Origin of the sequence: Corallococcus terminator (assembly GCF_049194865.1) — a bacterium.
Taxonomy (GTDB): domain Bacteria; phylum Myxococcota; class Myxococcia; order Myxococcales; family Myxococcaceae; genus Myxococcus; species Myxococcus terminator_A.
Window position 1 is genome coordinate 229,231 of record NZ_JBLZWL010000109.1, and the last position, 56,688, is coordinate 285,918.

37 protein-coding genes and 4 pseudogenes (1 of these 41 only partly in view) are annotated in these 56,688 nt (G+C 67.8%); 10 read left to right on the forward strand and 31 right to left on the reverse strand.

The genetic code is table 11. The annotated features are described in order from the left end of the window. Together ACN469_RS33625 and ACN469_RS33630 are read left to right on the forward strand one after the other, a co-directional pair. Nucleotides 1–481 carry the final stretch of a hypothetical protein gene (locus ACN469_RS33625; RefSeq protein ID WP_498774704.1) on the forward strand. It extends 875 nt beyond the left edge of the window, so 481 of the gene's 1,356 nt are visible here — the last part of the coding sequence; its start codon lies beyond the left edge, outside the window; its stop codon occupies nucleotides 479–481. Nucleotides 482–524: 43 nt separating this feature from the next. Further along, on the forward strand, nucleotides 525–1,361 hold the full coding sequence (locus ACN469_RS33630; RefSeq protein ID WP_498774706.1) for a ceramidase: 837 nt from the start codon (nucleotides 525–527) through the stop codon (nucleotides 1,359–1,361). Nucleotides 1,362–1,374: 13 nt separating this feature from the next. Here the strand turns inward: ACN469_RS33630 and ACN469_RS33635 are convergent, their stop codons facing one another. Beyond that, nucleotides 1,375–1,893: a nuclear transport factor 2 family protein gene (locus ACN469_RS33635; RefSeq protein ID WP_498774708.1), complete on the reverse strand. Its 519-nt coding sequence runs from the start codon at nucleotides 1,891–1,893 to the stop codon at nucleotides 1,375–1,377. Nucleotides 1,894–1,987: 94 nt separating this feature from the next. Between ACN469_RS33635 and ACN469_RS33640 the strand changes: the two genes are divergently transcribed. Beyond that, nucleotides 1,988–2,767 carry an alpha/beta fold hydrolase gene (locus ACN469_RS33640; protein ID WP_498774784.1) on the forward strand — a complete coding sequence of 260 codons (780 nt, stop codon included), beginning with the start codon at nucleotides 1,988–1,990 and terminating at the stop codon, nucleotides 2,765–2,767. 10 nt (nucleotides 2,768–2,777) lie between these two features. Here the strand turns inward: ACN469_RS33640 and ACN469_RS33645 are convergent, their stop codons facing one another. The 6 genes from ACN469_RS33645 to ACN469_RS33670 form a co-directional block, all read right to left on the reverse strand. Further along, nucleotides 2,778–4,955, reverse strand: coding sequence for a caspase family protein (locus tag ACN469_RS33645; protein ID WP_498774710.1), 2,178 nt, complete (start codon nucleotides 4,953–4,955; stop codon nucleotides 2,778–2,780). Nucleotides 4,956–5,050: 95 nt separating this feature from the next. Next, nucleotides 5,051–5,974 carry a hypothetical protein gene (locus ACN469_RS33650; RefSeq protein WP_498774712.1) on the reverse strand — a complete coding sequence of 308 codons (924 nt, stop codon included), beginning with the start codon at nucleotides 5,972–5,974 and terminating at the stop codon, nucleotides 5,051–5,053. Further along, nucleotides 5,974–8,700, reverse strand: coding sequence for a TonB-dependent receptor (locus tag ACN469_RS33655; protein ID WP_498774714.1), 2,727 nt, complete (start codon nucleotides 8,698–8,700; stop codon nucleotides 5,974–5,976). The genes ACN469_RS33650 and ACN469_RS33655 overlap by 1 nt, the downstream gene beginning before the upstream one ends. Before the next feature lie 164 nt (nucleotides 8,701–8,864). Next, nucleotides 8,865–9,656, reverse strand: coding sequence for an energy transducer TonB (locus ACN469_RS33660; protein ID WP_498774716.1), 792 nt, complete (start codon nucleotides 9,654–9,656; stop codon nucleotides 8,865–8,867). Between the two features lie 12 nt (nucleotides 9,657–9,668). After that, nucleotides 9,669–10,094, reverse strand: coding sequence for an ExbD/TolR family protein (locus ACN469_RS33665; protein ID WP_498774718.1), 426 nt, complete (start codon nucleotides 10,092–10,094; stop codon nucleotides 9,669–9,671). A 2-nt stretch (nucleotides 10,095–10,096) separates the two neighbouring features. Continuing rightward, a complete protein-coding gene (locus tag ACN469_RS33670; RefSeq protein WP_498774720.1) occupies nucleotides 10,097–10,771 on the reverse strand; it encodes a MotA/TolQ/ExbB proton channel family protein in 675 nt (224 codons plus the stop codon). Between the two features lie 150 nt (nucleotides 10,772–10,921). On the opposite strand from ACN469_RS33670, the gene ACN469_RS33675 reads away from it, so the two are divergent. Beyond that, a complete protein-coding gene (locus ACN469_RS33675) occupies nucleotides 10,922–11,731 on the forward strand; it encodes an SDR family oxidoreductase (protein ID WP_498774723.1) in 810 nt (269 codons plus the stop codon). A gap of 21 nt (nucleotides 11,732–11,752) precedes the next feature. Here the strand turns inward: ACN469_RS33675 and sitI6 are convergent. The 3 genes and pseudogenes from sitI6 to ACN469_RS33690 all read right to left on the reverse strand — a co-directional run bounded on the left by sitI6 (nucleotide 11,753) and on the right by ACN469_RS33690 (nucleotide 14,417). After that, a pseudogene (gene sitI6, locus ACN469_RS33680) lies at nucleotides 11,753–12,472 on the reverse strand (SitI6 family double-CXXCG motif immunity protein). Nucleotides 12,473–12,478: 6 nt separating this feature from the next. Then, nucleotides 12,479–12,559: pseudogene (locus tag ACN469_RS33685) on the reverse strand (SitA6 family polymorphic toxin lipoprotein); the annotation flags it as partial. 520 nt (nucleotides 12,560–13,079) lie between these two features. Then, complete coding sequence (locus ACN469_RS33690) at nucleotides 13,080–14,417, reverse strand: IS701 family transposase (protein WP_498765154.1); 1,338 nt, start codon at nucleotides 14,415–14,417, stop codon at nucleotides 13,080–13,082. A gap of 748 nt (nucleotides 14,418–15,165) precedes the next feature. On the opposite strand from ACN469_RS33690, the gene ACN469_RS33695 reads away from it, so the two are divergent. Next, entirely contained in the window at nucleotides 15,166–16,215 is a 1,050-nt protein-coding gene (locus ACN469_RS33695; protein ID WP_498774725.1) for an esterase/lipase family protein, read from the forward strand. After that, on the forward strand, nucleotides 16,212–16,496 hold the full coding sequence (locus ACN469_RS33700; protein WP_498774727.1) for a hypothetical protein: 285 nt from the start codon (nucleotides 16,212–16,214) through the stop codon (nucleotides 16,494–16,496). Before ACN469_RS33695 ends, ACN469_RS33700 begins: the two co-directional genes overlap by 4 nt. On the opposite strand, the gene ACN469_RS33705 is transcribed toward ACN469_RS33700, so the two are convergent. The 5 genes from ACN469_RS33705 to drmD are packed head-to-tail and all read right to left on the reverse strand — an operon-like array spanning nucleotide 16,482 to nucleotide 29,463. Beyond that, nucleotides 16,482–17,168 (reverse strand): phospholipase D-like domain-containing protein, encoded by a 687-nt coding sequence (locus ACN469_RS33705; RefSeq protein WP_498774729.1) that lies wholly within the window; start codon nucleotides 17,166–17,168, stop codon nucleotides 16,482–16,484. The two genes, ACN469_RS33700 and ACN469_RS33705, sit on opposite strands and share 15 nt — an antisense overlap. Further along, nucleotides 17,159–19,006, reverse strand: a complete 1,848-nt coding sequence (drmB, locus tag ACN469_RS33710; protein WP_498774731.1) for a DrmB family protein — start codon at nucleotides 19,004–19,006, stop codon at nucleotides 17,159–17,161. The genes ACN469_RS33705 and drmB overlap by 10 nt, the downstream gene beginning before the upstream one ends. Further along, nucleotides 18,993–22,331, reverse strand: coding sequence for a DISARM system helicase DrmA (gene drmA / locus ACN469_RS33715; protein ID WP_498774733.1), 3,339 nt, complete (start codon nucleotides 22,329–22,331; stop codon nucleotides 18,993–18,995). The genes drmB and drmA overlap by 14 nt, the downstream gene beginning before the upstream one ends. An 8-nt stretch (nucleotides 22,332–22,339) precedes the next feature. Beyond that, entirely contained in the window at nucleotides 22,340–26,269 is a 3,930-nt protein-coding gene (locus tag ACN469_RS33720; protein WP_498774735.1) for a DNA methyltransferase, read from the reverse strand. Next, entirely contained in the window at nucleotides 26,269–29,463 is a 3,195-nt protein-coding gene (drmD, locus tag ACN469_RS33725; RefSeq protein WP_498774737.1) for a DISARM system SNF2-like helicase DrmD, read from the reverse strand. Before drmD ends, ACN469_RS33720 begins: the two co-directional genes overlap by 1 nt. A 599-nt stretch (nucleotides 29,464–30,062) precedes the next feature. Between drmD and ACN469_RS33730 the strand changes: the two genes are divergently transcribed. After that, complete coding sequence (locus ACN469_RS33730) at nucleotides 30,063–36,572, forward strand: NACHT domain-containing protein (protein WP_498774739.1); 6,510 nt, start codon at nucleotides 30,063–30,065, stop codon at nucleotides 36,570–36,572. Nucleotides 36,573–36,863: 291 nt separating this feature from the next. Here the strand turns inward: ACN469_RS33730 and tnpC are convergent, their stop codons facing one another. The 3 genes and pseudogenes from tnpC to tnpA form a co-directional block, all read right to left on the reverse strand. Continuing rightward, nucleotides 36,864–38,342 carry an IS66 family transposase gene (gene tnpC, locus ACN469_RS33735; RefSeq protein ID WP_498774741.1) on the reverse strand — a complete coding sequence of 493 codons (1,479 nt, stop codon included), beginning with the start codon at nucleotides 38,340–38,342 and terminating at the stop codon, nucleotides 36,864–36,866. A gap of 86 nt (nucleotides 38,343–38,428) precedes the next feature. Beyond that, nucleotides 38,429–38,740 (reverse strand): annotated as a pseudogene (gene tnpB / locus ACN469_RS33740) (IS66 family insertion sequence element accessory protein TnpB); the annotation flags it as partial. Next, nucleotides 38,740–39,075, reverse strand: a complete 336-nt coding sequence (gene tnpA, locus ACN469_RS33745) for an IS66 family insertion sequence element accessory protein TnpA (RefSeq protein WP_498774743.1) — start codon at nucleotides 39,073–39,075, stop codon at nucleotides 38,740–38,742. The pseudogene tnpB and the gene tnpA, both read right to left, overlap by 1 nt. A 655-nt stretch (nucleotides 39,076–39,730) precedes the next feature. Here tnpA and ACN469_RS33750 point away from each other — a divergent pair. Beyond that, nucleotides 39,731–39,897 (forward strand): annotated as a pseudogene (locus ACN469_RS33750) (integrase core domain-containing protein); the annotation flags it as partial. 17 nt (nucleotides 39,898–39,914) lie between these two features. Here ACN469_RS33750 and ACN469_RS33755 read toward each other — a convergent pair. From ACN469_RS33755 to ACN469_RS33770, 4 genes are all read right to left on the reverse strand, one after another. Beyond that, a complete protein-coding gene (locus tag ACN469_RS33755; protein ID WP_498774745.1) occupies nucleotides 39,915–42,527 on the reverse strand; it encodes a coiled-coil domain-containing protein in 2,613 nt (870 codons plus the stop codon). Between the two features lie 45 nt (nucleotides 42,528–42,572). Beyond that, nucleotides 42,573–43,607: a trypsin-like peptidase domain-containing protein gene (locus tag ACN469_RS33760; protein ID WP_498774747.1), complete on the reverse strand. Its 1,035-nt coding sequence runs from the start codon at nucleotides 43,605–43,607 to the stop codon at nucleotides 42,573–42,575. A 200-nt stretch (nucleotides 43,608–43,807) separates the two neighbouring features. Continuing rightward, on the reverse strand, nucleotides 43,808–46,219 hold the full coding sequence (locus tag ACN469_RS33765) for an alpha-2-macroglobulin family protein (protein WP_498774749.1): 2,412 nt from the start codon (nucleotides 46,217–46,219) through the stop codon (nucleotides 43,808–43,810). Then, entirely contained in the window at nucleotides 46,216–49,293 is a 3,078-nt protein-coding gene (locus ACN469_RS33770) for an MG2 domain-containing protein (RefSeq protein ID WP_498774751.1), read from the reverse strand. Before ACN469_RS33770 ends, ACN469_RS33765 begins: the two co-directional genes overlap by 4 nt. Before the next feature lie 99 nt (nucleotides 49,294–49,392). On the opposite strand from ACN469_RS33770, the gene ACN469_RS33775 reads away from it, so the two are divergent. Continuing rightward, the gene (locus tag ACN469_RS33775) at nucleotides 49,393–50,592 is read left to right on the forward strand and encodes a hypothetical protein (protein WP_498774753.1); all 1,200 of its coding nucleotides are present in this window, start codon (nucleotides 49,393–49,395) and stop codon (nucleotides 50,590–50,592) included. 11 nt (nucleotides 50,593–50,603) lie between these two features. Here ACN469_RS33775 and ACN469_RS33780 read toward each other — a convergent pair whose 3' ends face one another. Further along, nucleotides 50,604–50,882: a hypothetical protein gene (locus ACN469_RS33780; protein WP_498774755.1), complete on the reverse strand. Its 279-nt coding sequence runs from the start codon at nucleotides 50,880–50,882 to the stop codon at nucleotides 50,604–50,606. Between the two features lie 100 nt (nucleotides 50,883–50,982). Continuing rightward, the gene (locus ACN469_RS33785) at nucleotides 50,983–51,180 is read right to left on the reverse strand and encodes a hypothetical protein (protein WP_498774757.1); all 198 of its coding nucleotides are present in this window, start codon (nucleotides 51,178–51,180) and stop codon (nucleotides 50,983–50,985) included. A gap of 239 nt (nucleotides 51,181–51,419) precedes the next feature. On the opposite strand from ACN469_RS33785, the gene ACN469_RS33790 reads away from it, so the two are divergent. Then, nucleotides 51,420–51,629 (forward strand): hypothetical protein, encoded by a 210-nt coding sequence (locus ACN469_RS33790; RefSeq protein ID WP_498774759.1) that lies wholly within the window; start codon nucleotides 51,420–51,422, stop codon nucleotides 51,627–51,629. 61 nt (nucleotides 51,630–51,690) lie between these two features. Here ACN469_RS33790 and ACN469_RS33795 read toward each other — a convergent pair whose 3' ends face one another. From ACN469_RS33795 to ACN469_RS33825, 7 genes are all read right to left on the reverse strand, one after another. After that, nucleotides 51,691–52,083 carry a hypothetical protein gene (locus ACN469_RS33795; protein WP_498774760.1) on the reverse strand — a complete coding sequence of 131 codons (393 nt, stop codon included), beginning with the start codon at nucleotides 52,081–52,083 and terminating at the stop codon, nucleotides 51,691–51,693. A 103-nt stretch (nucleotides 52,084–52,186) separates the two neighbouring features. Next, nucleotides 52,187–52,864: a hypothetical protein gene (locus ACN469_RS33800; RefSeq protein WP_498774762.1), complete on the reverse strand. Its 678-nt coding sequence runs from the start codon at nucleotides 52,862–52,864 to the stop codon at nucleotides 52,187–52,189. Between the two features lie 111 nt (nucleotides 52,865–52,975). Next, nucleotides 52,976–53,776 (reverse strand): nucleotidyltransferase family protein, encoded by an 801-nt coding sequence (locus ACN469_RS33805; RefSeq protein WP_498774764.1) that lies wholly within the window; start codon nucleotides 53,774–53,776, stop codon nucleotides 52,976–52,978. 140 nt (nucleotides 53,777–53,916) lie between these two features. Then, nucleotides 53,917–54,495: a head protein gene (locus tag ACN469_RS33810; protein ID WP_498774766.1), complete on the reverse strand. Its 579-nt coding sequence runs from the start codon at nucleotides 54,493–54,495 to the stop codon at nucleotides 53,917–53,919. 8 nt (nucleotides 54,496–54,503) lie between these two features. After that, nucleotides 54,504–55,028: a hypothetical protein gene (locus ACN469_RS33815; protein ID WP_498774768.1), complete on the reverse strand. Its 525-nt coding sequence runs from the start codon at nucleotides 55,026–55,028 to the stop codon at nucleotides 54,504–54,506. A 109-nt stretch (nucleotides 55,029–55,137) separates the two neighbouring features. Next, nucleotides 55,138–55,728 (reverse strand): head protein, encoded by a 591-nt coding sequence (locus tag ACN469_RS33820; protein ID WP_498774770.1) that lies wholly within the window; start codon nucleotides 55,726–55,728, stop codon nucleotides 55,138–55,140. 42 nt (nucleotides 55,729–55,770) lie between these two features. Beyond that, entirely contained in the window at nucleotides 55,771–56,676 is a 906-nt protein-coding gene (locus ACN469_RS33825; RefSeq protein ID WP_498774786.1) for an AEC family transporter, read from the reverse strand. Nucleotides 56,677–56,688 lie beyond the last annotated feature (12 nt).

The following is a 56,688-nucleotide window of genomic DNA, read 5'->3' on the forward strand; positions in this document are numbered from 1 at the left end:
CCGCATCCTGGACGGGCTCGCGGGTGAGGACACCTTCACGGGGCTGACGCTGGCGGGAGAGCTGCGGCCGAACCAATGCGGCGACGCGGCGCGCTTCACCCCGGCCGGAGGCACCGTCATCCAGTACGGAGGGCGAGTGCGCTGGGAGCTTCCGGCGGGGGCCGTGGCCTCGGAGCTCCAGGTCGAGCCTGGAAGCTGGCGCTCCAGCATGGTGGTGCCGACCGGGTGGGCGTCGTTTGCCGGGGTGCACAACTACGCCTTCACGTCCGGGGAGCAACCCCTCCTGAAGCAGGCCCGGCTGACCGTGAGCTACGACCCGAGCCTCATGCCCACGGGCGCGTCCGAGTCTTCCCTCACGCTCTACTGGAAGCCCGCGGCGAGCTTCGCGCAGGAAGTTCCGGGAGCGCAGGTGGACACGGTGGCGAATACCGTGAGCGGCAACGTGTCACGGCTGGGCCGCTACATCGTCGCGCCGCGCTGAGAGAAGGTCGGCGTGAAGTCCGGGTGCTACGCTCCCTGGCATCATGTCCTCGACCACGACGGGCTTCTGGGGCCCGAGCACTTCGACGGTGGACTGGTGCGAGACGAACTACCAGCACCTGTTCCACGTCGGAGAGCTGTTCAACTCGGCGTCCAGTCTCATCCTGGTCCTCACGGGCGTACTGGGCGTCGTGCTGCATCGCCGGGTGCTGGAGCGGCGGTTCCTCCTCGCCTTCGCGTTGCTCGCGTTGGTGGGCGTGGGCAGCACGGCGTTCCACATGACGCTGCGCCGCGAGCATCAGATGTTGGACGAACTGCCGATGCTCTATCTGGCCATCGTCATCGTCTACATCCTGCTGGAGGACCGGCCGCGGCGACGGTTCGGGAGCTGGTTCCCGTGGGCGCTTTTCGGGCACGCGGTGCTCGTGACGTACCTGACGGCGTTCACCCGGGGCGCGGTGCAGTTCTTCCTCTTCCAGGTGAGCTTCGCGTCGCTGGAGTTCTTCGCGCTGGGTCGGACGTACTTCCTCCAGCGGCGCAGCCCGGACGTGGCGACGAAGCGCCTGTTCCAGCTCGGCATCGGGGCCTATGCGCTCGCGATTGTGTTGTGGGTGAGCGACATCCAGTTCTGCCCCACGCTCAACGAGACGCTGCCGGCACGGGGCATCCCCAATCCCCAGTTCCACGCGTGGTGGCACGTGCTCGTGGCCTTCGGGTTCAACGCGCTCCTGCTCGTGATTGCACGAGAGCGGTTGAGGACGCTGGGAAAGGAGTCCCAGCTTCGGACCATGCTCGGCGTGATTCCGCGAGTCCTGTTGCCCTCGCGGGCCGGGGAGCAGGTGGCACCGACCTCATCGCGGGACGGAGCGAATCTCACCTGAAGCAGAGGAACGCTTACTTCTTCTTCGGAGCCGGAGGCGCGGGAGCCGGCGCGGGCTTCGCTGTCGCCTGCGTCTGGATGCGCTTCACCACCTCATCCATGATGTCGTTCGGGATGGGGATGGACAGGTTGTACTGGGCAATCTTCCAGCCGGCGCTGTCCTTCACCAGCACACCACTGCCCCGGCTGGGCCCCAGGTTGGGCGTGTCCAGCGTCTCGTCGAACCACGCTACCGCGCCGTCCTTCGACACGAAGATGTGGCGGGAGGTCGCCTTGAAGCTCCACGCCTTGCCCTTGGAGAAGTACGGCTTTGACCAGGCGCGGAACTCGTCGCGCGACCACCGCTCCGTGGCATCCGTGCCCATGTAGACGGCGTCCGGCGTGAAGTACCCGAAGTAGCGCGCCTCGTCCGCGTCGGCGGCGGCCTTGTGCCAGTCGTCCAACACGGTGGCGATGGCGGCCTTCGGGTCCGAGGAGGCCCCCGTCACGGGAGCGGCGGCGAGCACGAACAACAACAGGGAGACAGTGGACACGCGGAGCAACCTCGTCGAAGAGAAGTTCGCGATATGAAGCGGCACGGCCCACCCCAGGTCAAGACTCCGGGCCGGACAGAAAGGCGTGAGTCGCGTGGTCCTCGAGAGCTTTCAGATCGGTGAGGGGGATGTGCCCACGGTGCTGCTGCACGGCTTCCTCGGCACGGGGCGCAACCTGCGCTCCCTGGCCATGGCGTGGAGCGCCGCGGACCCTCGGCGCCGCTTCCTCCTGCCCGACCTCACCGGCCACGGCACCTCGCCCGTTCCTCCCCCGAGCGCCGACCTCTACACCGTCGCGCGCGACGTGCTGGACACCGCGCGCGCCCAGGGCTTCAACGGCGCGCTCGACTGGGTCGGCCACTCGCTCGGCGGACGCGTCTCGCTCGCCGCCAGCCTCCACGTCCCCGAGGCCGTCTCCCGCGTGTCGCTGCTCGACATCGCGCCCGGCCCCGTGCCCTACGACTTGTCCGACAGCGGCATGGTGCTGGGCATCCTCCTCCAGGCCCCAGCCCGCGCGAAGGACCGCAGGGAGATGCGCGCGGCGCTCACCAGCAAGAGCCTGTCCGACGGGCTCGCGGACTGGCTGGTGATGAACCTGGTGACGGACGGCGATGGCGTGCGCTGGCGCTTCGACCGACAGGCCCTGGCGGACCTGCACTCGCGCGTGAATGGCACGGACCTGTGGGCCGCCGTGGAGCGCAAGGACCGTCCGCCCATGCGCTGCATCCGGGGAGGCCGCTCGCGCTACGTCACCGACGAGGAGGCCGCTCGCCTGGAGGCCGCGGGCTGCCCGGTGACGACGCTCCCCGGCGCGGGCCACTTCGTCCACGTGGACGGCGCGAAGGAGCTGCTGGAGTGGCTGCTGCGCGCCTGACGCCCGCGCGTCAGATGCGCACGCCCAGGAACAGGCCGGGCCACATGCGCGTACCGGTGGGCCCGCGCCCCGTCTGCCACTGCGGCATCCACGTCAACCCCTTGTCCGGGTTGTCGTCCGGCGGCTTGTAGGCATTGAGCGACACGCCGCCGAAGAGCGCGAAGCGACGCTTCAGCTCCCAGCCCACGCTGCCACGCAGGCGATAGAGATGGTTCGCCGTGCCATCGCCGAAGAGCCTGGGCTGCCAGCCGCCGAGGGAGAGGTCCACGTCCGCGTAGTAGCGGTCCGCGTCGCCGAAGGGCAGGTGCACGCCCACACCCAGCGACGTGACGGTGCGCCAGGAGTCGTCCCCCTCCAGCCCCTTCATGCCGATGCTCGCGAGCACGTGCACCGTGCGGCTGCCGTACTTCACGCCGACGGACAGCGGTGTCACTTCATCCGTCCAGATTTCGAAGGCGATGCGACCCTTGCGCACCAGGCTGAGCAGGCCGATGGGCACCGACACGTCATCGGCGATGTTGATGAAGCCGAGCTGCACTCCGCTCACGTTGCCCGCGACGTTGATGAGGCCCACCTGCGCGCCCGTCACGCTGCCGGCCAGATTGAAGACCCCAATCTGCGCGCCCGTGAGGTTCTCCACCATGTTGACGCCGCCGACGAGCTGGAGCCCATGCATGTCCGCGTCCGAGCGGTTGCCCACCGCGGCGAGCTGGAACCCGGAGAAGGAGCGCTCCGAGTAGTTGATGATTCCCGCCAGCTGCACGGCCGTCGCCCCACCGAAGGCGAGGTTGCCACCCGCCGCGAGCTGGAGTCCCATCGCCTCGCCGCCGGTGACATTGGCGATGCCCGCGAGCTGCACACCCTCCATCGTCCCGTCCACCCAGCCCAGCCCCGCCGCCGCGCCCAACCCTCGGAGCTGGAATGAGCGCACCGCCAGCCCACCCAACGCCACGTTGTTGAGGCCACCACCGCCCCAGAACGCACTCGTGGACAGCGGCGGCACCAGCGACAGGTTGATGGGCACGGAGGGCATGTCCTCCAGCGCCCCCTCGCGCGCGAGCGGCGCATCCGACGGCACAGTGCCACCCCGCGCCGCCGTGCGAGTCAGCGTCACCGGCACGAAGTCACCGACGCGCAGCTCCGCGTCGCCCTTCGTCCCCACCAGCAGCTCCGCCTCGAAGCGCTGCGTGGGCCACTCCAGCGTGATGTGGTAGCGCCCCGCCTCCAGGCCCAGCGAGAGCCTTCGCCCCGCCTGCTTCTGCAGCTCCGCCACCAACTGGTTGCCCCAGTCGCGCACGAAGAGGCGGCCCTGCACCTCCTCCGCCACGCGCAGGCGCGCGTTGGAGCCGCGCAGGTCCGTCATCACCAGGTCGCCGCTGCCCGCGAGCTGGATGTCATAGGCCGCGTGCTGCGGGCCGCCCTGCGAGCGCTCCGTGCGCGCCAGCGTCTCGTGGAAGGCGAACTGATACGCCTCGTGCAGCGTGACGCGTCCGTCCCCCGTGGTATCCGCCGCGCCGCGCAGGCCCGTCACCAGGAAGTGCGTGAAGAAGGACGCGCCGATGGTGTCCGACTCCTGCGCCACCTCGTCCGCGGAGCTGGAGGCGAGGTACGCATGGCCTCGCACCTGCGCGGAGACGTCGGTGAGGAATGACGGGCGCCGCAGTCCACCCTTGAAGCGGGTGAGCGCGCCGGAGCCACACGAGTCGAGGATGGCGATGCGCACGTCCACCGGCACCAGGCCCATCAGCTTGCGCAAATCGTCATAGGTGACGCGCTCGCCGCGCGGCAACAGGCCGTCCGCGTCCGAGTGGCCCGAGTAGTACACCACCAGCTCGCGCCGCACGCCGGGCACGGCCGCGCCGTCCACCAGCGTCTTGAGCCGCTCCAGCGCGGACAGGAGCATGTCCCGGTCCGCCTCCAGCAGCAGCACGCGGTCCGCCGGAGCCACGCCGCCCAGTTCTTCCAGCACGCGCGACATGGCCAGCGCGTCCGAGCCCGCATAGCGCAACCGCTCGCGTCCAGGCCCGCCCTCGCTGGAGCCGACGACGAGCGCGAAGCGGCGCAGCGCGGCGTCAGGCTCCTCTTCGCGCCGAGCGGCCCGCGAGTCCGAGCCCCACGACACCAGCACCATCGCGGCCAGCACTCCGGCCGCGCGTCCCCACCCGCGCGCTGTGCTCCGACTCATCATCCGCTTCCCACCCCGCTCCAGCCTCGGCCCGGCCTCGCGTGAGCACCGAGGGCATACCTCGGATGGCCGCCCCCTTGCGAGCCATCCCCACGTCGCTACGGCGACCAGCGGGCCTTGCGGATGAGCCAGGTACTGCCTCCTCGCCCGTCCCTCGCCACGGCCCAGAAGGTGACCTCTTGAGCGACGCCTCCCTTCTCCGGAGGCTCCCACTCCACGCGATGCCGGCCAGGCTCACCGTTGAAGTCCGCGCCGCCCGTCTCCTCGTCCGGGATTTCTCCCAGCGACGCGTGCCAGCTGATGGACCAGGCCTCCTTGAGCGCCACGGCCTCCCTCCGGAACCCTGGCACCACGTAGGCCTCCTCCAGGGCGGACACGTCCTCGGCCGTAATCACGAAGGGCCCCTGCCCCGACAGCACAGGCAGCGCCTCCTCTGCCCACGCCTCGCCATCCAGGCGCAGCCCCTGCAACTCCGGCTGCTGGTTGGGCGCCATGCCCGGCACGAGCGGGCAGGAGAACACCATCAGCTTCTGCGCGTAGATGGCCTCGCTCCCCGCGGTGAGGCTCAGCACCAGCGGCATGCGCAGCCCTCCGAAGCCCTCGTAGGGGTCCGCCTGCCGCACCTTGTCCAGGAGCAGCGTGCCGTCCGGCAGCGTGCTGGCACCGGGCCGGATGGGCACCACCAGCTCGCCCGCCGTCGTGGTGCCCTGCGCCAACTGCACGCGCTGGGACGTGTTCTCGCAGAGGGTGTCCTTCGGGTCCGCGCAGGCCCACAGGGTGTAGGCGATGGCGCGCCCCTCGCCCATGGGGTCCACCACCAGCGCGCGGTAGGACACCTCGTTGGTGAGGACCTCCAGGGCCTCCGCGGTGAGCTCACACGTCGGAGCCATCAACTCCGGACGCTCCACGGCGATGCCCAGCACGCGCAGGTCATGCACGTTCGACGGCTTGTCATCGGGGTCGACACAGGCGACGGCGCCCAGCGTGAGCAGCAGCCCCCCATACTTGAGCCAGGTGTTCATCAGAAGCTTCCTTTCACGCCCAGCACGGGGAGGATGGGGATGCCCGGTATCTCCATCTCGTTGCGATACCGGTAGTCATTGAAGACGAACTCGACGTTCTCCGCGTTGTAGAGGTTCTGCACGTCGAGGTAGAGCGCGAGCGTCCAGTTGTCGAAGCGCCAGCCCTTCTCCACGCGCACATCGAGCTGATGGAACGTGGAGGTCCGCCCCGAGAGATGACGGCCGTACGTGGGCCCGTAGTTGTTCGAGTCCGAGTTGTAGACGTCATGCGGATGCACCAGCGGCGTCGTCGGTCGGCCCGTGGTGAGGCGGAAGCGTCCGCCCAGCTCCCAGCCATTGCCCAGCACGTAGTTGGCCACCAACGTGAGGATGTGCGTCTGGTCCCAGAGGCTCAGGCCATAGGTCTGCTCGTTCACGACGGGAGGCCCATCGTCGCCGAAGGCACCGTCGACCCGGGGCTTGGCGCCCGCGCGACCGTCCTCCGCGTGGCTGAGCGTGTACGACAGCCAGCCGTACCACTTGTCCGTGGCGGCGGCGCGGTCCTTCTTCACCATCAACTCCACGCCATAGGCCTTGCCGATGCCCGCGTTGACGAAGCGGTCCTGCGTAAAGCTCCCGCCGTCGGTGGCCCGCACATCACCCGGGGCCACCACGTTCTCGAAGCGGCGGTTGAAGAAGCCGGTGACGTCCACGTTCCACACGTCCCCCAGCCGCTGCTCCACGCCGAGGCTCGACTGGAACGCGCGCTGGTAGCCCAGCAGCGGATTGCCGTAGGGGGAGAAGATGAACTGGTAGGTGTCCGCCGGCTGGCTGTAGAGGCCGAGCGAGCCCTTGAGCGAGGTGCGCTCGGTGGCCGAGTAGCGGACCCACAGCCGAGGGTCCAAAAGCAGGTTGCGCGTGCCGCCCACCTTCTGGAGGTTGCCGCGCACGCCTGGCGTCACGGTGAGCGGGCCCCACTTGAAGTCCGCCTCGGCGAAGAGCGCGCCGTCGAAGCCGTTGATGGTGAGCTTCTCGTGGATGAGCTCCGCGACGGGGTCATTGCCCGGGAAGGGCACGTACTCGGTGCCTTCCGGAGACGGGGCCTGCACGTCGACCCTCACGTGCTCGAAGTAGACATCCAGACCGGTGCGCACGGTGAACGTGTCGGACAGCTCCAGCGACACCACCTCGCGCGCGCCCAGCGAGTAGATGGAGTCGTTTTCGATGTACTGGCCGAAGCTGATGTCGAAGAAGTCCAGGCCCACGTACGGCGTGAAGACGGTGGTGAGCGGACCCTTGCGGTACGTCCAGTCGCCCTTCACACGGTGGAAGACGGTGTGCGTGTCCAGGGAGATGTCGCGGTTCTCCTCTTCGCCTCCGGACACCAGGCGCAGCTTGTCGTCGCTGCCGAAGGCCATGATGTAGCCGGTGCTGCGCGCGGCCCCCGGCTCCGGCGTGGAGCCACGCGGCGCGCCGAAGTCCACGCGGAGCTGGTAGTCCCAGTACACGGGGACGATGGAGAGCGTGGAGCCCTCGTCGTCCGGCAGCACCGCCGGCAGCAGCGTGTCGATGTATGAGCGCCGCGCGGAGGCCGCCACGCTGATGCCCTCCGTGACGGGCGCCTCGATGAAGAAGCCCGCGTCGAGCAGGTCCACCTTCACGGACCCGTGCACCGTGTCCGCCGCGCCCTTGCGCGTGGCCACGTCCACCACGCCACCCACCGCGCGGCCATACTGACTGCCGTAGCCACCCGGGAAGAAGTCGAGCGAGTCGATGAACTCGGCGTTGACCACCGACGGTCCACCGAGCAGGTGGAACAGGTTGGGGATGCGCACGCCGTCCATCAGCGTCGCCGTCTGGCCCGGGTTGGAGCCGCGCACCAGCAAGTCACCGGAGATGAAGGGCGCTCGCGCCACGCCCGGCAACGTCTGGAGGACGCGGATGGGGTCACCGAAAGTGCCCGGCGTCTTCTGTGCTTCCTCGCGCGTCACCGTGCGACGGACCACTTCCTTCTTCGGCCGCTCGGAGCGCACCACCGTCTCGAAGGCGCTGCCGGCCGGAGCCAGGTAGAAGTTCACCTCCGTCGTCTCGTTCGCCTTCAGCATCTCCTTCGTCTGGTAGAGCTGATGACCGGAGGCGATGACACGCACCGCGCACTCACCCGGAGGGACTTCCAGGGTGAAGCGGCCGTCCACGTCGGATGTGGCCTCGGTGGCGTCCGCGTCGTCACCGCAGCGCACGGTGGCGCCGGCCACGCGCGAGCGGCTGCCTCGTGAGATGAGCTGACCGGTGAGCGTCGCCTTGGGCGCCTCGGGCTCGGCGGCGACCTGGCCTTCCGGCGGCGGGGGCGCGTTGAGGGTGAAGTGGTAGACGTACTCGACTTGCACCGGCGCGGGCACGCCGTCGACCTCGGCGGGCGTGAAGCGGAACTGGCGCACGGCGGCGATGGCCGCCTCGTCGAAGCCGTGTCCCGCCTGCTCCGCGGACTGTACGTCCGTCACCGCGCCGTCCTCGGCGATGGTGATGATGAGGCGCACTGAGGCAGTGAGGCCCTGCGCGAGCGCCTCGGCGGGGTACTGGGCTTCGATCTGCTGCACCAGCGCCGGGGGCTTGGTGATGGTGGGCTGCGCGGCCGGAGGTGACTCGGCGGCGGGGGCTCCGGGTTGCGGCGCCTGCGCGAGCGCCGGGGTCGCCACCCAGAGGGAGGCGGCGGCGAGCGCGGCGCGGGCTTTCACGTTCGAGGACATGGGGCTTTCAAGGACAGGGGCGTGAAGGGAGACGGGCTCCCGCCGACAAAGGGACGGAGTGAAGGCGTGCTGGAGGAGCCGGCGAGCGTGGACGGGCCGTGGATGTGAAAGGGGCCCACCGGTGCACTCCCCCGCTCCGGCCCTCTCTCGGCGGGAGCGGGTGTTCAATCGAGCAGGAAGGTATAGGCGTACTTCATTTCCGTGGACACTGCTTCGCCTCCCTTGATGGCGGGACGGAAGCGGAAGCGGAGGATGGCGGTGCGCGCGGCTTCTTCGAGTCCGTGGCCAGGGCCATTCAGCACGCGCGCATTCACCACGCGGCCCTCGGGGTCGATGGTGATGGACAGCGTCACCGTGCCCTCGACTCCCGCGCGACGTGCCTCGTCGGGATAGGGAATCTTCACCTCGCTGGCGAGCTGCGGCTCACGGTCCACCTGGTAGATGGGCGTGTACTTGGGCGCGCTGTAGGCCTTCACCTCTTGCGGCGCCTTGGCCTTGTCGGCGGTGCGACCGTAGAGGGTGTTGCCCACCGCCGCCGCGAAGCCTCCCGCGCTCGTCGTCGAGGACATGGAGATGCCGACCACCAGGGGCGCTGGCTTCGCGCTCGGCGGCGGTGTCTCGTTGGGAGGAGGCGGCGCATCCACGGGAGGCGGAGGCAGCGGACGAGGCGCCTCGGCGACCTTGATGGGCGGAGGCTTCGCGCGGACCTTCGGCGGCGGAGGGGGCTCGGGCTTCGGCTCCTCCACCACGGGGGGCGGGGGCGGTGGAGGCTTCGCCACCTCCACCATGACCAGCTCCACGGGACGCTGGGGCGCGGGACGCTCGGGCGGGCGGGTGTGAAGCACCACCAACCCCAGCCCGTGCAACACGAGCGAGCCCGTGACGAACCCCACGAACAACCCGTTGCCACCCCGTCGGGGCAGGACGACACCACTGTCGAGCACGCTCGTACTCATGGCCTTCGCGCGTCAGCCCCGGGGCGCGGGGGCTGCGTCCTTCTCGATGTTGAGCGCGAACTTGGCGATGCCGTGGCCCTTCACCGTGTCGATGAGCCGCATCACCTGTCCATACGCGATGCTCTGGTCGGCGCTGATGATGGCGCGGGTGTCCTTGTCCTTGGCGACGGCCTCGGCGACCTTCGTGGACAGCTCCGCCTCGCTGACGGCAGCACCGTCGAAGTAGAGCTTGCCCTCCTTGTCGAGCACCACGTTGACGAGCCCTTGCACCGTCTCGCCGCCGTTGGCCGCGCGGGGCAGGTCCACCTCCACCGTCTCGCGGACGATGAAGTTGGCCGTCACCATGAAGATGATGAGCAACACCAGCACGATGTCCACCAGGGGGGTGACGTTGATGCCAGTGATTTCCTCGTCGTCCTGCTGCGCACCTCCGGCCATGACTAGCGGACCTCCGCGCGCAGGCTGCCGACCAGGGCGTGGCCCAGGGCGTTGGCGCGACTGGTCAGCGTCTTGAGCTGACGGTTGAAGATGTTGAAGGCGACGACGGCGGGAATCGCGACGGCCAGGCCCACCGCGGTGGCGACGAGCGCCTCGGAGATACCGCCCATGACGGTCTGCTGAATCGCCGCGCCCTTCACGCCCGCGGAGCCCAGGTCATGGAACGCCTTGATGATGCCGAGCACCGTGCCGAACAGGCCGATGAACGGGGCGTTGTTGCCGAGCGTGCCGAGGAAGGACAGGAAGCGTTCATACTGAGGGCGCTCGCGGGACATGGTGGAGGCAATCACCTGCTCGACGGAGTCGGCGCCTTGCGCGGCGGAGGCGAGGCCCTCGCGGATGATGGCGGCCTCCATGCCTCGGCGCCCCTGGATGGCCACACGGACGGCCTCGAGCTCGCCGCGCGCCAGCCGCACCGCGAGTGTCTCCGAGTCCGGGAGGCGGTTGCGGGCGAAGTACACCGTTCGCTCCAGCATGATGGCGATGGAGAGCACGGAGAGGACGACCAGGATCCACAGCACCCACTCGGCGGAGGTGAGCGTGACGCCGAGCAGTTTGCTGCTGAGCCAGCCGAGATTCTCGGCGGGGACCTGGGCGAGGACCGCGATGGACGACATGGAGTTCTTTCCCCTCTCGAAATGCGTTGGCGCGAACGGAACACCGAGGGCTCCGGAAAGTGTCACCGGGTTTATTTTCGAGGCGGACCGCTGTGCGCGGGTGTAGGCCCGGCGCGGGCAGCCTCGACGCGCTCCGGGTGCGGGGCGACAATGCGGGCCATGCAAGGCAAGAGCGTGGTGGTCACCGGTGCTTCCATGGGCATCGGCGAGGAGCTGTCGGTGGCGCTCGCGGCGCGGGGCGCGAATCTGGTGCTGGCCGCGCGGAGTGAGGACGCCCTCCAGCGGGTGAAGCAGCGGTGCGAGGCAGCGGGCGGGAAGGCCATCGCGGTGGCCACCGACGTCGGGGACCCGGAGGCGTGTCGGCGGATGGTGGACCGCGCGGTGGAGGCGTTCGGCGGGGTGGACGTGCTCGTCAACAACGCGGGCATCTCCATGGACGCGCGGTTCGAGGACATCACGGACCTGACGCTCTTCGAGCGGCTGATGCGCATCAACTACCTGGGCTCGGTGTACTGCACGCACCATGCGCTGCCGCACCTGAAGACACGGCGGGGGTTGCTGGTGGCGGTGTCGTCGCTGACAGGGAAGACGGGCGTGCCCACGCGCTCGGGCTATGCGGCGAGCAAGCACGCGATGAACGGGTTCTTCGATTCGCTGCGCGTGGAGTTGATGGGGACGGGCGTGGACGTGACGGTGGTGTGCCCGGGGTTCGTCGCGACGAACGTCCGCGCCAACGCGCTGGGCAAGGACGGAAAGCCGCTGCAGGTGAGCGCGCACGACGAGACCGAAGGCAACATGGACGTGGGCACGTGCGTGTCCATCATCCTGAAGGCCATGGATCAACGTGAGCGCGAGGTGGTGATGACCACCAAGGGCAAGGTGGGTCAGTACCTGAAGCTGTTCACCCCGGGCTTCCTGGACCGCATCGTGTTCAAGGCGATTCAGGAACGGCGGAAGTGAGCGGGGCGGGAGGCTGCCGGATTAGCGCGTCGGCAGCTCGCGGATGGTCAGGCCATCCAGTCCCAGTCGGTTGACGGCGTCGACGAACCGCTCGGTGCCGATGACCATCGTGGCGAAGTTCCCGACTCGGAACAGGTCCAGCTCCGTCGGGAGCGAGGCAGCGTCCAGGATGGGCTCATCGGGTCGCGTGAGGCCGAATCGGCCACAGGTCGGGCACGGTGGAAGCTCGTCGGGAGGAATGCAGTCGGGATGGAGACGCCCGTGAGGGTCCACCTGGAGCTCCAGCAACTCCGGCGGGCTCTTCTGGCGGAAACGCAAGGCGGTTGGATAGGCCCGCAGTCCTTTCACGCCCTCGGCCTGAAGACGCTCCAACGCCTCGCGATGAACGAGAAGCACTTCGATGATCCACGCGAAGTCAGGGAGCTCTCCGAAAGAGGTTCCCACCAAGGGACCCAGGCCCGCGCCAGGAGGGAGCGTCGCATTCGGGGGAGCCAGGGGACGCACCAGCTCGCGGAGACGAGCGAACTCATGGAAGGACTCGGGTCGGGCCTTCTCGAACTCGCGCCGCTCCGGCAGGTCTTACAGGTCCACCCCGGGGTAGTGGTGGCCAGCGCCGCTCCAGGTGGCGCCGCAATCGTGGCACGTCGCGCCCGGCAGTCCCCACCGATGCGCACCGTGCACTTCGCCGCCATGTTTCGCGGCGACCGCGCTGTCCTCATCCACCCAGAAAAATCGCCTCATCCACCCTCACGCTCCCGGCAGTGAATAGTAGGGCTGGATGGGTCCGCCGATGAGCTCGAAACGGTAGCTGAGCTCTCCTGTGTGCTTTCATCGCGCAGAACTATGAGCAGGTTTCCCCAGACCAATGAACCGATTCCACGACTGAGGGTTTGACGGGCGATGACTCTTCGACGAACAGCGACCGCCTATGTGGCCGAAGGGCTTGGCATGGCCCGATGGGGCGATGACGAAGCGACCCTCCGGAAGGTCTACCCCGAGGCCTATGTTCGGCCGAGGCCAGGGGTTGGAGCTCCCCTCATCGTCCCCAGCTTGTTCGAGGACTCTTCCGCCCATGGAGTGAAGGGGTATTTTTTCCTAGGCCCGCGAGGGGTCGAGTACATCGTTCTCAGCGAGAACTCCGAGATGGATGGGATGGATGTTCTCCCCTGTGTGCATGGACTCGCCCGTCACTTCGGCTTTGGTCCCGTCACCGACTCGAAGCGACAGACGTGGGTGGTAAACGGGTCGCAAATCTTGCTCCAGCTTTGCGACCCGTTCGAGGAGGGAGCCTCGATTTCCGAATTTCTCCTACGGGTTAATACGACTTGGTCACATCCGCGAGGGCAGCTCAGGCGGCGCTCTGGCGTTGATGGCCCTGTTGCAAAGCGGGCAGGTGCCAATCTGCTGGAGCAGGATGGGTTGAATCGCGCGCCGCACCATCGGCAGGGTCCAGTGCACTCGGCTCTGGGGGGAAAAGCGCCCGACGGAGCGCGAGGAAGCCGTGGGCCACGGCGCAGAGGGTGGCGTGGTGGTGGAAGCCGCGCCACGTGCGCCCTTCGAAGTGGTCGAGGCCGACTTCGGCCTTCAGCTCCTGATAGTCCCGCTCGACGCGCCAGCGCAGCTTCGTCAGGCACACCAACTGCTTGAGGGACGTGTCCGCCGGCAACGTGGAAAGATGGAACTTGGTGGGCCCCTCCTCGTTCCTGGGCCATTCGCAGAGCAGCCACTGTTCGTCGCCCGGGGCCAGCCCTATCGAGTGTCCATGGCCAATGCGAATGCGCAGTGCCGCGAAACGAGAGCGCTTGCGGCCCTTGGGACCTTCACCCCAGGTGAGCGACTTCCATGCGGTGGGTGGTAGGTCGGCGGCAAGTTTCTGAGCGGCAACGGGCCTCGCTTCGCCATAACGGTAGCGCGTGCGAGCTGGCCCACTCATGCCCGGGGGCTTCGAGGGAATGGGCGGAGGCTCGAATCCGGGAGGCCAGACCACGGAGTCTCCCCGAATGCCGACGATGTACGGCAACCCTCGGCGAGTGAGTTCCTCTCGGAACTCGATGTCATTCCCATACCCGCAGTCCGCAAGGAACAGCCGCCGCTTCACTCCCCAATCCAACGCACGGCCAATCAGCTCCAGAGCGATGTCCCGCTTCGTCTTGAACACCACGTCCTCCGGCACGCCCACCTTGCTCAGGCGCTCCGTGTCGGACGTCCATTCCGCCGGCAGATACAGCCGCATCCCAATGCAGCCGCTGCCCTTCTCACCAGCCAGATGCAGGCTGACGGCCACCTGGCAGTTGTCGGTGCGGCCCAGCGTGCCCGAGTACTGACGGGCCACGCCCACGGAGTGCTTGCCCTTCTTGGGGAAGCCCGTGTCATCCAAGACCAGAGCTTCGATGCCTGGCAGGTCCTCCTCCAGTTTCAAGGCCAGCCGGCGCATGACCTCATCGTCCGCCCAGTTGCTGCCACTGAGGCACTGCTGGAGGCGCTGGCGCATGGCCTCCTTCTCGGATGCTTGCTCCACCAGTCGCCCCGCCATCGGGTCGATGCTCTTGCGCTCGCCTTCAAGCAGCAGTCCTTTGACGTACCAGTCCATGGCCCGGCGCCGCTCCACACGTCCCAAGCCCGAGAACATCGACTCCAGGAAGCTCGCCAGCTCCCCCTCCAGTCGTTTCATCTGCGTCGGCGTCATGCCTGGGGAACAGTCCGCCCTCCCTCACGCATTCTTGAAGTGACCAAGTCGTATTAATCATCCAGGGATGATTCAGGCTGACTTCCGAATCTTTGAGGCTCAGCCATTGTGGCCAAGGCGGGTAACGCAACCGCTGCCCGCCTGGGACCAAGCTGTGCTGCCAGCGTCTGTTCGGTCAGACTCATTCGTTGAATGCCCTTTCTGTGGAAGGGTGTTCAGTCTCACCGATTCTGCGAGATGGGATGGCTCGCGGCATCTCACATGCGGCCAGCGTATCCAACTGGAACCATTCTCGAATTCCTGACAGGACAGAGGCCCATTGACAGCACGTCAGGTGACCCAGCGTCAGCGGACGCTGCGGCTCAACTGGGCAGGCTTCCTCAAGCGCAGCTTCAAGGAGGACGTCCTTCTCCGCGGTTGGGGCGGGGGACAGCGCCGTGTCCTCGCCTACCTCACCCGCACTCAGGCAGGTGCTGGAGCACTTGAAACTGCCCGTAGCCTTGCCGCCTCTTGCATCGGCACCAGAGCCGCAGCAGCCAGACTTCTGGCAGTAAGCCCCCCTTAGCCCCCTACCCCAGGTGTTCCGACCCTGGGGCTGGGACATCGCCCTCATCGTCTCCGAGCCCATCAAGCAAGCGCTCGAACATGCCCTCGCGACAGGCATGCGATTCAAGGAGGTCTAGGCCATATCCAGACCCTGATTCGACTTCCATGACGCGACGTGTCACACTGCTCGTGGAGGTACTGAATGACGACTTCGGAAGCGCCTGAAACCCCAGACTCCGAGCCAGGGTTCCCGGTGGTCTCGTCCTCTCCCGCTGAAGCGGCACTCCCTGCTCCGCCCAAGCCTCGCGTGGGCAAGGTGGACCTGGCGCTCGGCGTGCTCAACGGCGTGCTGGGCGACTACCTCCACCGCCAGAACAACGCCCTCGCCACGCCCATGGGCCTGTACCACGAGGGCCGCTCCCTCCCCGTCGAGCGAGAGGCCCTGCGCGCCGCACATCCCCACTCCACGGGACGCGTGGCCCTCTGGGTCCACGGACTCGCCGTCACCGAGGCCGTCTGGGCCTTCCCCGCCGAGCCCACCACCGACTACGGATCCCTCCTGGAGCGCGACGCGGGCTTCACCCCGCTCTATCTCCGCTACAACACCGGCCTGCACATCTCCGACAACGGAGAGGCCCTCGCGCACCTCCTGCAACGCCTGGTCGCCGAGTTCCCCGTCCCCATCACCGAGCTCGTCCTCGTCGGCTACAGCATGGGCGGCCTCGTGCTGCGCAGCGCCTGCCACATCGCCTCCGAGACGTGCCTGCCCTGGCTCTCCCACGTGCGGCGCTCCTACTCCATCGGCGTGCCCCACTTCGGCAGCCCCCTGGAGCGCATGGGCACCGTCGTCGCTCAGGTGCTCCGCGCAGTGCCCAATCCCTACACCCGCCTGGTCGCCGATGTCGTCGACCTGCGCAGCAGCGGCGTGAAGGACCTGGGCGTCGCCCGCCTGCGCCGACAGGACTGGGAAGACACCACGTCACCGTGCACGCCCCTGCTCCCTCCGCCAGGCATCGCCCACCACCTCATCGTCGGAGCGCTCGGCGAGCAGGGAAAGTGGCTGTCCGCGATGTTCGGTGACGGCGTCGTCTCCCTGGCGAGCGCTTCCGGACGCACCGGCCCTCGTGATACGAGCCCGCTGTTCCCCCCGGAAAACGTCAAGGTGGTCGCCAGTATCGACCACGTCTCCCTCGCCCACCACGCGGAAGTCTATGCGCGGCTGCGCGAGTCGCTCGCTGTGGAGGTCGCATGACTCGCCTACGTGGTCTGAAGGATCTGGTTCACGATGCCGTGGAGCAGGGCGCCATCGCGGTAGAGCGCATCCACCGCTCCAGCGCCGCGAAGCCCTTCGAGGTGCTGCGGCTGATTCCCGTCCTCGAAGCGCCCGTGGGCACCCTGCAATCCCTCCACGACGCCGCCCTCTCCGGCACGTATGGAATGGTCCGCTGGGTCAACCGCGCCGTCGACGGGACGCTGGACGTCGCCCTGGACCTCTTCGAGCACCGCCAGCTCTCCGAATCAGGCGACCCGTGAGAACCACTCCCCCGTGGAGAACTGGGCCTCCAGCACCGCGGCCAGGTGCGTGTCCTCCAGCAGCACGCCCACTTCGATGTTCCGTGTCTGTCCTCGGTTCGTGAAGTTCGCGGACGTCACGAAGACCCACCGTGCGTCCACCACGACGCATTTCGCATGCAGGCTGGCGAAGACACCCCTCCTGGGTGAGAAGCCGTGGCACTCCGGAAAGGGCGGACCGAAGGGCCAGTGCTCCCGCAGGAACGCCGAGGCCACCGGCGCGCTCGCATAGAGCCTGCCACTCACGCCTCGCTGGAGGGCTTCGTGCAGCGGCCCCAACACGTCCGCCGCGTGGTCGAACGTGAACCCGGCCACCAGCACCGTGCTCGTGGCCTTGTGGAACAGGTCCGCCAGCACCACCGCCGTGTCGCGAGCACCGCTCCAGCGGGCCTCCGGCCCCGTCCAGACCAGCTCTGGCCGCCGGGCACCCGCGCGCCGCTCCACGAGCACCGTGTCCAGCAGCACCAGCGTTCCCTCCCGTCCCAGCGCGTTCAACGCCGCGACCTCCCCCGTCAGCCGCTCCAGCCCCTCTCCCTGGAGCGCCAGTCGGGACAACGGAAACCCGAGCCGCCGCGTGCCCACCACGGCCTTCAGCCGCTCCAAGTCCAACGTCGCCACGCCGCTCAGGTCCACGGCGTCTTCAGGAAGGCGACGTCCTCGTGGCCCAGCGTGGGCACGACGAGCGCGCGGTCAAGGTACTGGTTGAAGCGCTCGCAGGAGCACTCGGGGAGGAAGAGGCACCCGTGGCACGCGGCGCCCTCCAGGTCGCGGTCATCACGGCCCGTGGGTTCGTGATGCGCGCAGACGGGGTCGTTGGAGCAGAGGCGCGCGTCCTCCAGCGCCCGGGCAAGGTGCTGCCCCAGTCGCCGGCCCTCCTCCACCAGTCCGCCCAGCGTGCCTTCCGCGCCCGTGGTGCCCGTCATCAACAGGATGCCCGCCATGGGGACGGCGTCGCTGTGCGGCGCGCAGTAGAGCCGCTCGCGGATGGAGCTCGCGGGATAGCCACACTCCAGCGCCACCTCCGTCATCAACAGGTGCGCCAGAGAATGGAGCAGGTAGAGCCGCACGCCCGGAAAGGGAAGCTTCGAACCGGAGCCCTGCTTCCAGCGCTCATATCCCGCCCTGAGCACCTCCTCGCGCCGCACCACGGACTCGGACATCTCCCAGGCATGCACCTGCTGCTCGTCGAGCACCAGCAGCATGCCCTCGCCTTGCATCTCCGTGACGGGGACCCAGTCCCGGTGGAGCGACATCGGCGCGAGCGCCACGTCCAGGTCGTAGCGGCCCTGGAGGTCCTTCGACAGGGGCTCCAGCCGCGTGAAGCCGACCTGGGCCTGGACCTCCCGCAGTCGTCGCGCCAGCACCACGCGTTCGACCAGCGAGGGCAGTCCCTGGGGCCGAGCGATGCGCCGGGCCCAGAAGACCTCGGTGCGGTCCCGGGGCATCTCGCCAGGCTTCTCCTGCGGCTGCGCGAGGAACTGGAGCCACTCCGCGGTGCGGATCTCCGGGACGGCTTCGGGCGTGTGCTCGCGCTCCGCATTGATGGCCGCCAGCACCTCCGCGTTGGAGGCGGAGCCGAGCGCCGCCTGCACCTGGGCAATGGTCCGGAAGGCCGGCAGGGTCTCCGCGGTGGCGGACTGGAGGATGCTCCACGCGGACTGCACCTTGCGCCGGAGCGACTCCGGTTCAGGGATGGTGATGGCGCTGGTGGTCTGCGCGAAGTAGCCGTTGCTGGCGGTGCGGACCAGCAGCCGCTGCTTCTCGTCGCAGCGCTCCCGCGCCTCCAATCCCAGCCAGGGCCGCTCCCCGTCGCAGCGGTCCTGCTGCTCCTTGTGTGTCATGTCGATGAGGCGCCTGCGCTTGCCGCACGTCGAGCACGCGACCTCGATGTCACTGAAGTCACCGCTCACTCCCTCCTCGAACTTGAGCTGTGGGGCGTCGCAAGGCTTGCGCTCGTGCATCCACCAGGTCCAGTCGATGTCCGACAGGTGCCCCCGAGGACAGGCCGCGACGAAGCGCACCGGCACGCAGCGCTCGGGCTTCGCTTCCACACCCGCGCAGCGATGGCGGTACTCCTGATTCACACGCTCCAGGCTGTTGGCCCGCACCAGCGTGCGGCAGTGGGGGTTCTGGCAGACAAACCAGCGCGGAAACTCATACACCTGGATGCCGCAGGACTCCGTCGGCTCTCGCTCATCCCCAGCGGGGGGCTTGCGGAAGGGGGCCTCCTTGCTGAGCGGCCACTTGTTGCGGTGGTAGAGCGGTTCGACAATTTCCAGCAGTCGTGGCTCGTTGACCACCTCGCCCTGGCCCTTGAGACGCCAGAAGTCCAGGCCGCCCACGAGGACCGCGTCGTTCAGCAAGTCCAGCATGCTGCCCGGACCGAAGGTGGAGACCACCTGGCTCTGGCGCACGCGCCCATCCGGCGGCCGCGTCGAGCGGGCCCGGGTCCACTTCCTAGGTTTCGTCATGCGCTACCTCCACAGTCGCTGCCTTCGGGGCGCGGTAGCCGCCCAGGGGTTGACGTGAAATCCACAGGTGCACCGAGGACTCCACGTCACGCATGGACGTGGGCGCGTCGAACTTGAGCTCGTCCTGGGTGAGGTTGTCGGTGGGGTCCAGGAAACCGCGCAGCAGGGGCTTGAGCCCCTTTCCCTCCGGGTCGTAGGGCGAGTACGCGCGCTGGGCGGCGTCCTTCTTCGCCTGCTCGATGATGTTGCGCCACGAGTCGAGCAGGCTTCGCGCGCGCTGCATCACGATGCCGCTGGCGCGCTCCGACTCCGCCTTGGGCAGTCCTCGGCCAGCGCGCTTCGCCAGGGTTTCGAGCGCCTGCTCCAGCGCGTCCCGGTGCGCCTGCAGGGACTTCCACTCCAGGGGCGCCGTCATGGAGGTGCCCAGCAGCCGGCCCAGCGCCACCACCACGCCCGCGAGCCCCCGGTCGAGCGCCGGTGCCGAGAAGGGTGTCACCGAGGTGGCTTCGACGAAGCGATAGAACGACTCGTGGTACGTCCCGAAGCGCTCGTAGTGGCTGCGGTCTCGGGGTTTGGCCGCGTTGAGGCACGTCACCACGAGGCCGGGCTTGTTCATCTTGCGACCCACGCGGCTGGACGCCTGGATGTACTCGCTGGTCGTCTTGGGCTGTCCCGCCACGACCATGAGTCCCAACCGGTCGATGTCCACGCCGACGGAGATCATGTTGCTGGCGAGCACGACGTCGATGCTCTGGGGCTGGCCGTGCGTGAGCTCCAGGCGGTTCTTCGATGCCTTGATGTCAGCGGTCTTCTCCCGGCTGGTCAGCTCGATGGGCTCGCCTCGGATGGTCCTGCCTCGGTACCAGGGATGCTCGGCCTCTTTGCCGAAGTCCTCTGGACGACGGCGGACGCGGTCCATCACCAGTCGGCGCACCTCGTCCTCGACCAGCCGGCGCATGCCGCCCAGTTCGCGCAGGCTGTTGAAGTAGCCGACGAGCGTCAGGTACGGGTCCGCGCTCACGGCGCCGTGAAGTTGTTCGCCGCGCGCGGCGGCGGCGAGCAGGCTGACATAGACGCGCAGCAGGATGGCCTTCATGGGCCGCCCGGGTGCCGCCACGCCCACGTATTGGCGCGCGCCCTTCTTGCCCACGGAGGCGAAGAACGTCTCGGAGGCATCCACGCCTGGCGGAGGGAAGAGCGCGACGTCCCGTCCATAGAGGCGACTCACCTGTTGCCGGGAGCGGCGGACGGTGGCGGTGGAGGCCACCAATTTCGCCCGGGGCGCGAGCGTCAGGACGGCGCCTTCGTAGAGGCCCACCATGGAGCCCAGCGGGCCGGAGATGAGGTGCAGTTCGTCCTGCACGATGAGCTCCGGGGGAGGCAGCCCCTTCGGGAGCGTCACGAGCGCCGCCTTCACATCCGCGGCGGCATTGCACGGGCCGACGAAGCGCTTCCCGGTGCGCCCCAGGACGCGACCGAAGAGCAATCCCGTCTCTCCACGCCACGGCAGCATGGCGAACTTGTCCACGGTGGCGACGAGGAAGCACGGCAGCTCCCGGTAGATCTGCTCGTCGACGAAGAGGACGGGGAGCCCTTCCAGGTTGCGGCCCAGGTTGAAGGCGCACTCGATGTTGGCGCAGCCGACGAGCACTTCCTCGGGTTTGGACTTGGAGGGCCGGAGGATGAAGCACTCCCGTTCGAACGGCGTCGTACACCAGGGACAGGTGGCGAGCGGGAAGGGAGATTGCGCGCGGGCGCTGTTGTCGTTCTTGTACTCGGTGATTTGCGTGGAGGCCTGCTCCAGCGTGTTGGCGGTCGCGGAGCGGCCGACCCACAGTCCGATGGAGAAGCGCACGGTTCCCAGGCGTTTCGGCTCTTGCTTGCGGAGCACTTCGAGCGCGCAGATGAGTGTCGCGGCGCGACCGAGCTGGTCGAGGGTGAGCAGCCGCAGCGTGTAACGCAGCAGCACGGCCACGCCCAGTCCGCCATGGAGGTGGGCCTGTCCCCGGAGGCGGCGCAGGAGCAGGGTGAAGGCAATGAGTCCCAGGTAGGCCTGCGTCTTTCCGCCGCCGGTGGGGAAGAAGATGAGCTCCACGAGCTCACGGTCCGCGTGGCCTTCGTGCTCGACGGAGGGGAGGTTGAGCAGGATGAAGGCGAGCTGGAAGAGACGCCATTGAGGCGCTTCTTCCTGCCGCACCTTGCGCTCCGCCTGGGCCATGACGCTGTTCATCCAGCGGAAGGCGTCGAAGGCGAGAGGTTCCCGAGCCAGGAGTTGGATGCCCTCCTCGATGCGATCGGCCGCGCGTCGAGCCCTGCGGATGAGCTCATCCCGTGTCTCCTCGCGGCGTTCGCCGCCGACAGCGATGGTGGCCTGGGTGGCCACCCATTCACGGTAGGTCCGGACCAGGGGGAGCAGGGCCGCTACGGCCTCCGAGGGGGTCGTGAACGCGGCGAGCTGCTCCATGCCCACCGTGACTTCGTCAATCCGCCGCGCTTCGACAGGGAGCACCTCGACGCGTGGCAGCCAGTCCGTTTCCACGCGGGTGACGGGGACGGAGGTGGATGGGACGCGCACGGAGATGCCATGGCCCACGGCCCACCGCTGGCGGTCGCGGAACTGGAGGTCGTTGACGCGGTCGTCGTCGTCCTCGCTCCTGGCGTCGCTGGAGTCCTGTCGGCTGACGAAGCCCTGCTCGCATTCCAGGGCGAGGTGGGTCTGGAAGGCATAGGCCTCGTCCCGGTCGACTGCGGTGCTGGTGGGCGGGCGCGCGTTGACGAGGAAGATGGCGACCGCGAGCTCTCCTTCGAGCGTCTTCTCCACGTGGCCTTCCAGGCGCAGGCCCTGGCTGTCATGGAGGGACAGGCCTTCCCGAAGAGCCGCGTCGTTCAGGTGCAGGGTGACGGTGCGTTGGTGGAAGGTACGGCTCCACGGCTTGCGCCCCTCTGCTTCGAGGCGCTGGTAGTCCGCCCAGCAGACATGGGCGGTGAGCTGGGACGTGCCCGCGGGGACGAAGACGGACAGGCCCATGGACGCGGGCAGGCGGCGCACCTTCTTGGCGGTCGGGTCGGGGCGGGAGGATTCCTCGTTGTCCTCGTCATTGCCCGCAGCCAGGTCGTCTTCCTCGTCGTCGGGTTCGTCCTCGATGACTCCCTGGTCGAGCGGGACGAGGAAGCCCGTCAGGTACCAGCGGGACGGTGGTGTGCGGAGCACTTCGGGTGCGTCCGAGACAGGAGCACCTGGAGGCTTGTTGAACGGACCGACGAGGTCCGCTTCGAGCGCATCGATGAGGTGGGAGCGGACCGCTCCCGTGTCAGGGGCATTCATGGGAGGGCTCAGGCGGTCTGGGCGCGGGGCTTCGAGGGACGGCGGGCGGTGGGATGGGCTTCCTCGTGGGCACGCTGCGCGTTCAGGTCGAAGAGGCGGTCGAGAACTTCGTCCTCGAAGGCTTCGAGCTGTTTGGGAGTTGCGCCGCAGTACAGAGGGGCTTGGATGTCCTTCCAGCCGTAGGCATCCAGGACTGCCTGGTCCACGGCCACGTGCAGGTCCCGCAGGCGCTGCGTCGCTGTGTCGGTGACGGACTTGTCCTTGAGCCGGTTGTACGTCGTCGTCAGGCCGATGTTGTAGGCCTGCATGTACTGGCTGCGCTCGAAGTCAAAGCGCTTCCCAATGGCATCAAGGGCGGCAAACGCCGATGCCGCCGGGAAAGGAAATGTTTCGAAGCAGTCAGATGCTGAGTAGTTGAGATCAACACGCATTGTCGACGAAAGAAGCCGAGTCCACGAGTCGTGAATGCGCGACTGCAACAATGCGAGATACCGGTCAAGCGTGACCGGAAAAACCTGTGCCTTATGGGAGAAGACGTGTGTACTGGGCATCCACCTGAACATCAGATGCTTCGAGACAATGCTGATCGCGAGGCAGCGCGTTATAGGATGGAGGGCTTCAAAGAGGGCTGGGGTGTATCGTCCGTACTGCCACCAGTATTTTTTTCGCCTCTTGCCGTCGGCATTATCCTTGAGCTTGATACGCTCCGGCCTAACCAAGTCCTCTACTATGTGAAGGAGGTCAGGCCATAGCTCTGCCTCCTTCAGTTCCATTTGTCCGAAGTTGATGACGTGCCGTTCGAGTTCAGGACTCGGATCGGAGTTGAGCTCTTCGCCACCCACGTAGCGAAAAATGCGTTCCGCGTTCTTTGATGATTTCGAGACAAGAGTCGAACGCTGTTCGGGGCTCAGTACAAACCCCATTCCAAGGACGATGCATCCCTGGAAGCTCTTCCCCGCGTTGGCGGTAAGTGCCACGGGATCTGCCCGCTCGGGTTTTCCTCTCAGTCGAGAGTTGAGGTATTTCACGGGCAGACGGTCCAGCCGCGGCTCCAACTTCAAGTCCGAGACGTGGCCTTTCGCCAGATGCACCACGGACACCGAGACGTTGGCACCAGCCACCGGCCACTTCATGGAGCGTACGGCGTCGTAGAGGTGGCCGCCGTGGTCCACCAGGTACTTCAGTCCCGTGGCCCTCGTGTCCCCCTGCGCGATGGTGTTGGTGGCAATGAGTCCGAAGCTGCCGTGTTCACCCAGCAGATGGAACGCACGGCGGAAGAAGTGCGCGGAGAGATCCGCGTTGCCATGCGCACCCTCATGAACCGCCTGGAGCCAAGGGAGGTAGTTCTCTCCGCCCGTTTCGATGATGGAGTTCTTTCCCGCGAACGGCGGGTTCCCCACGAACCCATCGATCCATGCAGCCTTGTTGGGCTGTTCGTTGTCGAGCGGATCCGGCCGTCTCCCGTGGAAAACCTCCGGGAACTCCAGCGGCCAGTGGAACGTCCATGGCGGCGCGGAGAACGCCGCGATGTCCGCTGGCATGGGAGGCGGAACCCCATTCTTCGCCTTGGACAGCCACGCCCCAATCAAGTCCAACCGGCGGACGCGCTCCTTCTCCCGCCCCTTGTCCGAGCCCTGGGCGAAGAACGCACCGACGCAAGCATTGGCGATCCGCTTGATGTCCTCCAACGCCGCGTCCGCGTCGCGGAGAAGCCCCTCCTTCACCCGACCGGGCTCCAGGTCCAACTGCAGCGGCTTGCGGTCCGGCCCTTCCAGGTCGAGCGCGAGCTGGAGGATCTTCTCGCGCTTCTCCAGCGAACTGTTCAGCGCCTTCGAGATGAACGCCCAGGGCAGCTCCGACTGCTTCGTGCGGGTCGGGTCCCAGTGGAACGCTTGAAGCTGCTCCAGGTCGAGCCCGACCAGTGAATCCCCACACTTGAGCGCATGGTCCAGGAAGGTGAAGGGCTCCGTCTTCGCCAACGTCACGAGCCACAGCGACAGCTTCGCGAGCTGCACGGCCCATGGATTCTTGTCCACGCCGTACAAGCATCGCTGGGCCACCAGCCGGCGTGCCCGCATCACCTCGTCCTCGTGCTTGTCACGCTTCAGCACGCGCTCACGTGTCCATGCGGCGACAACCTGGTCCGCGAGAAAGCGGCAGGACTCCACCAGGAACGCACCCGACCCCATGGCCGGGTCGCAGATCTTCAGGTTGAGGAGTCTCTCTGAAGACGGATGCGGCCCCATCGTCTTGAGCAGAGGCTCCAGAGCCCGGCGGACGATGGGCGCTGACAGACTTCGAGGCGTGTAGTGGCTGCTGGTCCGTCGCCGCCCGCCGTCAGGCTGGAGTACCCACTGAGATGCTCGCCGTATCTCGGTCCCCTTCGCACGGTACGGCTCCAGCGCGGTCAAGACCAACTGCTGCGCGGAGGCCTGCTCCAGCGCCTTCGACAGGGCTTTCACCGCCTTCGCGTCGAGCCTCGCTTCCTCCTCCAGCCATGCCGCACGCCGCTTCGCGGGCTGGGCCAGCACCTCGTCCACGGAGACCCATACCTTCGAGGGCTTGAGGCAGATTCCAGCACCGCTCAGGCGCTTCACGTGGAAGCCCATCAGGCCCTCGTACACGGAGCCGATCTGCTCCACGTCGAGCGACTTGAAGCTCAGTCGCTGTCCCTTGAGGAAGACGAGCCGCTCCAGTACCTGGAGGACCGTCTCGTCATCGATGGGAGGCACCCGCGCATCCGTGCCCACATCGGCGGAGTTCGCGCCTCCTAGGAAGGGGAACGTGTCAGGGTCGAAGAGCTGCCCACGCCGCGCCGGCATTCGCAGCTTGTCGTGCGAGGCGCCCAGGTAGATGCACCTGAAGAGCGCCAGCAACCGTGGCCACGCACCGAAGCGCCGGTTCATCGAATCGGGGTATTGGCTGGAGTCCTCGACGAGTTGCGCGTGAAGAGCCTTCACCGACAGGTCATCGCGGTAGGGCTCCTGGTCCACAGGAAGCAGGCCCCGGTCTTCAGCGTAGAGGATGAAGACGAGCCGTAAGAGCGTGGAGAGGAGCCCGCCGTAGACATGCTCCTCACCTCGTGAGAGCGCCTCGTCCAGGGCCCGGGAGCCATCCCGTTCAGCGGCCGTCTCGAAACCCGTGAGAAGGATGCCGAGCGCTTCCAGTACCTGGTCGGCCAGTTCGTCGGTGACATCCGCCTGCCGGCGGCGTGACTGCTCCAGGAGCGCGGGAAGCTGATGCTCGGGCAGCACGCCGAAGAAGCGGCGCGCGTGCAGGAGCATCACCATCGCGTCGAACAGCGGACGACCGCTGGCGGTGACGAGGTCCTTGAACCGGAAGGTGATGTGCCCTGACGTCTCTCCGTGGGGCGCATAGACCAGTCGCACGGAGTCCCCGTTGAACAACAGACCGATGGGGACACGGGCCGCGCGCAGCAGGCGGTCGAACTTGGCGGTCGGCTCGTAGAACCACGCGCCCGTGGTGTCCTCCTTCCTGTCCAGGTCCAACCCGGCCGGCAGCTCCCAGGTCAGGAGAGAGAAGCCTTCCGCAGCGCGGCTGATGGGCGTGGAATCATCCGGCAACCCTTCCGGCTTCGCGGGAGGAGGCCCTCGTCGCAACAGCCCCCACGTGGGCTTGATTGTCTGTTGCCCCTCCGCGATATCGAGCTGGAGGTCCTCCGGAAACCTCGTGGTGAAATCTTCCTCGGTGTAGCCCAGCACCTCCCGGAGGAAGCGCGGGACATCTGTCACGCGAGGTGACTCCCGGCCCGCCAGCAGGCCGAACCGCGACTGCGCGGACACCGGCAGGCGCTGCATGCACTGCGCGTCCTCGAGGACCGGGATGGAGACCACCAGTCCTTCGATGGGCTGCGCCATCCCCATCCATGTCTGGTGATAGCGACGCTCGACGTCCCCGCTCAAGTTCTGGCCGTTCATCACCGAGCCCCCGGCCACAGATAGACCATGCCCAAGGGCACCAGGCGGGCGACCCGCACGGCGTAGGTGGCCTTCAAGGATTCAGGTTGTTCGACGAGTTCCCTTCCGAGCGCTGTCAATCGCTGTTCAAGGTGCACCTTGTCCCTCCTCCATTGGTCTTGCTCCGCCCGGGCGTCGAGCTTGAGTTCGAGCTGCGCGCCCAGGGCTTCCTGGATGGCCTCCTGCTGCGTCAGGAGAATCTGTGTCAGCGCCTTGGATTCAGCCGCTCCCCGCGCCGCCAGCTTCTTGCGAGCATCCCGCTCTCGCACCGAGGCCTGTTCCTCGATGGCGGGCCAGAGCTTCGAGAAGTCGGACTCGACACTGGCCAGCAGCCGTTTCTGGACGGCCTTCGGTGTCGCGGAGAGCGCGGGCGCTTCCGCCAGCGTGGTCTCCAGTTGGTCGATGACCTTGCGGTCCGCCTCGTCCGCGAAGGGCTTCAGGTGCCCGCGGCCTCCGCCGTCCAGCCACCTTGCTGAAACAGAGACCACCTCGTCATGGAGCCGCGCGGCGCCCTCGCCAAAGAGCGACAACCGGCCGAAGACGATGACGCGTGCCACTGCGTCCCGTTGGGTCTGGACCACCGTGACACGGCTCAGGTCGTTCGCGGAGAACCCCTGCGCCAGGAACCGGTGGAGCACCCGCTGGACGAGCGGATGGGACAGGTGCAGGTGGACGAGCTTGCTGGCAACGCCCGGAGGTGCCTCGAAGACGACGGGAGACAGGGGGCGCTTGCGCCACTCCCACGCTGCCTCGTCGTGCGCCCGGCGCGGACGAATGGAATCCAGGGTCGTGCTCCACGAAGCGGGAAGGGCGGGGACCTTCCAGGCCTCCAGCGTCCGGCCCTCTTCCGTGATGGCCTCCCGCTCCAACCGGCCCGCGCCGGCCAGCTCGAACCCCACGTCCAGCGCATCGCGCAGCAGGGCGGGATTGAAGTCCATCACCTTGCCGCTGCGCTCGCGGAGTTCTCCAATCTCATCCAGTTCCTTGCGCAGGGATTGGAGCGTGCGCTGGGACTCCAATTCCCGCTTCGTCACCTCCGTGCGAGTCGAGGTCGCGGCGCGGGAGAGGCTCGCCAGCGTGCTCTTCGTGATGCCCGAGGCGAGGGCATCGTGCATCTGGTCCATCAGCACGCAGCCAAGGCTGCCCAGCTCGCGCGTGATGGTCTCTACCTTGCGCGCGAGGGTGTCGAGCACCGCATCCTCGGCGCGCTGGCCGTAGACGAAGTAGCCACAGCGCACGGTGGGCGCGGGTTGCAAGGCACGGTCGATGCGACCGTTGCGCTGCTCCATGCGTGAGGGATTCCACGGAACGTCGATGTGGAAGAGGTCCGCGCAGTGGCCTTGCAGGTTGATGCCTTCGCGCGCGGCGTCGGTCGCGAGGAGGACCCGCACGGGGAACTCCTCCATCGAGCCGTTGAAGGCGGCCTGCACCTCCGCTCGCTTCACGTCATCGATGCCGCCCGTCAGCGTGAGGATGCGCTCATCACCCCGTTGGGTCCCCTCGAAGGCGGCGGTGAGCTGCTCCTTGAGGTAGCGGAGCGTGTCGCCATACTCGGTGAACAGGATGACCCGGCGGGGCTTCCACGCGGCGCCTCGGGTGAGCGGGCATTGGTGCTCGCGAATCCAGTGGAGCAGGGCCCGCAGCTTCGCGTCCCGGGCGGCGCGGTGCCGGGCGCTCAGCTTGAGCATGTCATCCAGGAGCGTGCGCGCCTGGACGCTGGCGGACAGGTCCTGACTGTGCTCGCGGATGGTCTCCGCGAACGACAGCTCGAGCGCGTCGTCCGTCTCGCCGTGCTCCTCGGACTCAGGAGCCGTGTCGCCGGTGAGCGCTCCGCCGTCGGGAGCCAGCGCCCCCGCGCCGAAGGCCGCCGCGTGGATGCAGAGGGTGCGGTGGAACGCCTCGATGCTGGAGAGGAGACGCTTCTGGAGGTTGATGAAGACCAGGCGCCCCAGCTTCGTGCCGGGCGCCATGAGCTCCGTGTAGCGCGCGAGCTTCTGGGACAGCTCCAGTTCCGGGGCGGAGGCTTCGCCCAGGTCGACACGCTGCTCGACGCTCTTTCCGTCCGGGGCGAGCCACTCGGCGTGCCAGCGTCCCGAGTCATGCGTCAGCCGCACGCCCACCACGTGCCGCTCGGGGTAGCGCTGCGAACTGCCCAGGGCGCGAAGGTCGCCCTTGAGCCGGCGCACCATGACGGGCGCCAGTTGTGATTCGCGGACGCGGGTGCCCCGCGTGAAGCGCTGTGGGTCCAACATCTCCAACAGCGCGGAGAAGCTGTTGGAGTGGCCGTTGTGGGGCGTGGCGGAGAGGAAGAGCCGGTGCTCGAAGCGCTCCGCCAGTGAGCGGATGCTGCGAGTGGTCTCCGTGTCGATGGCGTACCGGCTGGCCGATGCGGGCGCGACGACGTGCGCCTCGTCGAGCACCAACAAGGACTTGTGGTGACCCTTCTCCTCCAGGAGGGTCTTCAGCGGCTCGAAGTATTCGCTGCGCCGCAGCGTCTGGTACGACACGATGAAGCGTGAGTGCGTGGCCCAGACGGGGACCTGGAAGCCGCGCTCCTGACGGCGGCGGGAGACGAACTCGCTGTTGAAGATTTCGAAGCGCAGACCGAAGCGCTTCTCCATCTCATCGCGCCACTGGAGCGTCACCGACGCCGGGCAGACGATGAGGACGCGGTCCACTCGCTGGCGGAGGATGAGTTCCTGCAACACCAGCCCGGCCTCGATGGTCTTTCCGAGACCTACGTCATCGGCGATGAAGAGATTCACCCGAGGCAGCTCGAGCGCCTTCTTGAGAGGCGTGAGCTGGTGATTCATCAAGTGGATGCCCGCGCGGAACGGCGCCTGGAAGAGCCGGGCGTCGGTGGCGGTGACGGAGCTCCACTTGAGCGCGTGCAGATACGCGGCGAAGTGACGCGGCTCGTCGAAACGCGCAGGAGGTCCCAATCCACCCTGTTCGGGTCGGATGACCCGAGCGGCGAGCTCACGCTCCCATAAGACAGACAGGGGACGTCCCTGTGCGTCATCATCGAGACACGTGAGACGAACGAGGGTGTGTTGCTCCCGGACATCCGAAGGAGCGATGACCTCGTTGACCAGATACTGACGGTGTCGGACCTGCGCGATATCACCCGCGCACGGCATGGGAGCGATTGGCACGGGAGCTACATGCCGCGACAGACATGTAGGCGAGAATCACTCGCAAGAGGTACGCCAGAGGTCTTGACATCTCTGGCCCACACTGATTGCGCCCGGAAGGGCATCCTCGAACTCTGCACCTCCCCCCGCGCAAGAGCGGCAATACCATCGACCTTTACACCGCGTTCCCGTGCGAGTGTTGATGGTCTCCAGGAAGCGCTGATTCCTGGTCATCGGTCGCCTTGAGTTCCCGGACCTGGCGGTCGAGACATCTGGCGAGTGCATCCGAAAAGTTGAGGAACGAGGAGTGCGCCGGTGGAGTCCGCAGTTGCGCGCGTCCTGAAAAAACGGAAGACCCACCAGCGACACCCGGAGGGCTCTCCTGGCACCTGCCGCCCCTCCTGGGAAAGCAACTGGGCTGAGCAGGCGTGTGTCCGCTGGAGATGAAAGGCTTCTGCGCCGGCTCAGCGTGCGGCTCATGGGCTCCCCGTCAGGGTCCCTCACCTCCCCTTTTCTTCTGCCCGCTACGCCCAAGAGGACTCCAGTCCTTCCTATGCTCCACATCCATGCGTCGCGATAATGCGGCTATAGTCGAAGTACCTGTACGCTTGGTGTTGACAGTGGAATTCGATGCGCTCACGACTTCCGTGCTGAAAGCCTCACAAAAGGGACAAAAAATGGCAAAATCTCCAGTTCGCGTTGACAGCGTTCGCGCATCCAGGGACGGCCATGAGTTCCACGAAGCGTGGGTAGCCCGCAAGAGCTTGGGATTGCTGCTTCCGCAAGATGGCTTTGTCGGGGTCGCGATCGAGGGCTTCTCCCCTAGCGACCGGGTATCCCAAGAGGCGACCGAAATCGCCGATGCGGTGCTGTACTACGGACCTGCGGCGACCTTCCGGGACGCGGAACGGGTCGTAGTGGTCCAGGTCAAGTACTCCAAGGCATCCGAGCTCAAGCCGTTTCGCGCGGCCGATGCCAAGCACACGGTTGAAAAGTTCGCGCACACGTATCGCGCTCTAAAGCGCGAGCACGGTGTCGGCCCGACTCGAAGTCGCCTTGGCTTCGAGCTCATCACTAATCGCCCGATCCTTCCCGAGCTCGAACAAGCGGTCGCAGCCCTGCGAGACGGAGTGATCCTTAAGGGCGTCGCCAAGACGCAGGCTGAGCAACTCACCGACGCCATCAACATGCAAGGTAAGGATCTGGCAGAGTTCGCCGCACGGCTACATCTGACAGGAATTTCCGGGGACCTGCTCCAGAGCAAGCACGAACTGGCCATCTCCTTAGCGGACTGGTCGGTCGCGCGAGATCCGCAGTCCAGAATCCGACTCAGCAACCTTCGAGAGCTGGCGCGCACCAAGGCTGGCCTCCTGGCCCAGCATCGAAACGTTATCCTGCGCGCTGACGTCCTCTCAGCACTGGACCTGCAGCACGAAGACGAACTCCTTCCGGTTCGAGAGAGCTTCCCAGACGTCGGTTCGATAGTGGAACGCGAGCAACTGACGTCGGTGGTTGCCCAAATTCCAACCCTCACTCGGCCATTACTAATCCACGCTGACGGCGGCGTCGGCAAGACGGTGTTTCTCCAGTCGCTTGCGGCAAAGCTGGCCAAAGACCACGACGTGGTGCTATTCGATTGCTTTGGCATGGGTCAGTACCGTGCCACCTCCGACGCTCGCCACTTGCCGCAGCGGGGCTTGATCCACATTGCCAACTTGTTGGCGTGCCGCGGCCTGTGCGATCCCATGCTTCCCGGCAACGCCAGCGACGGCGACCTGATCCGGACGTTTCGCTCAAGACTTAATCAAGCGACTGAGACGCTCCGGACGGCGGCGCCGGATCGCCAGCTCGTCCTACTGCTCGATGCGATCGACAATGCTGGCGAGCACGCTGCTCTGCGTGACGAAACGGCTTTTCCGCGTTTGCTCCTGGAAGAACTGACCATCATTGGTCCTATCCCCGGCGTGCGGGTCGTTGTCAGTGCACGCGGCTATCGGCTGACCAATGCCATCGGAAGTGCCTCCTGCGAACGGCTTCAGCTCCAACCGTTTACGCTGGACGAATCCCGCGCATACTTGCAAGACCACCTGGGGAGACTGACGGACGGGATGCTGCAAGTAGCCCAATCGCGCTCACGTGGAAACGCTCGCATCCTCGAACATCTGGTCGACGAAGGCTCTGAGCTTCTGGCGCCGTCGGAATTCAACAAGGTCATCCAACTGGACGAACTGCTTCAATTGAAGATTGCCAACGCATTGGCCGACGCACGACGGCAGGGTTATCAGGAAAACGAGATCGCATCGTTTCTTGCTGGGCTTGCGACTCTGCCACCGCCCGTGCCCGTGCGCGAGTTCGCCGAGGCAAATGGCTTGTCGGAAGGGGCAGTCAATAGTTTCGCCGCCGATCTATCGCCGCTGCTGGAGCAAACTAGATACGGTTTGATGATTCGCGACGAGCCGACTGAACGCCTGATCCGCGAAACCTATGCCGCTGATGAAGCGACGCTACGTCGCTTGGCCAAAAATCTTTTTGCGATGCAGGATCGTTCCCTGTATGCAGCAACGACGCTGCCGGAACTGCTGCAGCAGTTGGGGAACGGTGACCAACTGTTCGAGCTCGCATTCGATGAGCGCCTTCCGGCAGCCATCGCCACTGCGGCCGGCAAGCAGGCCATTCGGCAGGCGCGCATTCGGGCGGCTGTCGCCTTCGCGGCTAACCAAGAGGACAACGGACGGCTAGTCCAACTGCTGGTCGAACTTTCGACCTTGGCCGCGATGAATCAGCGAGGCACCCAGTACCTGCTCGACCACCCCGACCTGACCGTTGCGATCGCGGATGCCGACTCGCTGCGGCGCCTGTTTGAAGCGCGCACGGAGTGGCCTGGCGCCAGGCATGCGCGATTGACCATCGCGCACGTCTTGGCCGGGGAATTGCCTGACGCCACTCGCCACGCCCACCGTGTTTCCGAGTGGCGTCATCACTACTACGACCAGGAACGAGAATTTCGTCGCCGCGACGAAGGGCCGACCGCACTGGATATGGCGTCTATCCCGCTGTTCCGGCTGGCGCGAGGCGACGGCGAGGCCGCCGCACAGGACTTGACTCAATGGCCGGACTGGTACGGCTTCCAAGTGGCGGAACGTTTATTTTCGCTCGTACGGGCAGGTGCGCCGGCGCGCCGTGTGCTCGATAAAGCGCTTAGAGAGATGCTCGCATCGGCTGCCGCTAGTTCCGGTGTCTTGACGGCAGCCATTACGTATGCCGACGGCGATGAATCCTGGCAGCGCGAACTGGTAGGCCGGCTGGCTGCGGTCTGCGCCCAAGTCGACTTGGGCGCGCAGGATTACCAATCCAAGGAGGCCTCCCTTGTGCGCGGCATTATGCGGGCAGCCGCCGTGGCCGTGGCATTAAGAATGACCACCGAGGCGAACACTATCCTCGATGCGGCTGCGATTCCGACGCCCAGTTTGCACGTTTTTCTGGATGAGTTCTGGACACGTGATGCGTACCTGTTCATCGCTGCGCGGACGCTTCGCGCGCTCGCGAAGGGAGTCCCGCTTGAAGAACGAATGCTGCTCCCGAATGAGCTTTCCGAGGCCGCTGTTGGCGTCGCGCCAGAACTTCAAGGCAAGGAGTTCCGGGCGGCCTTGAAGAATGCAATGCGCGAGGCCGTAAGAGTGCCATCGCAGGCGGACGACTCCTCCCGCCGGCTGCGTCAAGACGACTTGCACCGAGCCGAGCGCTTTCTCGATTCGCGTTTATGCACATGGCTCTCTGTGGCGCAGGCTTTCTCGCAGGCGATGAGCCGGACCCACAGTGGCGACATCGGGCGGCTGCAACCGCTGATGACGGAGTGGAATCGCTTGCGGGTGAGCAACGACTACTACTTGGGCGGCCTGTCCGCACAGCGACAATTCAACGCGGTCGGCGAGCGACTGCTCACCTTGGCCGTGTCCGCGGACGCTGGCCACGATACGCAGGAGGTTCGCGAGTACATCGAAGCGGTCAATGCGGCGGGCGTAACCCCCGTGTCACATGTCATCGAACTGGTCAGCATCTTGGCACGACGGACTCCCTGTCAGATGGCGGCTGGGAAGGCTGCCGTGCGGGCCCGAGAAGCGATCGAACGGCTTGATGACGTCAATGAGCGAGCTGCCTCATTTGCGCAGCTCGCACGGGCAATCGTTCCGGCCAGTCCGGACGATGCTTTCGATTACTTCCATCGTGGGCTGGAACAAGTCGATGCCTTAGGCTCGGGCGACTGGCAATTCGTCGGCGAACTAATGCATGTCGCGTCGACCCTGAACGGCGGTCGGTTGGAAGATGCCGACAGCCACACCTTGTCGAACATCTGCGACTTGAACCTGGGCGAGGAACACAAGTTTGATTGGGCAGCCTACGGACAGGCGTTGGCGCAAGCCGCAGGCCCCAAGGGTTTGGCCCGGCTGGCGCGCTGGGAGGATCGCGAACGCATCTCCCTCGACTACACCTTGCTCCCGTACCTCACGGCGCTGGTCGACAACGGTGACCTTGAGCCAACGTTGACTCTGATCATGTTGCGGGTGAGCTCTCCTGCGGAGTTGCGTGTTTGTGGCACCGGCGAGTTCATTGAGGCACTGCTGCGATGCCCATCGGGGGTCACGGCGACGCTGGTTGAGGAGATGATTCAGCACTATCAACAGAACAATCCCGGCGGGCACGGGTCGGACGACGTCTTGGCACTGTCGCGTCTGGCCGAGCGGGCGTTTGGCCACTCCTCAAGCGAGCGGTCGCGGTTGCTTCATGCGGCAGAGGCGATCTCGGAGGCGAAGCAGGAGTTCAACACGCTCAACAACTGGCGATCGCCCAACCCCCTACCGGATCGGTCCAAGTGGGAGGCCGAGCAAGCGAAGCAGATTGCGGAGGCCAAAGCCCGCGCGGCGTCGCTCAACCCGTTGGACGAGGCCGGGATTGCGGAATCTCTTGCGGTTCTGGATGGGTCGCTTCAAGGGCGGCGCCTGGAGCAAGATTTTCTCGAGGTCCTGCGCGCCAAGGTCCCGCTTTCCGGGATGACCAAGTACATCGAGATGATTGCTCGGCAAGAGCAACTCGACCTGGACGACAAGTTTCACGAGTTGGAGCTATGCAAAACCGCGTGGTCGGAGTCGTCTGACGCCGTCGATCGCATCTGGTCGAAATGCGCTGCGTGGATCATCCACGCCAACCCGGCGGAGTTCGTAACCTTCGAACAGCTGTCCCTGTTCCATCTCAACCGTCTGTCCGCGCTGGCGGGCGTTGACAACCACACGCTGGTCGTGGGGTTGCTCAAGGAGTTTTCCCGGCCGGAGGCTGAGGTACCCGCCGCTGTCTGGCTCAGCGTGGCGGCGAGCTTCAACACCAAAGCGGAGCCTGGCGCAGGTCAGTCCGCCTTGGCACGACTGCTTCGGGGCGGCGCAGCCAAGTTGGCCCCACTGGTCGTTGATGGCGAGTGGCGCCCCGGCTTGTACCCCGAGGACGATCCCGCCGATATTACCGCGGGACTGATTTGGTTTGGGCTGGGCTCACCCCGTGCTGAACGACGCTGGATGTCCTCACACGCCCTGCGATCCGCAGTGCGCCTGGGGCGGAGCGACGTTCTGGACCGCGTGGTCACCCGCTTCGGCGACAAGACCGCCGGCGCATTCGGCGCTCCGGAGTTGCCCTTTTTCTACCTACATGCCCAGCTGTGGCTGCTGATCGCAATGGCTCGCGTGGCGATGGAGGCACCGGCCGCCATTGCCTCGCATCAGCGATTCCTTGAGCACATCGCACTCGATCACGCCGACCCGCATGTTCTGCGACAGCACTTTGCGAGGGAAGCACTATGGGCATGTCACCGCAGTGGCGCGCTGACGCTGTCGGAGACGACGCAAGCGCAACTGCATCGGGTAAATCAATCTCCGTATCCGTCTGTCAAATCCCAAGGCAGGGTATCGTCTTTCTATGACTCCCGACCCGCTGATAATCCTAAGCCCCCATGGGACGTCAGCCTGGAGTACGAATTCGACAAGAACGAGGTAACAGATCTCGCCAGGCTTTTTAACCTTGATCGTTGGGTGACGCGAGATGCCCTGAGCGCGTGGGTTCACCAGCACGCACCTGGCCTCACCAGCATGTATGACCTCGGCGGCCGCTCAGGTTCGCGTCGCAGCCACGATGAAATGTCGGAAGCGCAGCATCGCTACGGCGAACAACTGTGCTGGCACGGGCTATACGCCGTGGCCGGGCGTTTGCTGCGAGATCATCCGGTGGCCGTTCCGACATACGGTCAGACTGAGCCTTGGCATGAGTGGCTACGTGGCAAAGTATTGACGCGGGACGATGGTCAGTGGCTGGCGGATGGCACCGATTGGCGCCAGGCCACCACCCGCGTCAACTTGCGCGAAGTGACCAACGATGGCGGCGCGCTCACTGCAGACACGGCCAAGCTCTCGGCGCTGATGGGTATCAGGGAAGGGGTCCGAGAGTGGCTGGTGGTGAATGGGGACTGGACCTCGATGGACGGTGTCCAAGTCCACGTGAGTTCGTCAATGGTACCCTCTGCAGAAGGCGACCGTGTCGCCAAGGACGTAGCCGCCCAGGATCCGTTCCACATCAATGCTCCGAAAGTCGAGGAGCACGAAGAAGGCGACCCTCAATGGCTGGAGTTCAATACCCCGTTTCACCCGTGGCTGGTCGACACACGTGCCCGGGCCGGCCTGGACGAGACCGATGTGTTCGGGGTCATTGGCGCCGCTGCGCGGACGCGATTGACTACCGAAGCGATCAGCTTCGGAGGCCTAGTGATGAAGGATCCATTCGGTCGCGAGTGGACTGATCGCTTGGGCGCCACCGTCTTGCACGTTGAGGCATGGTGCCAATACACAGAACGCGACGAAGATCAGCGCTCAACCGGAAATCAAGCAATCTGCCGAACCAGCTTCGTTCGCGACTTCCTGAGCGCGCAAGCTTGCGACTTGATCTGCATAGTTCGTTTGCGGCGCAGCGATTTGGGCCGCGGCGATCGCACGTCCCAGCATTGGCACACAACCTTGGCTGTGCGCATCACGCCTTCTCTTGAAATATACCTTCACCCTGGACGGGCCAATGAACTGTACGAGAGCAAGTATTGATGACGCGCAATCGATCGCACGGACCCGCACTGTTCCCGCACTTTAATGACAGTTCCGTCGAACTCCCTCCAGCAGGGGCTCCTTCGCCCCAGGATTTCTTGAGAAACCTCTCTGGGGGAATATCCCCCTCGTAAGGTGGATGTGAAGAAGCAGCAGAAGCAGGACAGGACTGCGGAGCGCGAGCAGTTCGGCCGTAACCGACCGACGGGTGACGTCCGCCGGATGCACCCTTCCGCTCGCACCGCATGGTAGCCGCGCACGGGGGTCCTGGTCGCCGAGGCTGACGTGGCTTCAGGAGGAGTCAGGCGCGGATGCAGAGGACGGTTGCCAGCGGTGAGGCAGCAGTTCGTCCAGACGTGATGCGGGGTGGCTGCCAAGGCGCATCAGCACGTCGGCGAGGTACGCCTCGGGATTGACGCCGTTCGCCTCGCAGGTGGCGACCAGAGAGCTCAGCCCCGCCAGATTCCGACCTGCCTCGTCGTTGCCGACAAAGAGATAGTTCTTCCTGCCCAGGGCCATGGCGCGCAGCGCCCGCTCCGCGGCGTTGTTGTCGAGGGGCAGCGAGGCGTTCTCCAAGAAGCGTGTCAGTGCGCTCCATTGTCCCTTCGTGTAGCGAAGGGCCATGCCCAGGGGACTCTTGGGGGGATGGAGGGGAAGCTGTTCATCCACCCACGCAGCCAGACGCTGAAGGATGCGTGCACTGGTGGTGCTGCGAGCGTGGAGGTGTTCCGGAGTAGCGAGCGTCCCGGCGTCTCGGACAGCGTACTCGACACCGTACAGCTCGAGGATGAGGTCGAGTGCCGTCCTGGACTCGGGCGCGGTGGTGAGTGCGTCGAAGAATTTGCGGCGCACGTGGGCCCAGCACCCCACGCGCACGCGCCCCTCCGGCAGCGTCACGCGGTTGTAGCCCGTGTAGCCATCCACCAGCAGGAAGCCCTGGGTGCCCCCGAGCACTTCCAGGGGCGTCACGCCGGAGCGACTGGCGCTGTGGACGTAGGCGATGAGCTCATCGGTGCGGAATGTCCAGACGTAGGCGCGGCGCGTCTTGCCCTCGTCCAACACGCGTTGGGGTGTCTCGTCGGCGTGAACCCGGCTGGCCTCTCTCACCAGCGCCAAGAGGCGCTCGGCGAGTGGCGCCGTGGCTCGGCCCACCTCGTGGAAGACGTCGCAGAGCGTGGTGCGCGCCACGGGCATGCCAGCGCGGGCGAGGGCCTTGGCCTGCCGATACAGCGGAATCGAGTCGCAGCACTTCGCCGTCACCACGTGCGCCAGGAAGCCCGGGCCATACTGCCCTTGCTCAATGGCCTTGGGCGCGGGGGCTGTGACGATGCCCGCGCCGCAGGGGCAGACGAGCGTCTCCCGCAGATGGACCTGCCGCTCTACGTGCGCGGGCACATACTCGATGAGGTCCGTGCGCTTGCCGGGGCCCAGCGGCTTCAACGCCGTGCCACCGCAGGACGGACACCTCCGCGCTTCCTCGGGAACGCGGTGATGAATCAGCCGCTCGGGCAACGTCGCGCGCGCCTCGCGCTTCAACCGCCGCTCCTTCAGCGTCGCTTCACGCGGCCTGGGCGCGTTGCCCGAGGCCTTGCGCAGCTCGTCCTCGACTCTGGGGAGCTTCTCGCTCTTCTTTCCGAAGACGGTCCGCTGGAGGAGCGCAAGCTGGGATTCGATGCTGCCCACGCGCTCTTTGAGGGTGAGGTTCTCCTGCTCGAGCCCTTCGGCTCGCTCACGCCACTCGCACTGGTGCGTCGCATCGAGCGCTGCCATCTCTCTGGGAAAACCAGCCCACCGCTGGCGGGCATTGCCTCGGCGACTGGGGGCGGTGCCCACTTGCCTGGCCTCCGGACGTGCGTGACGTCGATTCCGTCAAGAAGCATGGACAGTTGGGTGGCATCCAGCTGCGCTCCCAGGGCGTCCTCGCCGAAGGCAGGCAGGCGGAAGCGGCCCTGCTCCAAGCGCTTGTAGGTGAGGACGAAGCCGCCCGCGTCCCAGGAGAGAATCTTCACCTTGTCCCCGCGCCGCGAGACGAAGACGAAGAGGTGGCCGGCGTAGAGACTCTCCTTCCACTCCGCGCGCACAATCGCCGCCAGCCCATCGATGCTGTTGCGCATGTCCACCGGTTCACGTGCCAGAAGGATTCGCACCGCCCGGGGCAACAGCAGCATCAGCCGAGCACCGCCACCAGATGCGCGAGGTACTCCGCCTGCGTGCCCTCCGGGAAACGCAGGAGCACTCCTCGCGGCAGCGCCACCTCGAGCATGAGCCCTTCTCGCGTCCGCGGCACGGGGGATGCGACCACCTCCACGGGAAGGAAAGTCGCCCGTGGTCTGCCTGTCGATTCGGACCTCCGTCCCAGCGTGGACCTCTGCTTCTTGTACAGCTTGTACTGGAAGGCGCTGAGCGAGACCTCGTGCCTCTCCGCGAACTCCTTCTGCGTCAGCCCGCTCGCCTTGAACTCTTCCACCAACTGCTTCCACTCATCCGGATTGGGTCGTCGCATGCTGGAGTGAACCGACGAATCCGCCCCTGTTCAGGACGCCGGCCGTCGGTCGCTTACGTTCGGCCTCCGCTTCTGCCTTGCCGAAGACCCCTCGCCCCCAAGCCATCGCCCCAGGTCCGTCGCCGGTTCCCTCGCTGCGGGGTAGCAGTCATCGGGCGACCGTTGAAGAAGCTAGAGCAACGTCAGGCCCAGCCCCTGCGGCAGGGGTGCCGTCAACGACTCCAGGTCAGTCTGCGTGTAGGTCGCCGCGCGCCAGATGGCGTCCGCCACCAGGGGGTGACAGTCGGCGAGATGAGCCCGCTTGATGGCACGCCGGACGAGGACCCGCTGACGCCTCGACAGGGAGGCCCTCCTCCCCCGGCCCCCCTCCGCACCAACTACACAAGATTCGGGACTTGACCCGGCCAATCGCGTGCATAGACAACGACGCGGCATGCACCACGCCCAACATCGCGTGCGACAGCGACAACACCCTCTTGGCGTGCAGACCTCCTCGAACAAATTCGAAAGAAACGTCCGCACCTGCTCCTCGTTTATGGCCGCCTTGCATACCAGCCTGACCTCTCCTCTGGCACCACACCACTCCACCTCGCACGGAGCCGTCTGGTAGGCGACTGGCGATCTGCTCGCTTAAATGCAGGGGTCGCGCAGGGGACCCCGGCACATGAGCAGTGACAACGATCCGGAGTTCGTGGCCTCGGCCATCCTGCGAAGGCTCGCATTGAGCTGGCGCACATCGTTCCGGGCAAGCCCTGGCAGAACGGCACCGACGAGAGCTTCAACGGACGCTTTCGCGACGAGAACCTCAACATGGAATGGTTTCGTCACGACGCAAGCGCTCAGGAACCGCCTCCGCCTCCGCCCGTCGCGCCGCCCCGCCCCTCCACGCGCGTCAGCAGGCCGGCGAGGCCCTCGAAGCTGGCATTGCCCACCTGGTGCAGACCGAAGCCCCAGAGGAACGCCGTCATGCCCGCGCCGAAGCCGCCCCACGTCGGTGAGAAGACGTTGAGGAGCTGCAGGCCCAGCACCACCGCCACGCCCGTGAGCAGCGCCAGCATCGCCAGCTCCACCACCCACAGGTGACGCGGCGACGGCAACGGCACGCCCTCCAGCGCACTGAATCCACCCGCCGAGTCCGCGTCCCCGCTCGGAGCCTCCGGCAACGTCGGCAGGCTGCCGCCCGTGGGCGCGGTGGGAGCGGGTACCTCCGGCGCGGCGGGCGTGGAGAAGCTCAGCGCCTCACTGCCCGTGGGGACCCCCAACCTGCCACTCATGCCGGCACCCTGTGGACTCGGGTAGGCCTGGAGCGCCATCGCCGCCTTGTCCGCCTTGTAGTCCGCGTCCTGCAACGTCTCCGGCTTCAGCGCGAGCTGCGCCTCGTTCAGCAACGAGTCGATGTGACCCAGCTCATGCAGCTCCGAGTCCGTGGTGGCCGAGCTTCGCTTGCTCGCCACCTCCGCGCGCAGCGCCTCGATGCGCTTGCGCACCTGTCCCGTCTGCGCGTGGTGGAGGAGGTCGCTCGCCTCGCGGTACTTCGCCGCGGCCGCATGCGGAGACTCCGCCCCCAGCGCCAGCATCGCCTCGCGCAGCTTCGCCTCCGCGCTGTCCAGCTCCACCTTCTGCGCGTCGCTGGCCGAGTCCCGCGCGTCCCTCAGCGCCTCGCGCAGCTCCTTCAGGAGCCGGAGCACGTAGTGCGCATACGCGCCCTGGTACAGCCGGAAGCCCTCGTCCACGCTGACGTCCGCGCGGGCCCGCGCCTGCTTCAGCCGGTCCTTCACCTCCGCGGTCAGCTCCCGCCACTCCTCCTGCGTGAAGCCCCGGGGATTGCGCGGCGAGGCCACCGCCAGCGACAGCTCCCCGCAGAGGACGTCGAAGTAGGAGCGCCGTGCCCGCTCGAAGCGCTGCCGCGCCGTCGACAGGTCGCCCTCGTCCAGGGACGCGCGCACCTCCTGGAGCAGCGGCAACAGCTCATACATCAACCGGAAGCCCAGGCTGTCATCCTCCCCCAGCTTCTGCGCCAGCGCGCGCGCCTGCGTCTCCAGCTCCGCCAGCTTCGCCTTCAGCCCCGCCCGCGCCAACTCCTCCACGTTCTGCTGGCGCAGCACCTTGAGCTGCTCCTCCAGGCGCTCCGTCGGCACATTGCCCAGCCGCAGCGACGTCTCCGCCTCGTCCAGCAGCTTGCTCGCCTGCGCCGGCCGCAGCTCCCTGGGAAGCGCCTGCAGCTCGCGCGTGCCGGCACACCACGCCTCGTACAGCCGCAGCTCCGGCTCCACCCGCGCCAGCTCCGCCTCCGCCACCCGGCCGCCTCGTAGCGGGCCACGAATCCTCGAGACGATGGCGTCGATGCGCGCGCGCACCTCCAGCCCCACCCGCCGCGCCTCCTCGTCCTGGCCGTTGAGCAGCTCCGCCGCCCGCTGCCTCAGCACCTGCGCCCGATGGAGCTGCTGCGCCCGGGGCCGGATGTTCTGCGTGTACAGGCGCACGCCATAGGACGACACCGCGCCCGCGGCGATGAGCAGCGCGCCCCATAGCCAGGGCGTCCGCACCCAGACGGTGAAGGGCTGCTCCACCGCCACGCCTTGCGGCACCGCCATCCGCACCGTGCCCGTGTACTCGCCCGGCCCGTCCAGCCCGCGCAGGTGCAACAGCAGCGTGCCGCTGCCATTCGCTGACACCTGCACCGTGCCGTCCACCATCGACAAATCGAGGTCCTTGCCATCCTTCCCGCCGCCCTCCAGGAAGAAGTGGGCGCTGCCGAAGCGAGGCTGCACCAGCGTCGCCCCCAGGTCCGGCGCCTTGTGCTGGAGCTGGAGCAGCCGGGGCGTGGCCACCTTCCCCGTCACGCCCGCCGTCTCCTTGAAGGGCAGCCGCACCGTCGCCTCCACCGTGCCCAGGCCCCAGCCCGAAGCCGCCACCGCGGGCGACGTGGCGATGAACTGCACCGCCGGCACCGCCTGCGTCCGCGAGACGACGAGCGCCGTCGTCTCGCGCCCGCCCGCGTGCACCAGCACCAGCTGCCCCGTGTAGTCCCCCGCCGCCGGCAGCTTCCCCGACACCTCCAGGTGCAGCGGCGCCCTCGATGAGATGGACGGCGAGATGGGCAGCGACGAGCCGCCCGCATCCCCCGCACCCGCGGCCTCGCGCACGACGGCCGTCAACGTCACCTGGGAGCCATCACTCGCCTGGAGCGGATCCACCAGCACCGTCACGCCGCCGGGCAGCGCCTCCTCCACACCCGCGTCACCGGGAGGCGGAGACAGCAGGTCCACGCGCAGCACCGTCCGGAAGTCCTCCGACGTCGTGCGCAGCTTCACCTCGTTGTTGGCCGTGGCGCCGGCCACGCGCAGCCGCGTCTGCGCCAGCGCGACGCTCGACGACGCGCAGAGCACCACGAGCAACACCAGGCGGAGCAGGCTCCGAGCACGGCGGCAACGGGCATCGAGGACGAACATCCGCCGACGATAACAGGCGCGTCCCCCTCCTCCAGTTCACACCCCTCACTCCCAGCCCAGCAGCGCCTTCACCTCCCGGGACAAGCTCCGGCGGATGGTGTCCGCGGGGATGCCCTCGTTGTGTCCCGTGGCGGACGGCATGCGGGGCCCCCCGCTGTGATGCAGCGCGGCCAGGCGCAATTCCTGGGTGAAGCACGGCGCGCCGGAGGACCCGGGGCTCGTGGAGGTCCGATAGGACACACGGGTGCGCGACGCGTTGACGGCCAGGAACTCGTCCACCGCCACGCTCATCGGCTGTCCCTCCGGGTGCTGGACGATGAGCGCCAGGCTGCCCACGATGAAGGGCACCTCCTCGTCGGGCAGCTCCAGCCAGCCCCGGGGGTCGTCCTCCAGCCCCTCGTCACCCGGCGCGCCCTCCACCTGGAGGAAGGCGTAGTCCAGCTCGTCCACCGTCGCCTCGCGAGGCCGGGGGTGCATCAGGTCCGCGGGGCTGTACGAGCTGCGCGCGATGCACCGCTTCACCGCGTAGCGCGTCCCCGACTGGAGCAGCGTCCGGTCCGGCAACACCTTGTGGTCGAAGCGCACGCGCAGCGACTCCAGGAGCCGGTTCTCGATGACGTGGAAGTTGGTGAGCACCACGTCGCGCGACACCAGGAACCCCGTGCCCAGGGACGCGCCCAGCACCGGCTCCACCCGGCACACACGCCGCTCAATCGAGGCGAGCCTCCGGCGCCACCCGTCCGCGCCGCCCTCCTCCGACTGGGAGCCGACGATGCGCTCCAGGCTGCGACGCGGAATGCTCCGCTGCACCGAGGCGAGGTAGCCCTGCATGAAGCGATGCAGTCGCGAGTGTCTCGGATGAGCGCCGTGCATGCCCGTCACCAGCTCCCGCGTCCACCCTTCCGACTCCGCGCGCTGGATGAGGCCTGTCGCCCGCTCCCTCGGGCCGCCCGTTGGAACGAGCACTTCCAAATCCCGGTGGCACACCGAGGCCACCACCCGGCGAAGGTCCTCCACCGAGGGAAACGCCCCCAGCATCGCCAACAGCAACTCGTCTCGTTCCGCGCCGTCGAGCTCCATGGTGTCACCCGTGAAGAACCGCTGACGAAGCCTTCTCGGCCTGCCGACGCCGACGTGAATCTTCCGTATTCCCCCAGGAGATGCCCAGGGGTCAGCCGCGCTTCTGCCCTGACGTGCCGGGTCCAGAAGCCCGTGAGCGGACACTCGTCACCGGGCCGTGCGCAACACGGCCCCGGTCCGAAGTCTTCGAGGACCTCTCCTCAGCGCACCGCCCACGTAGCGGGAGGTACGTAGGAGACGAGGTCCGGCCGCGCCACCACGCGCAGCGACGAGGCGCCCGCCTGGAGCGTCCCCGCCAGCGTGGGGATGACACGGAAGCGAGCCTGGAAGGCTTCCCCCTGTCCCCGAGCCGGCAGCTTCAGCGTCACCGCGCCATCCTCCGAGGTCCACGACGAGACACTCCCCGACGCCACCAGCGCGTCCAGGCTGGCGGAGTCCACCTGCACGCCCGCGGGCAGCCCGTGCCGCAACTCCAGCACCAGGCCCGAGGGCGTGGAGGCCTGCACCGTCACCTCCACGGGCTGCCCGACTCGCGCCTCCCGGGGCGAGTCCACGGCCAGCTCCAGTCCGCCTTGCGTCTCCTGCTTCCACGGCACGGCGGCGGACAGCGCCAGCGCGAAGCCCAGGCCCGGCACCGCGGGCTCCGCGCGCACCGTCCAGGCATGCGCGCCCGCCGAGCCCGTCGCCGGGGCCTCCAGCGCCAGCACCTCGCGCAGCGCCTTGGCGTCGTACGTGCCCTCGGCCACCGGCTTGCCGTCGCGCTCCAGCACCACGCGCACGCTCGCGGGCAGCGGCTCCTTGAAGAGCGACACCACCGCCTTGAGCGCCAGCCGGTTCGTCCGGCCGCTGCCCCACCCGCGCGCCGGCCCGTAGCCCGCGAGCAGCGACGCGCCCAGGTCCGCCAGCGGCGCCTTGTCGTCGCCCTCCAGGCCCAGCACCGCCAGCGCCGTGGCCTCCGCTTCCGAGGGCACCTCGCCATCGGCCGCCACCACGCCCTGCTCCACCGGCAGGTACGCGGCGCCGTCCTCGCGCGTCTTCAGCGCGTCACGCACCTGCGCCCGCAGCGAGTCCCGCAGCGCGCCCTTCACGATGCCGCTCGCCAGCAGGGACGCCGCCGTGTAGCCGTCCTTCACGTGCTCCCGGTTGCGCTCCAGCGCGCCCGACGCCAGCGCCGTGAAGCGCGCCGCGCGACGCTGACCCGCCGGTGTCCCGGAAGCCGCCACCACCGCGCGCGTGCAGTCCGCCGTCGCCACCAGCAGTCGCTGCAGCGTCCAGCCGTCACCTCCCTGGCACGTGCCATCCGGACGCTGCGCCGCGGCCACCCAGCTCGCGAGCCGCTCGCCCAGGCGCGCCAGCACCGGGTTGTCCGGATGGAGCAGCGTGCCCTCCACCAGCAACGTCGCCGACACCACGTCCGGCGTGCGCCCCAGCCGCAGCGCGCGCTGCGTCGCCTGCGCCACGAGGACGCGCACCCCTTCCGCGTCCACGAGGCCTCCCGCCGACTCCGGCGGTGACGCCACGCGCCCGCCCTTGGGGGACAGGGCCGCCTTCATCACCTGGGCCGCCTGGGGCTCGCCCAGCGCCGTCAACAACTCTGGAGCGCGCCCGGCCAGGAGCAGCGCATACGCCACGTCCTCCGAGCCACCGCGAGCCCCCGCCGACGCCAGCTCCGAGCGCAGCACGCCGAGCCCGCCGGGATACACCTGGAGCCGCACGCGCTCGCTGCCCGCCTGCGCGTCCGCGGCGCCCGTGAGCGTCAGCGTGCGCGGCGCGGCCAGCGTGCCGCTCCACGTCTGCACCACGGGCCTGCCGGTGGGCCACACGTCCAGGGGCTTCTCCACGCTGTCCGCGTCTCCCAGCGCCGCGCGCACCGCGATGGGGCCGGGGCCGGAGACGCGCACCGTCACGTACTCCACCACGCTGCCTCGCGCCGGCACGCGGACCGTGCGCGTGGCGCCGTCCACCGCCGCACCCGTGGCCTCCACCTTCAGCGACGTCTCCACCGCGGTGTCCGTCGTGTTCACCACCTGCACCGGCACGCGCACGGAGTCGCCCGCGCGCAGGAAGGGCGGCAGCACCGGGTCCACGTATGTGGGCAGCGTGCCCGCGAAGCTCGTCACCGCGCCGGCCTGGGCGCCCGAGCGCGAGTGCGCCAGCGCCAGCACGCGCCAGCGGGTGAGCCGGTCCGGTACGCGCACCGGCAGCGTCGCGCTCCCGGACTCATCCGTCACCACCAGCGGCTCGAAGAGGAACGTCTCCGGGAACCACGCGCGGCTGGGCGCTCCCACGGACTGCGGCTTCTGCTCGCCACCGCCGCCCTTGAAGCGCGCTCCCCCCTCGTCCGCCTTCTGGGCGAACGAGTCGTCCGCTTCCGGCGCGGCCCCTCCCACAGGGGGCTCCATCACGGGCGCCGCGGCCTCCTGCTCCGCGGCGAAGCTCCTGCGGAGCAAGTCCGACTGCCTGTCCATGGCCTGACCCGGGGGCGCGAAGTTGCCCTGCAGCGCGGCCGAGGACGAGCCGAAGAGCTTCCGGATGTTGTCCCCGAACAGGGTCACCATCAGCACGAGCCCCACGACGAGACACACCGCCCCGACGACGATTTTGCGAATCACGGCGCCTCCCGGGCGACCCACGCGTTCCAGTTCTCCACGTCCTCTGGCAGTCGCGTCCCTCGCGACACCACCGCGCGCGGGTCCGTCAGCTCCAGCAACTCCCTGGGCAGCCTCGACAACCGCAGCCGCTGGCCGAAGGCGTCCTTCACCTTCTCACCCCGCTGCTCGCAGGACGCCAGCGCCTGGGTCCACAGCTTCGCGAGCCCCGCCGGGTTCAGCGTCTCGCCCTCGGGCGCCTTCTCCTCCCAATCACGCACCTGCGCGTGCAGCTCCTCGAGCACCGCGTAGAAGGGCTCGGTCAGCTCGGCCTCCGGGTCGAAGGCACCGCGTGCGCTCGCGCTCGCGCGCGTCTCTGTCTCCCGAAGCGTCGGCACCGCGCTCACGCGCAAGAGCGCCGCGGCGGCCGCGTTGGAGCCCCGGATGCGTCCCTGGGCCAGCGCCACGCCATCCAGCACCCCGAAGGCGGGCTGCGACACCGACGGCGCGGGCCTCACGCTCGCCAGCGCGTCCCCGCCCGGCAGCGGCACCAGCTGGCTCAACGTCTCGTCCACGCCGATGAGGCCCACCGCCGCGGGCCCGTCCTTCCCATCCACGCGCGTGCGCACATGGAGCCGCGCCAGGTCGCCGGGCGCATAGGCCGGCTTCTCCGACGACACCTCCACGGAGAGCTGCGCGCGCGGCGCCACGTACACCCGCGCCAGAGCCCCCATCCACGAGGTCTCCGCCCAGCCCTCGAAGTCATCGGGCAGCCGGAAGCGCGCCGTGGTGGAGCCCTTCTCCAGCTTCGTCACCAGCTTCTCCTTGCCCACCGAGAGCCACAGCTCCTCGGGCAGCGAGCCCTGGTAGGCGGGGCCGCGCATCAGGTCGATGCGCACCTCCTCGCCGGCCCGCGCCAGCACCGGCGTGGCGCGCAGGCGCAAGGGCGGCAGCGTCGCCGGGCGCAGCACCCACTTCGTGTCCCCCACCGGCTTTCCATCCACCTTCGCCGCCACCTTGAGCTCATAGCCCAGGAAGGTGGTGGCCTGCGGCGGCCCACCGCTCCGGGAGCCGTCCACTCCCGGGTGCGCCGTGAGGAAGAGGACGCCCATCGACTCACCGTCCTCACTGTCCTCCACGGCCCTCCAGCGCGCGAAGCGCTCCTGGACGCAGGCCACCGTCGCCGCGCCGGGTCCACCATGCACCCACGGCAGCGCGGACCACGACAGCGACACCTCCCGCTTCGCCCCCAGTCGCCACGTCAGCGCCGTGGGCAGGTAGACGCTCGTCGCGAGCCCCGTGGGCAGACACGTGCGCGCATCCTTCGCCGCCGACTCCAGCGCGCCCATCAGCGGCGTGGCCGTGCCAAAGGCGGGCTCCGCCCTCAACTCCAGCCGGGGCAGCCCCCAATCCCGCACCGCCAGCGACAGCGACAACACCCGGTCCTGTCCCGGGGGCAACGTGCGCGCGCGGACGACCTGGGCCAGACACGCCGACAGCGCGTCTTGGGTGCCCACCACGTCCGTCACCGCGCCGCCCGCGCCCACCCGCACGCCCAGCTCCACCACACGCTGGCCTTCGTTCGGCAGGACGAAGCGCGCGCACGGGAAGAACGACGCCACCCAGCCCTCCACGGCGAGTTGCTCCTTCAGCGTCGGTCCGCTGCCCGCCTCCATCAGGTTCTTCAACTGCGCCAGCCGCACCGGAGGCGGCGGGGGGAGCCGACGCACCGGCAGGGGCGGCACCACCACGTTGACGGGGGGGCCCGGGTCCAGTTGGAAGGCCGCCACGCCGTCCTCGTCCGTCACGCCGCGCACGCCCTCGTCCCGGGCGTCCCACGCGCGCTTCACCGTCAGCTCCGCGCCCGGCAGCACCCGTCCGTCCGGGGTGGTGGCGCGCAGGTAGACGCGGTTGCTGAAGCCGTCCACCAGCCCGTCCTCCAGCTCCGTCACCGAGGAGATGGCGAGCGCGTCCTCGGAGAGCAGCAGCGCAGCGCCGCCCACCACCCGGTCTCCCGCGGCGTCCTTCGCCGACACGCGCGCGGACAGCGTCACCTGGCCTCGCAGGTCGTCCGGCACGCGCGGCAGCGTCACGCGGAAGCGCCCCGCCGCATCCGTGCGAGTCCTTGGAGGAAGTCCTCCCGTGTTCCATTCCGGAGGCGGCGGCCACTCGCCGGAGACATTCCACCCGAGCTCCACCTCCGCGTCCGTCACCGGAGCGCCCGACGCGTACACCACCTGGCCTTCCAGCTCGGGCGTGTCCCCCGCGCGCCAGTAGGGCCGGGGGCTGGACGCCTCCACCCGGAAGCGCGGCAGCGTGAAGGGCTTCACCTGGAACGTCGCCTGGGCCTGGGTGTCCCCGCTGCTCCACACCAGCGTCCACTCACCGACGGGCGCGCCCCGGTCCAACGGGAAGCTGCCGGCCACGACGCCCCACGGCCCCGCGGGCGCCCGCTCCTCCAGCACCGTCTCTCCCGTCGCGTCCTTCAGGAACCACGTCCCGGGCCGCCCATCCAGCGGGGACAGGTCCTTGGCGCGCAGCACCACGGCGCGGAAGCTCACCTCGTTGCCGGGCTCATACAGCGGTCGGTCCGTCAGCACGTGCGCCACCGCTGGCGCGTAGAGGGGCAGCGTCGCCTCCACCGTGTCCGTGCCCAGCGGCGTCGTGAGACGCGCGAGCAGCTTGTAGTCGCCGTCCGCCACCTCGGGCAGCTTCACCTGGGCCGTCAGCGAGTCATCGGGCGAGCGCGTCCACGGGTAGTCCTTCTCGGGCACCAGGGGCGTCTGCTTCCCTTCGGCATCCACCAGGAACAGCTCCGCGGAGCCCCGCTCCACCCGCGCGTTCATGAGATTTCCGCGTGCGTCCGGCGCATGAGCGTCCGCCCAGACGACCACCGTTCCCGCCAGCCCGCGCCCCAAGGCATAGGCCTCCAGGCCCACCGTCTGGCGGAACTGCCCGTCCGGGCACTGGAGCACCTTCACCCCACGAAACACCCAGGCGGACAGGCACACGTCCCACGCCGCGAAGAACCAGACCCCCACCAGCAGCAGGGCCGCCAGCCCCCCCCTCTTCGCCCCACGGCGCAAACGCTCTGTCATTCATCCTCCCCGAAGCCGCACTCTATGCCGGGAGCCCCCCTGGCTGCCGAGCCCCCCTTTTCGCGCGTGCGACGCCAGTGCGGTAGCGTCGCGCGCCTCATGCCTCCGTCGCCCACGCCCCGTGCCGCCCGTGCTCCCCAGGATGCCCTGCCCTCGCGACTGGAGGCATTGCTGGAGTCGCTCACGGATCGGCACCTCGCGGACCGCCTCACCCATGTCCACCGCGCGGCGGCGGTGGCCATCGACCGGCTGGGCCACCTGAGCATCGCCAAGTACGAGCCCACCACCCTGGAGTCGGACGGCGGCGCGGACCTGGCCCTCTGGGAGACCATGGCCCCGGCCATTGGTGACACCCTCGTGGGCGTCAACCAGCTCGTCAGCGCCATCCACCAGCAGTTCCCCCCGCCCGCGCGCGCCGCGAGCACCGGGGACACCGGCTGGGCCCCTCCCCCCGCCAGCTCCGACGAGCGGCTGGCGCAAGAGGTGGAGGCGGTGCTCCACGCCACCGCGGAGCGGCTGTCCAAGCGGGTGTCGGAGCTGGGCCAGCAGATGCGCAAGCCGGAGGTCGTCAGCGACCGCTGGACGCTGATGGCCAAGCTCCAGGCGTTCCGCGCCGACTTCCGCGTGCGCATCGGCGACCTCGTCTACCTGACGGCGGCGGCCTTCGAGGACGTGCGCCGCGAGGACGTGGTGCCCGGCTACGTGCACCAGGTGGGCGCGCGCTCGGCGCTGCGCGGGGCGGCGGCGGACCTGCGCCGCTCGCTGCAAGGACGGCTGGAGCGCGCGGCGAAGGCGGAGGCCCCGTCACGGCCCGCCCTGGCCCGACAGATGGCGGAGAGCGTGTCGGCCTTCATCACCCTGCCCGCCTCGGTGGCGCTGCGCACGCCGCAGAAGCACCACGTGCTGAGCTTCCGCGCGCACCTCCAGGAGGCAGCCGGACAACGTGAGCTGGCGGCGGACGTGCTGCCCTCGCACGTCGAGCCCTTCCTCGCCTTCCTGGAGGAGGCCATGGACGAGGTGACGCGCACGTGGCTCACCGTGCATGACCGCGAGCTGTGGGCGGCGTGCGGCGCGAAGCTGGAGCAGGCGGATATGCACCTGACGCTCGGCTCGCCTGGCGCGTCGCGCGTGCTGGCGGACGCGGTGGACACGGCGGCGGCGCTGTACGGCCGCTCGGCGCCGTTCGACGGCTTCCTGCGCAAGGCGCGACAGGAGGCCGCCGAGGGACTGGACGAGGCGAACTCGCTGGGGTTGCTCGAGCGCTTCCGGGAGCGCCTCGCGGCCCTGCCCTTCAGCTAGACGACGCGCGCCTACTTCTTCGTGTCAGCGGGCAGCGCGGGAGGCTCGGCCTTCGGCGGCAGCACGCGCAGCTCGTTGAAGCGCTCGGCCAGGGTGCCCGGCGTCATCTCCTCCTGCCACTGCTTGGGGTTGGTGTTCCAGCCGAAGTCCGCCGGCACCTTGCCGCCACCCTGGTTCTTGTAGCCAATCATGTCCGGGAACAGCGTGGACCAGCGGCCCGCGGGGTCCGGCTCCTTGGTGATGTACTGCCGGTTGGCGGGGATGAGGAAGGGCTTGCTCTCGTCGCTCATGGCGCAAAGCCTCCCCGAAACCCGCCCGCAAGGGTAGTGGGAAGCCACGGTGACGGCGCCTGGAGGCCCGGTCCCCGGACATCCCCCTGGAATGAGGCCCTCAGGCGGCCTTCCGGGCCTTCACCCGGCGCACGGGAGGCAGCACCCGGGGCCCCATCTCGAAGACGGCCGCGAAGAAGCGCGCCTGGGCCTCGCTCCGGTACCGGTAGCGCCGCACCTCGCCCTCCGACGTGACGACCTCCACGCCCCAGCCCTTCCTGTCCTCGCTCACGTCCACGCGCTCCACGCCGCCGCCCATGCCATCCCCCTCGGTCTTCCTGTCGCCTGGGAGATCAATCCCCGTGCCAGTCAGTCCACGAGGAAGCCCTGGGTTGCGCTGTCCACCAGGCGTCAGTCGGGTGCGAGGCGGTAAGGAATGCAGCCGCGCCCGCCTGCCCGCCTGCTTGGGGGTGACATGGGACCTTGCCCCGTGGGGCCAAGCCCCTCGGCCAGGAACGGTCTGCTTGTGCCGCGCGATTCCTGCGTTAACTCAAAGGCATGACTGAATTCGAGAGCAACCTCGGCGAGCGATTCGCCGAATTCGTCCTTCCCGACGGCTGCGTGCTCTGCGGGGGAGCGGTGAACGTGCGCGCCAGCCCCTCCGGGGCGCACAGCTACTGCGCCCACTGCCACTGGCTGTCCAAACCCCGCATGCGCGTGAAGGACAACGGCGTGGAGCTGTCCTTCGGCATGACGGCGACGGCCTGACGCCCCGCGCGCGTCGGGCCCTCACGCGGCTCGACGCGCCCACCCCTCACTTCGGCCCGGCTCAGTTCGCGGAGCAGGCCCAGATGCCCTGGCTGGTGCAGAAGCAGTTTCCGACGCGCCGGTTGATGCAGCACGAGCGCGTGGCGGTGCCCGCCGGGGAACACGCCTTGCCGGCCAGGCTCAAGCAGGAGCTGTTGGGCTGCAGGCAGATGGACGGCGGCGAGGTGAAGCAGATGTTGTGCAACCCATCGCACTCGACGGACTCGCCTGGATAGGCGTTGCAGGTGTTGCCCTCACAGGACACCGTCGTCCCGTTCGGACACGTCGTCGTACACGTGACGAGCGCGCTCTCCTCCTGAGCCAGGGGCTCCAGCGCCTCGACGGCCTCGGTTCCACCACAGGCCAGAAGACCCGACACGACCAGCGCCGACAGCACCGTCAGGGACAGCTTCATGGTGGAGCTCTCTTTCAGCGAAGGATGGGCGATGGCCCATCACGCACAGCCGTGCGCGCTGGAGAGGGATTGAAGCATGACCCGTGGTGGGGCCGCACGCGCCTCACTTGCGCGGGGCGTCGGTTTCGTCGAGGCCGGGGCCTTCCAGGGTGCGCCCGGAGTCGGACGCCTCGCGAGGCGGTGCGGGCGGCAGGCCCTGCGCGGAGAGCAGCAGGGACAAGAGCGCGGCCTGCTCGGCGTCCCCGAGCACGTGAATCGTCTCTGGCAGGCTGAGGGAGACGGAGGTCGGCTCACCGCCCGCGTCGGGCTGACAGGTGCGCCAGCCGGTATAGCGGCCTCCAGCCACCGTCATGGAGTAGCTGCAGCCGCCCACGTCGCCGGAGATGCCGACTGGCGAGAGGACGAGCGAGGTGGGCCAGTTCGCGAGCTCGCCATCCACGCGCAGGCCTGGCTCGGAGGACATGCGGGAGAGCTCCAACCGGCTGTCCTCCACGCCCACGCGTCCGACGATGGGGCCCTTGCGCCAGCGCAGGTCCACGTCCCCTCCGCGCAGCTGGCCCTTGAGCGAGGTGGGGGTGCGCCGCAGGTCGAAGCCTCCGCCGCGCACGGTGTCGCGGCTCAGGGACACGGTGAGGGATTGCTCACCCACCTGGAGGCGGATGGGACCGCCGCGTTCGGAGGCGGCGAGCTGCGCGCTCGCGGGTGTGGCGAGTCCGAGCGACAACAGCACCGCGCTCAGCGCGCCGAGCGCTCCTCGGGGTCCGGCTTCAAGGCGTGACACGGGACACCTGCCTTTCCTCTGGGCACAGGAGGAAAGGTAGGGTCGCGAGCCCGGGGCGGGCATGGCCTTGCGCCCCGGGGGCTCGCATGGAGGGACGTGGGGTAGCGGGGCTCAGTGGAGGCCGTCGGAGCCAGGCAGCCCACCCGCCACGAGCGAGGGGTCGTCCTTCTTCCGCTGCTCGACTTCCCAGGCATCGCCGTCCGCGAAGCCCCACTCGTCGACGTCGACGCGATAGTTGCGGTACGAGAGGATGCGTCCCCGGCAGATGCGCTCCTGCCAGTTCCCCTGGTCCACGGAGCGGTCCGCGCGGGAGAGCAGCTCGCGCATCAGCCAGTCGGGAACGATGGCGCGGTCCGACGGGTAGGCGAAGCGGAAGACGAGCAGGTGGGAGAGGAGGACTTCCCAGTAGCGGTCGAAGCGTCGCAGCAGGCGTTCCCAGTCGAACGTGGCGCCTGTCTTGAGGAGCAGGTGGGTGAGCTCATGGCCGTCGAAGCGCTCACGCTCGAGGACGAACGCCTTGCTCCAGAAAATCTCCTCGGCGGGAGGGACTCGGCACGGGCAGCCCAGCACCTGCGCGGGGACGGAGTGCTCGAACCACGCGTCGTCGATGGCGGTGATGCCATTGCCGGAGCTGTAGATGAGGTCGACGAGGAAGTCCGCCCAGAAGGCCTTGTGGAGCCAGCCGTGGACCTCGCTCTCGGTGCGCCACTCGTTGCGCGAGAGGAGTTCGATGGCGCGGTCCGCGTCCTTGCGATGGAGGAAGAGGTCCAGGTCCTTGGTGTCGCGATAGATGCCCGTGTAGTGAGCGAAGGCATAGGCGCCGCCCACGAGGAAGGGGATGTCAGCGTCGGAAAGCAGTTGGATGGCGTAGGTGCGCGCGCCCAGCTCCGCCACGGAGCGCCGCACTTCCATCCGCCTCGGGTCTCCTCCGGGTGCCCCGGAGGCCTTCGGTGGTTGCTCGGCCATGAGGGAAGATAGGTGGGCAGGGCCGGCACGTCAGCGAGTCGTCCGCGCACCCGCCCGAAGGGCAGGCGAGCAGGCGGGAGTCCACCTCAGTCGGTCGGCTCGTCCGAGGGGACAGGTGCGGCCTTGGCCGCCAGGGACATCGGGTAGATGGAACGGACGTTGACGCGGTGGTGGTAGGCCACGAGGTGGGGCGCACCGGCGATGAGGATGAGCACCTGGCGCGGGGGCTCGGGCTGACTGTCGACCCAGGCCCGCGCCTGCTCGACTGTGTCGAACGTGGCGACGGGTGGGGGAAGGCCGCCCTGTTCCATGTCCTGGAGGTAGTACTTGAGCACGGGATCCCGAGGGAGACGGCGGATGTCCTGCTCTGGGAAATAGGCGACGCGGTGGTACTCGCCGGCAATCAGGAGGTGGGCACCATCCGGTGGGCGAGGATGCGCTTTCAGCCAGGACTCGGCTTCCGAACGCGTAGCGAAGCTCTCGATGACGACGGGAGGAGCATCCTCCTCCTCTCCTTGGCGATAGTCCTCGAACTCGTAGGACTGTCCTGTATCCGTGATGAATGCGACCGCATCCATCGCCATCAACAGCTTCGCCTTCTCGTCCTCGTCGGAGGATTGCTCGCGGAGCCTACCGAGAAGCTCTCGGACCTCAAGGTACCGCATGCCGTCGTTCAAGGTGCCACCTCGGCCGTGAGCGAAGGGTGATGGGATTGGGTGTTGGCGAAAAGAACGGCGGGCGCGAGGACAAGCAATCCCGCGCCCATCGACACCACGACAAAGACCACGCCCGCGATGATGAATGTACTTCCAAGCAAGACCTCGCTGCGGTGCTGACGCAACCAGTCCACGGCCTCGTCGACCGCGGTGAACTCCTGGGGTCGCAGTCTTTCTAGCTCAACGCAGTCCATATAGGGTTGCTGGCAGCGGGTCGTGCAGAAGCGCAGCTTGCCTCCCTTCTGCCTTCCACCACTCGTCATGTGCCCAAAGCCCCTTGCGAGAGGACGACTCATGCATTCGTCGACGCAGGCCGTGTTCTCCTCGTCGCAATCACGCGGCCGACTCACGACTGGTGTCGCTCGCAAGCGTGTGCGAGTCCCCTGGCGCGGCAGTTCGAACCCATCGGCCGGCTCCCATGAATGAGTCACGGCGCCATCCCCCTGCTCCCGGATGACGAGCACGAGCCGCTGGAGTTCCATGGTGCTCTCGGGGGCCACCTGTCGGGTCGAGCTACAAGCCACGAGCGCCACACTCACGAACACTGCAGCGAGCTGCTCTGGAAATCGATAGGTCTTCAGCAGGTTCTCCTCATTCGGCTGGCTCGTCCGAGGGGACAGGTGCGGTCTTGGCGGCCAGGGACATCGGGTAGATGGCGCGGACGTTGACGCGGTAGTGGTAGGCCACGAGGTGGGGCGCACCGGCGATGAGGATGAGCACCTGGCGCGGGGGCTCGGGCTGACTGTCGACCCAGGCCCGCGCCTGCTCGACTGTGTCGAACGTGGCGACGGGTGGGGGGAGGCCTTCCTGCTCAATGCGCTGAAGATAGAACTTGAGCACAGGACTTGGGGGAAGATAACGGAGGTCCTTGTCCCGGAAGTGGACCACGTTGAAGTACTCGTCCCCAACCAGAACCTTGGCGCCGTTGAGTGGAGCCGGATGCGCTTGGAGCCAGGCGTTCGCTTCCTCACGCGTGTCGAAGCTCGCGGAGACGAGCGGAGGGGCACGAACCTCCAAGCTCTGGCGGTAGTCATCGACGGCTCCGGATTGCCCAGTCTCGAAGATGAACTCGAACACGTCCATCGCGGTGTTCAACTTCTCCTTTTCCTCGGGAGAACGGCTCTCTTCGAGAAGACGGCCCAGCACCTCCTGGACCTCCAGCAACTTCATTCCGGGCGTCATCGAGCAGCCTCCGTCATGACCCTTTCTTTCCGAGCAGGTCCCTCACCGCACCAGCCACAACATCAGGGGCGCGGTGACGAAGGACAGGGGAATCCCCACGCCCACCATCAGCACCGCCAGCTCCGGGTCCAACCGGTGCTCGGCCGCGAGAATCGCCGCGCTCACCATGGGCGCCATCGCCGCCTGCAGCACCGTCGCCTGCACCACCACGGGCGACAACCCCGGCAATGCCCACAACCCCAGCATCACCACGCCCGGCACCAACACCAGCTTGTAGAACAACCCCAGCGACAGCGCCGGCAGCCGCGCCCTCACCCCCGACAGCCGCAGCTGCAACCCCACCGAGAACAACGCCAGCGGCGTCAACAACGCCCCCAGCCGCTCCAGCACCGACTCCACCCACTCCGGATACCCCACCGGCCGCAACAACAGCGACACCACCAACGCCACGAACGGAGGGAAGGTCGCCACCTTCCTCGCCAACGCGCTCAGCGGCAGCTCCGTCCCCGCGCTCGCCCGCGCCGCCGCCAGCGTCGCCAACGTGGACAACACCAGGAACGAGCCGAGCTGGTCCGCCACCACCGCCACCGCCAGCCCCTCCGCCCCCAGCAGCGCCTCCGCCATCGGCAGGCCGACGAACGCCGTGTTCCCCAACCCCGCCGTCAACACCAACGCCGCCACCGACTCCCTTGACAACCCCAGCCGAGGCCCCAGCCACCGGAAGAACGGCCCCGCCGCCAGGTAGTACAGCCACGGCACCACCGCGGCCACCAGCAGCGACGGCACGAACTCCAACCGGTGCATCACCCGCAACACCAGCGCCGGCAACGCCACGTACAACACGAACGTGTTGAACGGCCCCGCCGAGCCCTCGGGGAACTTCCCACTGCGCCGGGCCAGCACCCCCAACACCAGACACGTCCCCAACAACCCGATGACCTGACTCATGACGCCCGCGCC

What these genes read in the sequence shown, in the direction of transcription:
- ACN469_RS33755 (WP_498774745.1), bottom strand. Translation starts at nt 42,527, where the DNA reads ATGTTCGTCCTCGATGCCCGTTGCCGCCGTGCTCGGAGCCTGCTCCGC.
- ACN469_RS33660 (WP_498774716.1), bottom strand. Translation starts at nt 9,656, where the DNA reads ATGAGTACGAGCGTGCTCGACAGTGGTGTCGTCCTGCCCCGACGGGGT.
- ACN469_RS33780 (WP_498774755.1), bottom strand. Translation starts at nt 50,882, where the DNA reads ATGAGCGACGAGAGCAAGCCCTTCCTCATCCCCGCCAACCGGCAGTAC.
- ACN469_RS33805 (WP_498774764.1), bottom strand. Translation starts at nt 53,776, where the DNA reads ATGGAAGTGCGGCGCTCCGTGGCGGAGCTGGGCGCGCGCACCTACGCC.
- ACN469_RS33645 (WP_498774710.1), bottom strand. Translation starts at nt 4,955, where the DNA reads ATGATGAGTCGGAGCACAGCGCGCGGGTGGGGACGCGCGGCCGGAGTG.
- ACN469_RS33630 (WP_498774706.1), top strand. Translation starts at nt 525, where the DNA reads ATGTCCTCGACCACGACGGGCTTCTGGGGCCCGAGCACTTCGACGGTG.
- ACN469_RS33785 (WP_498774757.1), bottom strand. Translation starts at nt 51,180, where the DNA reads ATGGGCGGCGGCGTGGAGCGCGTGGACGTGAGCGAGGACAGGAAGGGC.
- ACN469_RS33775 (WP_498774753.1), top strand. Translation starts at nt 49,393, where the DNA reads ATGCCTCCGTCGCCCACGCCCCGTGCCGCCCGTGCTCCCCAGGATGCC.
- ACN469_RS33770 (WP_498774751.1), bottom strand. Translation starts at nt 49,293, where the DNA reads ATGACAGAGCGTTTGCGCCGTGGGGCGAAGAGGGGGGGGCTGGCGGCC.
- ACN469_RS33700 (WP_498774727.1), top strand. Translation starts at nt 16,212, where the DNA reads ATGACTCGCCTACGTGGTCTGAAGGATCTGGTTCACGATGCCGTGGAG.
- ACN469_RS33670 (WP_498774720.1), bottom strand. Translation starts at nt 10,771, where the DNA reads ATGTCGTCCATCGCGGTCCTCGCCCAGGTCCCCGCCGAGAATCTCGGC.
- ACN469_RS33720 (WP_498774735.1), bottom strand. Translation starts at nt 26,269, where the DNA reads ATGAACGGCCAGAACTTGAGCGGGGACGTCGAGCGTCGCTATCACCAG.
- ACN469_RS33650 (WP_498774712.1), bottom strand. Translation starts at nt 5,974, where the DNA reads ATGAACACCTGGCTCAAGTATGGGGGGCTGCTGCTCACGCTGGGCGCC.
- ACN469_RS33790 (WP_498774759.1), top strand. Translation starts at nt 51,420, where the DNA reads ATGACTGAATTCGAGAGCAACCTCGGCGAGCGATTCGCCGAATTCGTC.
- ACN469_RS33665 (WP_498774718.1), bottom strand. Translation starts at nt 10,094, where the DNA reads ATGGCCGGAGGTGCGCAGCAGGACGACGAGGAAATCACTGGCATCAAC.
- drmA (WP_498774733.1), bottom strand. Translation starts at nt 22,331, where the DNA reads ATGAATGCCCCTGACACGGGAGCGGTCCGCTCCCACCTCATCGATGCG.
- ACN469_RS33795 (WP_498774760.1), bottom strand. Translation starts at nt 52,083, where the DNA reads ATGAAGCTGTCCCTGACGGTGCTGTCGGCGCTGGTCGTGTCGGGTCTT.
- ACN469_RS33825 (WP_498774786.1), bottom strand. Translation starts at nt 56,676, where the DNA reads ATGAGTCAGGTCATCGGGTTGTTGGGGACGTGTCTGGTGTTGGGGGTG.
- ACN469_RS33810 (WP_498774766.1), bottom strand. Translation starts at nt 54,495, where the DNA reads ATGCGGTACCTTGAGGTCCGAGAGCTTCTCGGTAGGCTCCGCGAGCAA.
- ACN469_RS33695 (WP_498774725.1), top strand. Translation starts at nt 15,166, where the DNA reads ATGACGACTTCGGAAGCGCCTGAAACCCCAGACTCCGAGCCAGGGTTC.
- ACN469_RS33760 (WP_498774747.1), bottom strand. Translation starts at nt 43,607, where the DNA reads ATGGAGCTCGACGGCGCGGAACGAGACGAGTTGCTGTTGGCGATGCTG.
- ACN469_RS33675 (WP_498774723.1), top strand. Translation starts at nt 10,922, where the DNA reads ATGCGGGCCATGCAAGGCAAGAGCGTGGTGGTCACCGGTGCTTCCATG.
- ACN469_RS33820 (WP_498774770.1), bottom strand. Translation starts at nt 55,728, where the DNA reads ATGACGCCCGGAATGAAGTTGCTGGAGGTCCAGGAGGTGCTGGGCCGT.
- drmB (WP_498774731.1), bottom strand. Translation starts at nt 19,006, where the DNA reads ATGACGAAACCTAGGAAGTGGACCCGGGCCCGCTCGACGCGGCCGCCG.
- ACN469_RS33690 (WP_498765154.1), bottom strand. Translation starts at nt 14,417, where the DNA reads ATGACGCCGACGCAGATGAAACGACTGGAGGGGGAGCTGGCGAGCTTC.
- tnpA (WP_498774743.1), bottom strand. Translation starts at nt 39,075, where the DNA reads ATGCGACGACCCAATCCGGATGAGTGGAAGCAGTTGGTGGAAGAGTTC.
- ACN469_RS33655 (WP_498774714.1), bottom strand. Translation starts at nt 8,700, where the DNA reads ATGTCCTCGAACGTGAAAGCCCGCGCCGCGCTCGCCGCCGCCTCCCTC.
- tnpC (WP_498774741.1), bottom strand. Translation starts at nt 38,342, where the DNA reads ATGGCAGCGCTCGATGCGACGCACCAGTGCGAGTGGCGTGAGCGAGCC.
- ACN469_RS33815 (WP_498774768.1), bottom strand. Translation starts at nt 55,028, where the DNA reads ATGGAACTCCAGCGGCTCGTGCTCGTCATCCGGGAGCAGGGGGATGGC.